This window comes from Alicyclobacillus contaminans DSM 17975, from assembly GCF_000429525.1.
GTDB lineage: Bacteria > Bacillota > Bacilli > Alicyclobacillales > Alicyclobacillaceae > Alicyclobacillus_A > Alicyclobacillus_A contaminans.
This window is the reverse complement of sequence record NZ_AUCA01000031.1, coordinates 1-42,012: the sequence shown is the minus strand read 5'-3', so window position 1 is coordinate 42,012 and position 42,012 is coordinate 1. Positions and strand designations below refer to the sequence as shown.

The window sequence follows — 42,012 nt, the reverse complement described above, 5'->3', positions numbered from 1 at the left end:
TCGTTCAAGTCCGGCGGCAGCAGGAGCAGTTGATCGTGGTTGTGACCACGGTACTTCTTTCGTGGCATGGCGAAGCCTCCTCAACGCTGTTGCCGTTAGGTTTCGCTATTGATCCGGAAATTTCCTTCTGGAAACTGACTCAAAGATTACTCGGACACGCTCCTAGGTAGTCGACAGGCAAAATACGAGCGCTGGCGATACATTGAATTGTCTTGTTAATACGAAACGGGGTTGGAAATGTCAACATTTGAATCAAGCGACGCTCGCCTATCGGCGGCATGGGGCAATCTTAGTTTTAACATATGTAAACGTATCGTGTCCTTGATTTCTGTCGTGGAGTACTTTGTTCAGAATTTCGATGAATCCGTGTACTTGCCTGACTACCAGTGGGAGGGACTGAGCAACGCTGACAAGACTGCCCAGAAGTTCTATGCCGTTGGTGCGACCTACCTGCAAATGAGTCAAGACTACGCCGGAACGTCTCGGGTCGCGGGAATGAATGGGGCAGAACGATACCGATGCTTAAAGCCGCTGTATGATTTTTCTAAACGATATTTTGATGACAGTTTAGCCATATCTCGTACGTTTGCATCACAAATTGAGAAGGCGTACGAACGTATGGCATATCCCCAATGATAGCTATCGAGACCACGTTGACTGGGGAAATCTGAAAAATATGCCCCGTGCATGTCCTGCGTAACGTCCTCAGCCAAGTACCCAAGTCATCCCGGACAATGGTCTTGTCGATTGTTCTCACCATCTTCGGCCGCCTTTTGTCTCCGGTCCGTATGTGTCGAGCCGATTTCATGATGTGCTAAAATGAAATAGACATATAACTCATAGGATATCTCATCGATAAAGCTGCTTTTGGTTCATAAAGGGGGCACTCGATGGAAACTTTTTTGCTCTTGTTGTCTGTTATCCTGCTAGCCGGTGTTTGGTCCGCACGAGTAGGCAACCGGGTTGGATTTCCTGTTCTCATTGGATTCGTGGCCATTGGTGTGCTGCTGGGGCCCGGTGGACTTCGAATTAGTCCTGATGTACCGCTTTCGACGGCGAATTTCATCGGTTATATTGCACTGATCTTGATTCTATTTGAAGGTGGGTTACACACCTCAGTCACAAGAATTCGAAATGTGTGGATGCCCGCTTTGTCCTTAGCAACAGTCGGTGTATTGGTCAGTTCTGCGTTGATGGCTTTTCTCACGTACTATCTTCTACACCTTCCGTTTTTTCCCTCAGCTTTGTTGGGTGTTGCCTTCAGTTCCACAGACGCTGCCTCCGTCTTTTCTATCCTTGGTGGTCAGTCGCTACGTAGACGACTAGTCGATGTACTGGAAGTCGAATCCGGGACAAACGACCCAATGGCGTTTTTCCTGACCATTGTTCTCATTCAATGGTCAACGCATGGCTTCGGTTCGTTTTGGCACGCGACGTGGTATGTCATCGCGACGTTTGCTTTGCAAATGTTCGTCGGATTGGCTGTCGGGGTTGGCATAGGGTACCTTGGTTCCTTTACCAATCAACGGATTAAGCTGGACACGGGTGGCTTGTACCCCACACTCACGCTGGCTTTCGCAGTTCTCTCCTATGCGATTGCGGATTTGCTTCATGGCAGTGGATTTCTTTCGGTTTATGTAGCGTCAGTGGTCATGGGCAACCGAAAGCTGGAACATCGATATAGTATCATGCGTTTTCACGAAGGGCTCTCGTGGACCATGCACATCATCATGTTTGTGGTGCTTGGTCTGCAATTGGCGCCTCATCGGTTGCTAACCATCGCTCTTCCCGGCTTGGGTTTAGCAATAGGGGCCCTCTTCCTTGCAAGACCTGCAGCAGTCTGGGTATCCACACTTGGTATGGGGTTCAGCTGGAAAGAGAAAGTCTTTTTATCCTGGGCGGGCTTTCGTGGGGCGGTACCCATTGTGCTGGTTCTTACCGCAATTCTTGCACCAGGATACACGCCAAGTACCATGATGGATGCAGTATTTTTTGTTGTCATTGCGTCCACGCTCGTGCAAGGGTGGACGGTCAAGCCGCTGGCTCAGAGACTCGATTTGATTGATCCCTCCCCTTCGGAAGGATTGTTGGAACTGGTCGCCATTGCACGAGAAAACGCAATTATGCAACCCGTCGAGATTCGGAATGATTCTCGGTTTGTGAATCGTAAGATGGTGGATATTGAGTTTCCGCCCAACACATTGTGTTACGCCATTATCCGAGATAACCAGGTCATCGTGCCCAGGGGTGCAACGCGTTTACAGGCATATGACCATCTGTTGGTTCTATCTGACCGTCGGCATATCGGTGAGCTTCAGAAACTGTTTGAGGGAGAATTGATGGGGCAACCTGAATTCCTTCCGTAACCGACAATGGGCAACACAGGGAAAGATAGTTAGGCTTGCGACAAGTGTATTACATGTTATAATACACTTAATCCACGTGATGCTCATGATGTATGTGATCAAGGGGAAACACCTTGGGCGAATGGGACAATGCCCGCTGCGTTTTTTGAATTACGTCAAAGATTCACCGGAACTCATGTGTAATGAAGGAGGTCTCACATGCAACACTACACATCGTTCATCATTATTGTTGTCCTGGTCCTCTTTGGGATGTATCGACGCATCCGTAGGACAGTTGGATTTCAGTACTTGGTTCGTGGGCGATTAACCACCCGAGTGGTGATATTCTCCATTCTGGCGCTTGTGATCTTAGCCGCTGGTGCCGCTGATCCAATGTCTTATGTGTCAGATGCAATTGGCCTGGTGATTGGAGGCATCATCGCCTACATTTCAGCCCGTACCACCAAGTTTGAAATGAGAGATGGTCGTTGGGGGTACCTTCAACACCTGTGGATTGGCATTGGCCTCATCGTCCTGTTCATTGGCCGGTTGGCTTTTCGTTTTATTGAGATATCTCAGGAGGTTGGAAATATCCACCAACAACAAGCGGGTCAGAACCAAATGGCCGCCCAAAGCTTTTCCGATCCGTGGACGTCCGGTATCTTCATGCTGCTGGTGGCTTACTATATTGGATATTTCGTCTTCTTGCTCCGCAAGGCGCGGCAACTGGAAAGTCAGTCCCTGTCGGTAGGCATGAATGGGGATGCGCATTAGTCTGCTGGGATTTTTAGCCGGAGCGGTTGAGTGTAATCTGGCACTCACCGCTTAGGCCCAGCATTGAAGTGAGGGACATGTCTGTTGGCGGGCATGTCACTGAACTGAGGGAGGAAAACGAAACATCTTTAGAAAGCGTCGTGTCTAACCACTGATTTCATTCCTCAAGCTTGTCATCGTGTTTTCTTATTTACTATTTAGCTATTTAGCTATATAATCAGTTATAAAATTGAGGATGCTCTTACAGTGAGGTAAGGAAGGTCTGTGAGGACGATGAATTGCGATGAATGAGAGTGTGTTTAAGGCGATGTCCGACTCCACACGCAGGAAGATCATCGAATTATTGAAGGATGGACCAAAAACGGCCGGGGAGATTGCAAGCCACTTTTCACATGCTCAACCAACCGTTAGTCGTCATTTAAGTGTACTCAAAAACGCAAATTTGGTTGTCGATCAGCGGGAAGGTACCTTTATTGTTTACCGACTGAACACGACCATCTTGCAAGAGTGGCTTGCTTGGCTTCTTGAACACTTTGGAGGTGGCGACCTTGATGAAAAAGAATAATGCAATGCCTTGGTGGGGCTGGTTTACGTGGTTATTCGTCGTTGCACTTGGACTGATAGCTTACACGCATCTTCCTGCACAGGTTGTTGGTAAAGGGGATCGAATGACACCTCGTCTACTCGTGGTCTTATACGAACCAGCTATCATGCTCGGCATCATTCTCTTATGGCATGTGCTTTGGAGGATTGACCCGAAGAAAAGAAACTACGAGTCCTTCTGGTCCACTTATCGATATATCGGTGGCGTCATCGTTGTGTTGACCGGGGGGGTATACCTTGTGACACTGGGGCATGTTTTAAACATTGCGTCGATGCGATTCGTCCCGACAGCAATAGGTATCGTGTTCATGCTGATAGCAAATGTGTCACCTCGTATTCAACAAAATTGGTGGATCGGATTCCGTACCCCATGGACTTTATCGAGCCCCGAGAGTTGGAATCGTACTCATCGGCTAGCGGGACAATTAGGCATTCCAATGGGAATTTTTATCATAATTCTTGCCTGGGTTTTACCAACAAACTCAATGATGAAGCTTGCGATTCTCGTACCGATACTGTTATGGGTGTTCGTTGCGGTAGTGGCTTCGTATTTCTATGCTAAACAAAACGACGACTGATCTTGAATGGGGCTGGCTCACCCTTGCCTTGCTCAGATCTGTGTAACGCACGTGTCGCTGAAGGGGGCGTTCGTTCAATAACGACACAAGTTCACTCTTGCTCCATTATGCAAACCGCGGCATATTGGAACGCTGCGTTTACCATCTCCCACCAAACGTCACGAGAAATCCGCGTCAAAAGTGCGTGGCTGCGTAACAACAGGTGGCTTTGCATCGTCTAACAACTGTGAGGTTCACAGCGCGTCGTTGGTCGTCATTGCGCGGACAGGGACATCACAGGGACCCTGCCGGTATGGTCAACACAAGAATATTGCGGGGCGGATGAAGATGCGGAGAAACAGAGCGCTGATGACTGGGATTGTCGTGATACTGAGTGCAATGTCTGTGGGGTGTGGATGGTTTGCTGGTGCGAAGTCATATTCGGCTGACTTGTCCGACGTTCCGCTGGGGAACAACGCGACCGACACGCCGGACGCCGCGACGACGCAGACCGGACAGGACGCAGGCCCACAAGCCAAAGAGATTTCGGATGCGACACAGTACCCTTCCTTTGGTCTGGGTACCACCGGTCCTGCGGTGCTGGCGCTGAATGAACGCCTGGCAGAACTGGGGTTTTTGCCCTTGGAAATATCGGGTGGCGATCCCGACGTTACGGAGAGCAACCTGAGTCATCCGCCGGACGCACAGTTTACCTGGCGGTATGGCAACATTCCGTCTGAGTTGAAAAGCTTGTGGCAGCCCCAGACGTATACGGAAATGACGCGCGGTGCCGTCATGGCTTTGCAGCATCAATACGGGCTGCCGGTGGACGGCGCGGTGGGTCCCCAGGTTTGGCAGGCAATTCTGGAGAAGGATGCGAAGGCAAATACGGAACCGTACACATACGTCCTCGTCACCGAGAGTCCGGGACCGGAGCAGCTCAAGGTCTGGCAGGCCGGGCGGTGGGTGTTCTCGTCCCTGTGCAACACAGGGGTGGCGCTGGCGCCTACAACGAACGGTACATTCGCCATCTACCTTCGCTACCTGTCGCAGACCATGACGGGGACCAATCCAGATGGCAGCAAATACTCGGATCCGGGCGTCCCCTATGTGAACTATTTCTATGGTGGAGAGGCAATTCATGGATTCCCACGGTCTGAATACGGCTATCCGCAGAGCGTGGGATGTGTGGAATTGCCCAACACGGCAGCGAAAACCGTTTGGTTGTTGGTTGATTATGGAACGCTGGTCACCGTCAGTGGGAAATACGAATCGGCTTCGAATTCGGGAACGGGTTCGTCGAGCCATTCTACGCCGCCGCAGAGTGCTGGCGGCCGCCCCAAGACCGGCAGCACCGGGAGCAATATTGGTACCGGCAAAAGCACGGGCACCGGGAACAGCACGGGCACCGGGAACAGCACGGGCACCGGGAACAGCACGGGCACCGGGAACAGCACGGGCACCGGGAACAGCACGGGTACCGGGAACAGCACGGGTACCGGGAACAGCACGGGTACCGGGAACAGCACGGGTACTGGGAACAGTACAGGTAACGGCAACTGAAAGATCTAAAGTCATCAACGGGGGGGTGAGAACTCCCCGTTTTTCGTTCACGGCCAAGGATCCGGCAAACCGTGTACGGGGTGCCGTTGCGGCGCACATTCCACCACGATATGACCGATGTTGTGATGGCATAGGTATAGTTGTGGTGATGTCAATGGACTGGATCACGCCTGTGATTTCCGGGGCATCCGGCGTGATTGGCGCGTCGGTCGGCGTGTTTGGAAACATCCTGCATACACGCATCCAACAGCATCTTCGCGAAATGGAGCAGAAGGAGCGGCGGATGGAGCAGCGGTACTTGGCCTACAACGAAGTGCTCGACCTGAACGGCAGAGAGCGTATCCTGTATCCAGGAAAGGGACGTGGATGGGATGCTGAGCTGTACGTTCAGCGGATTCGACCGGTCCTCTTCAGAAATTTTCACCTTCTTGGAGACAAGGTGAGGGGGCAGGTGCGGACGCTGGATCACCGTCTGCAGCGTCGACAATGGAAGGAGTTGACGGAGGAAGACGTACCGGACGAACTGGAATACATGTACTATGTGGAATTGATTGCACTCATTGAAGCGGAGTATAAGCGCACGTGAGCGGGGAGAGCGCGGCATGGCAGGCGGTCACGGATTCGCCTGCCACACCGTTTCACCGTCCGCATATCGCTCCTGCTTCCAAATGGGGACTTCCTTCTTCAAGCGCTCAATCAACAGGCGGGCTGCGGCGAACGCATCGTCTCGGTGCGGAGCTGCCGCTGCACAGATCACCGCGATGTCCTTAGGCTCCAGCAGACCCACGCGATGCCACTGCAGCGTGCGAACACCGGGATGCTGGGTGCGCACTTGTGCCGCTATGGTCCGCATTTGTTGCAGGGCCATGTCCACATAGGCTTCGTACGTGAGCGATACCGTCCGGCGTCCTTTGGTCCACTCCCGCACGGTTCCCACAAACAGTACGGTGCCTCCGCAGTGCACGTCTTCCAAATGCGTGAAGGCCGACTGAACGTCGAGGGGATGATCGACAATACGGCAGCTGTCCAGCTCCGCATCCCCATCATCACTGCCGCCGCCAACGGGCGGGATGAGAGCAAATTCTTCAGGGGCTTTGTTCAAAACGACGTCGTCTGCTGCATATTCGCGGTTGACAGCCGCCAGACAGCGCGCAATCTCCGTCGCGGCGCGCGGATACATCTCGCACACCCTCCGCTTGACCTCGGCGACGGTGCACCCGGTCAGGACGTCCACGGAAATTTCCCGCACGCCGATGAGATCGACCAATCCAGCGAACAACTTTACGTTGATGCGCAACGGGCTTCGCTCCTCGTCCATGCTTTGCATTCATGATAGACATCCCAACCGCGGGCTGCAACCAATGGTCGAGTGCTTGAGTTGATGTGTCTCAGAGGCTACGCTAGGGAGGACGGAGTGCCAGAGTGCCTCGTGAATTCTGAGACAAGCGGGTGGTGTGGTGCAACAGTATCTGGATTTGATACGGCACGTACTGGAGCAAGGAACGCGCAAGACCGACAGAACCGGCACCGGAACACTTTCGGTGTTCGGGTATCAGATGCGGTTCAACCTCGCGGAAGGCTTTCCGCTCGTGACGACGAAGCGCGTCCCGTTCCGGTTGGTTGTCAGCGAACTGCTGTGGTTTATCGCCGGGGAGACGAACATCCGGCCGTTGGTCGAGCAAAACAACCACATCTGGGACGACTGGCCGTACGCGCGGTACAAGCAAAGCGGCGCCTACCAGGGCGAGACGATGGAAGAATTCGCGGAGAAAATCCGAGCCGACGAGGATTTTGCCGCAGCCTGGGGAGATCTCGGACCGATCTACGGAAAGCAGTGGCGAAGCTGGCGGACGGCCGACGGGAGGACGGTCGACCAGTTGGCTCGTGTCGTCGAGCAAATCCGCACCAACCCCGATTCACGCCGCCTGTTGGTGGTTGCCTACAACCCGGGAGAGGTGGAGGAAATGGCCCTTCCGCCCTGTCATTCGCTGTTTCAATTCAACGTCGCGGACGGCAAACTGTCCTGTCAACTGTACCAGCGATCCGGCGATATTTTTCTCGGTGTTCCCTTCAACATCGCCAGCTATGCGCTGTTGACGCACATGATAGCCCAGGTGACGGGACTTACACCCGGAGAATTCATACATACACTCGGAGATGCCCACATCTACCTGAACCATCTGGAACAGTGTCGCCTGCAGTTGACCCGCCAGCCGTATCCGCTGCCGACGCTGCGTCTGAATCCGGCAGTGCGCAGTTTGTTCGCATTCTCGCCGCAAGATATTGAGCTGGTAGGGTACCAGTCCCATCCGGCCATCAAGGGCGAGGTATCCGTATGATTTCCTTCATCGTCGCGATGGCGGAAAACCGGGTGATTGGGGCCAATGGCGGGATTCCCTGGCGCATTCCGGGGGAGTTGGCGTATTTCAAGCGGGTGACCATGGGGCACGCGGTCGTGATGGGGAGGGCCACCTACGACTCGATTGGCAAACCGTTGCCTGGCCGTCAGAATTACATTCTGACCCGCGACGAATCGTTGGTGGTGCCGGGGGCGCATGTGATTCACTCGGTGGAGCCGGCGTTGCATCTCGCACGGACCGAAGAGGTGTTTGTGATTGGCGGTGAGCGCGTCTTTCGCGCGTTTCTTCCGTACGTATCGCGCGTGTACCAGACCGTTGTTCACCGCGAATTCGCGGGCGACACCTACTTCCCGGAACTGCCGGGGGCGTGGCGAAAGGTCTCCTCAACGCCCGGGCCAGACACGGTCATTCCGCATACGTTCGAAGTGCTGGAACGCATGGCCGACCATTGAAATATGACAGTTTTCGAAACAGCACCGAGGTGTTTAACTCGGCGCTGTTTTGTTATAAAACAGACGCGCTCAATCTCGTTGCCATCACGGAAATTGTGCTCATATTCTCTGTAATAATGCATATTTTGCAGAGCTCATCTGTTATACAACTTGGCGTTGGTGTGGGTGGATGACCTTCAGAAACGCTTCGGAAACAAGGTTTACGAATTGTGTCGAAAAATATTTTCGAAGATCTGTTGCATAACACATTTACAATCATATATATGTTGTATTACAGTTGAACCAGAACCACAAAGGAGGAATCTCCCGTGAGTCAGATTCCCTCAATCCCTGTGAACGGAGAACCCATCTCGGCGAAACGATGCTGCTGTTGCGGGCGTGAGTTTGAGGAACGGGTTCCGTCGTACGCTGTGGTGTGTGAGCAATGCATTCGGTCACACGACGAAGGTTACAAATGTTCTTGATTTTCTATTGGTGAGGGAGAGGTGACGGACCAATGTCCACAGCGATTCAACGGCTTCCAGCAGGCGTGGAGCTCACAGCGCCGGTGCGACCGGAATTTGCGGAGATTCTGACCGTAGAGGCGCTGCAATTTGCCGCTGATCTCGAGCGGCGGTTCGGCGCGAGGCGGAAGCAGCTTTTGGCGTTGCGGGAGGAAAGGCAGGCGCAGATTGATTCGGGGAGACTTCCTGATTTCCTGCCGGAGACGGAATCAATTCGAAACAGTAACTGGACGATTGCGCCGGTGCCTGCGGATCTCCGCGACCGGCGCGTGGAAATCACCGGTCCGGCGGGAGATCGGAAAATGGTCATCAACGCGCTGAACTCTGGTGCCAAGGTGTTCATGGCCGACTTTGAGGATGCGAACTCACCCACATGGGCCAACACCTTGCAGGGTCAGGTGAATCTGCGCGACGCGATTCGCGGCACGATTGAGTACGTCAATCCAGAAGGCAAGCGCTATCAACTGAATGATGAAACGGCCACGCTCGTGGTGCGGCCCAGAGGTTGGCACATGGAAGAGAAGCACGTGCGGATTGATGGACACCCGATGTCCGCCGGACTGTTCGATTTCGCGCTGTACTTGTACCACAATGCGGCGGCGTTGTTGGAACGCGGTACCGGACCGTATTTCTATCTACCGAAAATGGAGAGCCACTTGGAGGCGCGGTTGTGGAACGAGGTCTTTACGTACAGTGAGGAGCGGCTCGCCCTCGCGTACGGAACCATCAAGGCGACCGTGCTCATTGAAACCATCCTCGCCGCGTTTGAAATGGATGAGATTCTCTACGAACTGCGCGACCACGCGGCGGGCTTGAACTGCGGACGTTGGGATTACATTTTCAGTTTCATCAAGCGCCTGCGCAACTACAGGCAGTTCCTGCTGCCCGACAGAGCCCTGGTGACGATGACGTCGCCGTGCATGCGCGCCTACTCGCTCCTGGCCATCCAGACGTGCCACCGGCGCAATGCACATGCCATTGGTGGAATGGCTGCACAGATTCCCGTGAAAAACAATCCCATCGCTAACGAGGAAGCGCTCAACAAAGTCCGCCTGGACAAAATTCGTGAGGTGTCGGACGGCCACGATGGCACTTGGGTCGCGCATCCGGCGTTGGTGCCGGTGGCCATGGCGGCATTCGACGAGCATATGCCGACTCCCAACCAGATTCACCGTCGGCGGGAAGATGTGCAGGTCACCGCCGAGGACCTGCTGCGGGTGCCCGATGGCGGCATTAGTGAACATGGTCTGCGCAATAACATCAGCGTCGCGGTGCAGTACATCGAAGCGTGGCTTCGCGGCATGGGCGCAGTGCCGATTTACAACCTGATGGAGGACGCGGCCACGGCCGAGATCTCACGGACACAGGTGTGGCAGTGGATTCGGCACCCGCAGGGCATTCTCAACGACGGTCGCAAGGTGACGTTTGATTTGGTGAAGGAACTGCTCGCGGAAGAATTGGCGAAGATCCGTGAAGAGGTGGGGGGCGAACGTTTCACAGGCGGCAAGTACCGGCAGGCCAGCGAACTGTTTCTAAGCCTGTCCGCCAACGACACATTCGTCGAGTTTCTAACATTGCCGGGTTATGACTACCTCGACTGAGGAATCGGGCACAGGGGTCATCGCACATCATTCAATCTGGGGAGGAATCAGAGATGGGTCATTTTCAAACAGCGGAGGAACTGCGGAAGCATTGGGAGACGGACAGCCGATGGAAAGGAATTCAGCGGCCATACAGCGCGGAAGATGTGATTCGATTGAGAGGATCGGTCCAAATTGAATACACGCTGGCGCGTCTCGGCGCGGAGCGGCTATGGCAGCTGCTGCACACGGAAGATTTTGTACGCGCGCTCGGGGCGCTCACCGGCAATCAAGCGGTGCAACAGGTCAAGGCGGGCTTGAAAGCCATTTATCTGAGCGGATGGCAGGTGGCGGCGGATGCGAATCTGTCCGGCCAGATGTACCCGGATCAGAGTTTGTATCCGTCCAACAGCGTGCCGAGTGTGGTGAAGCGCATTAACCAAGCGCTGCTGCGCGCTGATCAGATTCAGACGGTGGAAGGAAGCGGGGACATCCACTGGTTGGCGCCGATTGTGGCGGATGCCGAAGCGGGATTCGGCGGGCCGCTGAACGTCTTTGAACTGATGAAGCAGATGATTGAAGCTGGTGCGGCAGGCGTGCACTTCGAAGATCAGCTGTCTTCGGAGAAAAAGTGCGGCCACATGGGGGGCAAGGTGCTCATCCCAACCTCCCACGCCGTGCGCAATCTGACGGCGGCCAGACTGGCGGCCGACGTGATGGGCGTGCCCACTGTGATCATTGCGCGCACAGACGCCAACGGCGCGTATCTGATCACCAGCGATGTGGACGAACGGGATGGACGGTTCTTGACCGGGGAGCGCACGGTGGAGGGCTTTTACCGGATGCGGGGCGGCATTGAGGCCGCGATTGCCCGCGGGCTGGCCTACGCACCGTATGCGGATTTGATTTGGTGTGAAACATCGGAACCGAATCTGGAGGAGGCGCGCCGGTTCGCCGAAGGTATTCACGCCGAATTTCCGGGCAAGCTGCTGGCTTACAACTGTTCGCCGTCGTTCAATTGGCGGAAAAAGCTTGATCCGAAGACGATTGCAGAGTTCCAGGAAACCATCGCGAAGATGGGATACAAGTTCCAATTCGTCACCTTGGCGGGCTTCCACGCGTTGAACCACAGTATGTTCGATCTCGCGTACGAGTACAATCGCCGCGGTATGGCCGCCTATTCCGAACTGCAGCAGGCGGAGTTCGCGAGCGAGGCGCGTGGCTACACCGCGACCCGCCACCAGCGCGAGGTGGGCACGGGGTATTTCGATGAGGTCGCGCAGGTCGTGGCAGGGGGGATGTCCTCGACCACCGCACTCACCGGTTCTACGGAAGAAGAACAATTTGTGGAAGCTTGAATCCATATCCGTTCGCCTTCGCGGCGCGCCGTCGGCGTGCCGCCTTTTTTCGGGGTGTGCGCTCCGTTGCTGAATTGACACGGAACCTTTACAATAGTTGAAAGTACTGCAGGCTGCGGAAGGAGGGAGTTCATGGCGAATCTGACGAAACAGCGCCGTGCCGTGCTGGAAGTCGTGAAGGAATCGCATGACCATCCAACCGCCGCGGACATCATGGACAGACTGCGTGAGAAGGACTACAAGTTTGCCTATGCGACCGTCTACAACTCGTTGAAATACCTGGTCGAACAGGGCCTGATACAGGAATTGCACATCACGAATGGCGTATCTCGATACGATGGGCGAATGGAGGAACACCATCACGCGGTGTGCGATAAATGCGGGAAGATGGTGGAGGTGCTGACCGAATTGCCGGAGGATTTTCTGCAGCGCGTGGTTGCGGAGACCGGCTTTGAAATCCATCACCACCACCTGATCTTCCACGGGTTGTGCGCGGACTGCAAATCCTCCGCGGGACGCACGCCGTCGTAATCGGCACAGGTGTCGTGGCACGAGGCTGGTTGGAAGTGGCATTCGTTTGACATCCCGGATTGTGGCATCTCGGATCAAGAAGAGTCTGGCGCATGCAATGTGCGTCAGACTCTTCTTGTGTATTGGGCTTGAGTGGCAGGTGGAATTGATGACGGCGTGCGGTGGCGCGAAAAAAAGTGGTTGAATCCTGTGATGGTATCGTTTATATTTAGAACAAGTTTAAATATAAAGGCGGCGTTTCGCTGCACGCATCAGGAGGGATACCATGGAACACCCAATCTTGACGACCAACCAGGGCGCACCCGTGGCCGACAATCAGAACTCTCGCACGGCGGGACAACACGGTCCCACGCTGCTGGAGGATTACCATTTGTTGGAGAAGCTGGCCCATTTCAATCGGGAGCGGATTCCGGAACGCGTGGTGCATGCGCGCGGCGCCGGGGCGCATGGCGTGTTTCGCGTGGAGCACAGTATGGCGCAGTACACAAAAGCGGCGTTCCTGCAGAAGGAGGGTCAGGAGACGCCCGTGTTCGTGCGCTTCTCGACGGTGATTCACTCGGCCGGATCGCCTGAAACCGCCCGCGATCCTCGAGGATTCGCCGTGAAGTTTTACACCACCGAAGGAAACTACGACCTCGTCGGCAATCATCTGCCGGTATTCTTCATTCGCGATGCCATCAAATTTCCGGACATGGTTCACAGTCTGAAGCCGGCACCGGACACCAATGTGCAGGATCCGGACAGATACTGGGACTTCATGACGCTGTCGCCGGAATCCACGCACATGCTGACCTGGCTGTTCTCCGATTACGGGACGCCGGCGAATTACCGGCAGATGGAAGGGTACGGCGTGCACGCGTTCAAATGGGTGAACTCGCGGGGAGAGGTCACGTATGTCAAGTACCACTGGAAACCCCAGCAGGGTGTGCGGAACTTGACTGCGGAGGAAGCCCGCGAAATTCAGGGGCGCGATTTCAACCACGCCACGCGCGACCTGTTCGAGGCGATTCAGAATGGAAATTACCCCAGTTGGGACTTGTATGTCCAACTGATGCCGCCGGAGGATCTGGATCGCTTTGACTGGCATCCGTTGGACGCCACCAAGGTGTGGCCGGAATCCTTGTATCCCCTGCATCGGGTGGGGACCATGACGCTGAACCGGAATCCTGCAAACTTCTTCGCCGAAGTGGAACAGTCGGCGTTTTCCCCAAGCGCGCTCGTACCGGGGATTGAGCCGTCGGAAGACAAATTGCTGCAGGGAAGGCTGTTCTCGTACCCGGATACACAGCGGTATCGGCTCGGCGCCAATTATCTGCAGATTCCCATCAATTGTCCTTACGCACCTGTACGGAACCATCAGCGGGACGGGGCGATGCAGGTGAAACAGGACACGTCGCCGGTCAACTACGAGCCCAATCGCTATTTGGAAAGTCCGAAAGAAGCGCCACGCTTTGCGGAGTCGGAGACGGCGCTGCATGGGTACACCACGCGCAGGAAACTGGCGAAGCCCTGTGATTTCGAACAGGCCGGCGAACGCTACCGCAGTTTCAGCGAAGCGGAACGCGCCAATCTGATCCGCAACCTGGCGGCGGATCTGAGCCGGGTCCACGAACATACGCGCCTGCTCGCCATCTGCAATTTCAGTCGCGCGGATGCAGAATACGGTCGACGGCTCGCGGAAGCGCTGGGCGTGGATCTCTCCCAGTTATCCACCGTGGTACACGGCTGAACCGTGTTCGAGCGGGGCCCGAATGGCTCCGCTCCGAGTCGGTGAGCGGGGAAAGGCATCATGGTCTGCTTGACACGGTATTGATTGTTTGTCGAAAGCGGTTATTATAGATATGTGGTTTGGTCTGGGACCAGCCATGCTAAATCTGTATACAGGGATTCTTCGTTAGGTGAGGCTTCTGCATAGATCATACGCCACTGCCCGGAAACGTCGAGAGACGCCAACTGGGTCAACAGGCATTGCCGGCTTAAGGTTTTGCCTAATGTGGCTGAGCGTTCCGCGCTCTAGCTATGTATGTGCTAAAACTTTGACGAGTGGGGAAGGCCAAGGGCTGGGTTATGTGTGCCTTCACTTTGGTGAAGGCTTTTTTGTATGACCCCGCTCGCGCGTCGCTGCATAACAGTTCGACGGAAAGGGGATGTACGGTATGATCAAGACGTATTTTTACGATGACGACCAAAAGCAAATGTTTCACGACGTGGACTTGACCCAACGGGAACAGCTTCTGGCGAATCCGCGAAGTTTGCTGTGGATAGACCTGTTTAACTGGTCCGCCCAGGAGGTCAAGTACGTTGGGGAAACGTTCGGCTTTCATCCCCTTGCCATTGAGGACTGCATGCACGACTCGCCGCGGGCCAAGGTGGATACGTACGATGGGTATTACTTCTTTGAACTGCACGCATTGAAGTATGATGAAGAGAGCGAACGGGAAATCACGAGCGAAGAGCTGAACGTGTTTCTCGGGCCCAACTATATCGTGACTGTGCACCGCCATCCGATTCAGTCCGTCGGGCGGATCGCCAGCCGGTCAATTCGGGAGCCCCAGTACATGAACAAAGGGGCCGACTTCCTGTTGTATTCCATCGTGGACGGTATTGTGGACACGTACTTTCCCATCATGGATCGTCTGGCGGTTCGCATTGACGAACTGGAGGACGAGATGTACGAGCATCCGGCGATGGAGATCACGGAGGAATTCATGGCGCTCAATCGCACCATTGTCACCATTCGGCGGGTGGTGCAGCCCAAGCGGCGGATCTTTGCATCGGTTGGATCACCGTACTCCTTCGCGGTGCAGGAAGAGAACATCCCGTACTACATGGATTTGAACGATCACCTGGAGCGCATCAACGACTCGCTGGAGGTGTTCCGCGACCTCATCTCTGGTGCGCTGGACACGTACTCGTCGTTGGGAACTGCGAAGACCAACGAGACGATGCGGGTATTGACGGTGATCACCACGCTGACCGCAACCCTGACGCTCATCACGGGGATTTTTGGGATGAATGTTCCCATTCCGCTGCAGCGGCAGTGGACATCCACGGTGTTGGTGATGCTGGTGATGGTGGTCCTGAGTTGGTTCATGATTCGGTTCTTTCGCAAGAAAAAGTGGTTGTAACGAGCGCGTCGACGCCTGTGCGAATCCCTCGTGACAGAGCGCGGTGCAGGGAGGAGGACCACGTATGCTGCAACAGTTTTACCCGCAGGTCCAACACAACTTTCGCTATGAGTTGAATAAAGATATGCAGTTGGCAGCGGCCCATTACATTCCCCATCCGGATGCGGGGATCTGCCAACGGGTGCACGGACACACGTATTTCATCAATCTCACCATCGCAGGCGACCAATTGGATGAAATGGGGTTTCTTATCAATTTTCAGCGACTGAAAGAATTGGTGCATGGGCGCTGGGATCACCGGCTGCTCAACGAAGATACGGCCATGTTCAATGCGGGTGGGACACCGCCCTCCACGGAGGTGGTCGCGGAGACCATCTGGCGCATCGTGGAAGAAGAGCTGCGGAAGAAGCCGAATCGCCCTCATTGCGTGCAGGTGGTGGTGCGTGAGACGCCGACCAGCTATGTGGTGTTCCGGCCGAAGAAAGGTATCGATTACGCATGAGCATCATTCCGGTGATGGAGATATTCGGACCCACCATCCAAGGGGAAGGGATGGCCATCGGCCGTAAGACGATGTTCGTTCGAACCGCGGGCTGCGACTACCAATGCAGTTGGTGCGACTCCAAGTTCACCTGGGACGGTTCGGCCAAAGCGGTCGCCATGACGTCGGAGGAGATTTGGGCCGAACTGCAGCGGCAGGCGGCGGGGAACTTCGACTATGTCACAATTTCGGGCGGCAACCCCGCGCTGATTCGGGATGCCATGGCCGAATTTCTCCAGCTGCTGCGGGCGCACGCCATTCGCACGGGGTTGGAGACACAGGGCAGTGTGTGGCGGGATTGGTTCCGCTGGATTGATGACCTCACGCTCAGTCCGAAGCCGCCCAGCTCGGGCATGCGCACCGACTGGCGCGTACTGGATGACATCGTGGAGCGGGTGCGGGCCGACGCCCTGAACGCCTCCTTCAAAGTGGTGGTGTTTGACGACGCGGATTACGACTACGCGGTGGATGTGCACCGGCGCTGGCCGGACATTCCCTTCTTTCTCTCGGTTGGCAATGAGGACACCGCGGCCGAGGGGGACGTGTCGGCCAGACTGTTGGAACAGTTGCGTTGGTTGACCGAGCGCGTCACGTCGCATCCCGAGATGAACGACGTCCGCGTCCTGCCGCAATTGCACGTATTGCTGTGGGGAAATCGGCGCGGCGTGTGATCCGCACGGCCCACGCCGCCACCGGTTCGCAACGATGCCTCAATCGATGGTATTGCGTTCGTTGAGGTACGCCTGCAGGCCCCGGTTTCGCAAGACGCACGCCGGACACGTGCCGCATCCATCCCCAATGATGCCCTCGTAGCACGTGAGAGTTCGCTCGCGCACCAGGTCGAAGCAGCCCAGTTCATCCGCGAGCGCCCACGTTTGCTTCTTGTCCAGCCACATCAACGGTGTATGAATCACAAATTCCTCGTCCATGGCGAGGTTCAGCGTGACGTTGAGCGACTTGATGAACACGTCCCGGCAATCGGGATACCCGCTGAAGTCCGTCTGGCACACGCCGGTCACAAGGTGCTTTGCCCCGACCTGACGGGCGAGAATGCCAGCAAACGCGAGAAACACCAGGTTTCGCCCGGGGACGAACGTGGACGGCAATTCGCCGTCGCGCCCGGCTTCCACGGCGATGTCCTGCCGCGTCAGGGCGCTCGGGGCCAGTTGGTTCAACAGAGCCATGTCGAGAATGTGGTGGCGCACGCCGAACTCGGCCGCAATCGACTTGGCGCACGAAATTTCCGCTTCGTGGCGCTGATTGTAGTTAAATGTGACCGCCTCCACGCTCTGGAATTCGCGCAGTGCCCACGCGAGGCAGGTGGTGCTGTCCTGGCCGCCGCTGAATACCACGACAGCCTTTTCGTTCTTCGCCATCTCTTTGTCCCTCCGTCCTGCAGCTTCGGTAATCATGGTAGCGCAAAAGGCGGGCGAAAAGAAATTCGCCCGAACAAAACGCGGCTGCCGCCGTCGTCAGTCCTGGGCCCAAAGGGTCATTGCTGCAACGATTCGGCCGATCCGACCAGCACCAGAATGCTTTTCCTCCCGCGCGATACACATGCGGTCTCCCGTAGAGATTTTCGCTCCATCATGCTTCTGAACCGCGGCCCTATTGAACCGAGGGGACCCCTGGTCTATACTTTGTTCGTCCTTGGTGGTTTCTTGCACGGCATATATGTTTGTCATAATTTCATCTCGTTGGACGGCGGTCTCGCCTGTGGGCAAGTGAAATGGGAATCCGGTGCGAATCCGGAGCAGCCCCCGCAACTGTGAGTGATGACGAAATCCCGATTGGCCACTGCCTGTCGGTGTGGGGCCACGTCGGCTGGCGAGCACAGCTCGCCAAAGGTGCCCTATGGCACCGTTTCCGATGTGCCCGGCGCGAGGTGGGAAGGCGGGCGAGTAGGAGAAGTCACGAGTCAGGAGACCAGCCCATCGTCCGTACTGTTTCAACCGCTTCGGTGGGAAGTGTGAGGCAGCGTTTTCTGGATTCTCCAGCGTATGCTTGCACAGCCCCGTTCGCGGGGCTGTTTGTTTTGATTGGGATGAGACAGGAGGGGGGCATATGCGGCGAACCATCTGGCGGATGGCCACGTTGGCGGTGGCAGCCGCGGCGGTGGGGACAGGCGTTTTGTACGCACACGAGCGGCATCCGGCGGGTTCATCTGGGTCGGCGTGGCTGGGCACGCTGCCGCGGACGGCGAATGAATCCTCGTCGACGCTGCCGGAAGGGCCTGTCGTCCTGAACAACGCGACCACCAACGCAGTGGGGCATGTCGCTGGCAAGAAGGCGAGCGGCGGTGCCGCTCCGTCGACTGCATCGACCGAGCGCGGAGGAAGCAAGGATGTGTCGTCCGCATCGGCCCATTCCACGGCGAGCCCCAGCGGCGCAGCCACAACCGCGCCCAAACCGGCGGCCAGCGGCAGCGGCGCTTCCGGAGGAACCACCACCCATGCTGCCAAAGGTGCGGCGTCCGGTGCGAGTGCCGGGCAGACCGGGGGAGGCGGTGGCAAGACCGGATTGACTGCGCCCGCGCCGAATCTGGGATCGTTCACCATCATTGTGAGTGAGAATCACGGTCAACACTTGATTTCGGAGATACATCCGCGCATTGTGGCGGGAGAGTCGCTGATGCAGTACATGCACCAAAATTACCAGATTGAGACCGCGTACAACGACGATTTCATGGTGTCCATCAACGGTATCCATTCGCAGTGGACGGGAGTTCCGGCCAACGAGCGGAAGCCGGTGGACTGGTTTCTGTACGTGAATCATCAGCAGGCGCCTGTGGGCGCTGCGGATATTTATCCACACGCGGGAGATGTGGACGTTTGGGACTATCACAGTTGGGATCCCAGCACGGGCAGCGGATGATGCGCGGCAAGGCGCGGAAGACGCTCCATCCGTTTGCCCTTTTGGTGGGATTTGTGGCACTGTTTGGCGCGGTCTGCGCCCTGCGGACGCTGGGCGGCATCGCCGTGGACGGTCTGTGCGCGGTCGGCCTCGTCTGGCGAATGGTGCGCAGCCGCCGCTCACTGGGCTTTCTGTTGCGGCTGGCCGTTCCGTTAGTTCTGATATACACCTTGGTCGGCTGTTGGTTCGTTCGGCCCGGTGAGCACATCTGGTGGCAGGGACCGGCGCTTCCGCTGTTGGGATCCCCCGCGGTCAGTGTGGAGAGCATCGCGCGAGCGCTCATCCAGTCCATCCGGTTGTGGAGCCTGCTGCTCCTCTTCAGCGCTTTCTCGGAAGCGGCGACCGAAGACGTGATCAGCGCCTGGTTTGGACGCCGCTACGCCCGGGTGGGTCTGACGGTCGCCATGGTCATCCGTCTCATTCCCACCCTGTTGGAGGAACGCCAACGACTGGCGGAATGGGTGTGGCTGCAGCGCGGTGGGGATGAGGGGACGGCTATGTCGCGCGTGCGGCGGATGCGGGCACAGGCGACCGTCTACCAGGCCCTGTTGATGACCGCCCTCGAGCGAGGGTGGCAGATGGCTGAATCCATGTACGTGCGGGGCTACGGGCACGGTCGGCGAACTGTGTTTCGCATCGTGCGATGGCGCCGTTGGGACACCGCCATCGTGTTCGGGGCCGGTGTCCTTCTCGCGTGTGCCGTCGGTCGGCTGCTGATGGTCAGCGCGGAGCGCACCGCTTGGGCGGAGGCCGGGTTGGCGATCACACTGGCGGTGTACTGCGTCTGGCTCGGGAGGTGTTTGTAATGGGGAGCATTGCGGTGCACAACCTCACATACCGATATCCCGATGCGGAAGAACCGGCGCTGGTGGACGTGGATGTGTCGCTGCCGGCCGGCCGCTGGCTGTTGGTGCAGGGGCCGACGGGCAGTGGAAAATCGACGCTGCTGCGGTGTTTGACCGGGGCCTGCCCGCAGTTTTACGGGGGAACGATGCGCGGCCGCATTTCCATCGCCGGCAAGGACGTGGCGAAACTGGAACCCCTGGAGCGGGTGCGGCGCATTGGCTTCGTCGGGCAAAATCCGGATGCGGAGGCGGTGTACCACCGCGTGGATCGGGAAGTGGCGTTTGCGTTGGAAAATGTCGGAGTTCCTCCCGAGGACATGAGCTGGCGCGTCGCCGAGGTGTTGGAGATGGTGGGCATGTCCGACTACGTGCACGCGGAGATTCGCCAGCTGTCCGGCGGCCAGCGCCAACGAGTCGCGCTGGCCGCCGCGCTGGTCCACCAGCCGGAGGTGCTGGTGTTGGACGAACCGACCGCGCAGTTGGATCCGGTGGCTGCCGCGGAGTGGTTCCAACTGCTTCGGCGGCTGAACCAGGAGTTCGGATTGACCATTGTGATGAGTGAACATCGAATCGATCCGGCCTACGCGGAGGTCGACCACGTTTGGTATTTGGAACGCGGCCGTCTGCGGTTCGCGGGGGATGCCACGGCTGCGGCGGCGTGGCTGCGCGAGCACAGGCCCGCGTCCGCGCCGACGCTCGCGCGCCTGTTGCTGGATGATGCGCGGCCGCTGTTGACGGTGCGGGCGGTGCGGGACGCGCTGCGGCATCGCCTTCAGGAGGGGGCGGAACCGTCGACCGGCACTTCCCGAGAGGTCTGTCCAGTGGCACCGTCTGTGCAGACCATGGTGTCGCTGCGTCAGGCGACCGTGACCTACCCGGGGGCGTCCCTGCCGGCGCTGGACGAGTGTTCGTTCTCCGTGCCGCGCGGGCAACTGACCGTCCTGATGGGGCCGAACGGTTCGGGCAAGTCCACGGCGTTGCGGGTGCTGGCGGGGCTGCAGCCGTTGGTGAGAGGACACATCCGAGGCGGTGCAAAGATCCGTCGGCGGCGGGACACACCTGGGGAGCCGGGGGAACTCCGCGTCGGCTATGTGCCGCAAAATCCGGTCCTGTACTTCAGCCAGCGGACGGTGCGGGACGAAGTGGCCCTGGCCGCCACGCTTCGCGGTCTTTCCGCCGATGCGACGTCGGCTGCGGTGGATGAAGTGTTGCGGCGTCTGTCTCTGACCGAGTTGGTGGACAGGCATCCCCGGGAGTTGTCCGGCGGAGAACAACTGCGGGTCGCAGTGGCGGCGGTGATGGTACGTCATCCGGATCTGCTCTTGCTGGACGAACCCACGCGCGGTCTGGATGTGACGGCGAAGGCGGAACTGGGGAACTGGTTGAAGCAGGACGGGCGAACGGTCGTCATGGCGACGCATGATTTGGATTTCGCTGCCGAATTCGCCGACCACGCGGTCTTTTTCCATGCTGGACATGCAGTGCTCGAGGGACCACCCGTGCAGATATTCCGCCGGGCGTTGACGTTCGCGCCGACGATTTCCCGGGCGTTTCGACCGTTCCATCTCGATGTGCACTGTCTGGCGGACGCCATGAAAGTGGGGATGGCCCGATGAAACATCGATGGAGTGGATGGATGGCAGCCGGGCTCATGGTGGCGTGTGTCGTGGCGGGCACTGTCCAGGGGTGGCCCTGGTGGGCCACCGGAGTGGCCGTGTTGGCCCTGCTGCTGTTCGCATTGCTGGAAACGTATGAACGACAGGCGATGAACCCGAAACAAATTGCCCTGGTCGCGTCCATTGCGGCCGTGGCTTCCGTGGGGCGGGTGGTGGTGCAGGGCATCCCCAGCGTGCAGCCGGCCACGTTCATCATCCTCATGGCAGGATACATGTTCGGGCCGGGAACCGGTGCGGCGGTGGGGGCATTCACCGCGCTCGGATCGAACCTGTTTCTCGGCGAAGGGGTGTGGACACCCTGGCAGATGCTCGCCTGGGGGCTGGTGGGCGCGACGGCAGGATGGCTGCATCAGTGGTTTCCACGCTGGCGCGTATGGTGGCTGGTGCCTTTTGCGTTCCTGTGGGGGTACGTGTTCGGGTGGATCATGAACCTGCAGGTGCTGCTGGGCGGCGGCCCCATCTCCTGGGCTGCGTATGGGCTGCTCTGTGTGCGGAGCGTGTGGTTTGACACGAATCATGCGTTGACCACCGCGGCTCTGACGGCTGTCGCAGGGCCCGTTGTGATGAGGGAATTCGAGCGTTACCGCCGGCGGATGCAGGTGCACCGCAGCGCGGAGGGTGCTCTATCCAATAGATTGCATTCCAAGGGGGAGGAAGAATCATGAAATTGTCCGTGCTGCGTATGGGAGCCGCAGCGGCTGCGCTGATCGGCATGAGCTGCACGGTGGCGTTGGCCGTGGCGCCGGCCTCCGCCAGTCCGGCCACTATCCAGCAGGAACGCACCGCCGGTGCCGCATGGATGGGCGCGCACGCAACAAATCACGAGTGGAAATTGGTCACACAGTTTGCGGTATCCGGGCAGCATTCGGCGAGTACGTGGACTTCATCGGAAATTTCCAATCTTCAGACAACCACCGACTATGCCCGATTCATTCTCGGACTGTTGGCCGCGGGGCTCGATCCGCACAATTATCAGGGCAAGAACTACGTCCAAGCGCTGGCCAAGGAACAGCAAACGAGCGGCGACAACGAAGGCAAGTTTGCGGACAACATGGATGGCACCGGCTTTGACCAGGTGAACGCGCAGGTGTGGTCCATCATTGCCCTGGAAGCCGCGGGCAATGCGTCGTACAATCGGGCGTCCGCCGCAGCCTGGTTGATTTCGCACCAGAACAAGGACGGCGGGTTTGGTTGGTCCGCTTCCAGCACGGATTCCGATCCGGACGACACCGCTTACGCGTTGGACGCGTTGTCCCTGCTCGGGTATACCAAGGACAGCCAGGTGGTCAGCCGGGCGCTGCAGTATTTGCAGACGCAGCAGGCGCCGGATGGCGGATTCGGCAGTGCGGACAACTCGAATTCCGATTCCACAGCGGTGGTGGTGGAGGCCCTGGAGGCGCTCGGTATCAACCCGGACAGCTGGGTGCAGAAGAACGGGGTGCCAAGCACAGCGCTCACGTCCTATTTTGACAAGTCGAGCGGCGGGTTTGTCTACGACCACTCCGGGCAGTCCTGGTCCGGCGTGAACGAAACATCCACGCGCGACGCTCTGTTCGGTCTGTCCGCGTTGGCGACCCACCAGTCGGTGTATCAACGCTTGCACTGGAAGCGCCTGGACTGGTTGAACACCTATTGGTCGAAGGTCTATCAGCAAGGAGGCGCCTGGCTGAACGGACATTTCCTCACGTTTGCCGAGCTGCGCCCCATGGCGGTGGCCGGAAGCTACGTGTCCGACCTCACTCCGGCGTGGCAAAAGGTCGTGAAAGCGCGCGGCATGTATGTGCAGAAGAACGGCAAGAAGGTTTGGGAAGCGTGGGATGTACACTTGGCCACCCAGGCGTTGGTGGACAGCTTCGGCCAGGATACCGCGCACCTCAATGGCTTGGCGTAAAGCATTTCATCACCGATGGCAGGGGCCCGCAGCGGGCCCTTAGCTATGAACGACGTTGGCAGGGCTCTGTGCTGGCGCATAGAAGCGCTGTGAGATGCGACCTGTACAACATCCACTCAGGATAAATTGTGTGATTTTCTCACGCGGATTTTACGTAGATTTAACAAAAAGCGTACAGTAGATTAACAAAGTCTACGTATTTTTAATGAGGTTTGATCCGTGTGGGCTCAGGCTCGGAGGAATGAATGGGAGGGCGACATTGGTGTCGAAACGAAATCGGCAATTGTTTCACTTGCTTGTTCAGATTGCGGACAACCTGGAAGCCGCAAGCACATTCTTCATGCAGGGACTGAAGGACCTATCCCAGCCGGCTGACTTCTCCAGCGCCGTGAAGGAATACGAGCGGCGGGGAGACGAGTTGATTGGCGAACTGGTCACGCTGTTGAACGCGACCTACATCACGCCGCTGGAGCGTGAGGATTTTCTGGAACTGGCCATCAAGATGGACGACATCGTCGATGGACTGGAAGCTTGCTCCGTACGCTTTGACCTGTACGGGATTCACGAAGCCACGCCGGTCATGCTGGAATTTGCCCGGACCATCATGGACAGCGTGAAAGAAATCGAAGTGGCGATGCAAAAATTGGAAGCCCGGAGATTGTTGGACCTCCGCGAACACACCATACGGCTCAATGAGCTGGAGAAGAACGCGGATGGGCTGTTGCGGACTGCGCTGCGCGCACTGTTCTCCCAGGAAGCGGACGTATTACACGTCATCAAATTCAAGGAAATTTATGAGATCTTAGAAAACATAACGGACAAGTGCGAGGACGTGGCAGATGTGCTCGACTCTGTCATTGTGAAGAACGCATAAAGAAGGTGCCGTATGACCGTCCTGATTGTACTTGTAGTCACCTTCGCACTCGTATTTGATTTTACCAACGGGTTTCACGATACAGCGAATGCCATCGCGACCACCGTATCGACGCGTGCGCTGTCTCCGCGCAAGGCGGTGGTGATGGCTGGAATTCTCAACTTTGTCGGTGCGTTAACCTTCGTGGGTGTGGCGAAAACCATCGGTGGGAAGATTGCGGATCCGTCCAAAATTCCACACGGAACCGTGATTGTGCTGGCGACACTGGTGGCAGCAATCATCTGGAATGTGTTGACGTGGTACTTCGGCATTCCGTCCTCGTCCTCACACGCGCTGATTGGTTCCTTGACCGGCGCGGTGATTGGCGTGGCGGGGTTTTCCGGGATCAACTATGGAGGCTTTATCAGCATCATTGAGGCGTTGGTGCTGTCGCCCATCGCGGCGTTCGTTGTCGGCTACATCCTGATGACCATCCTCAAGCTGCTGTTTGCCGGGACGTCCCCGCATAAAGCGAACCGCGTCTTTCGATCGCTGCAGATTCTCACCGCGGCGTACCAGGCGTTCATGCACGGTACCAACGACTCGCAAAAAACGATGGGGGTCATCACCTTCGCGTTGATTGCCGGAGGCTACCAGAGCACCATGGACATCCCGCTGTGGGTGAAGATCGTTTGCGCCGCCGCCATGGGCCTCGGGACTGCGTCCGGGGGTTGGCGAATCATCAAAACGGTCGGATCGAAAATCATCAAACTGGAACCCATCAACGGGTTTGCTTCGGATTTGACGTCGGCCACCGTGATTCTCACGGCCACGTTGTTGAAGCTGCCGGTCAGCACCACGCACGTGATTTCCTCGGCCATCATGGGCACTGGGGCATCCAAGCGATTCCACCAGGTGAATTGGGGGGTTGCTGGACGCATCGTGATGGCTTGGGTGATCACCATTCCCATCAGCGGTTTGCTCGCCGTCCTGATTGTGAACGTATTGATCCGGCTGTGAGTGGACTGTATGTCCACGATGGGAGCCATTGAATCCTAAAACAGGCCGCCATGCGGGGCATCACCCGATGGCGGCCTGTTGCATGGGGCAGTCGTTCTCTGGTGTTCCCCGCCGCGTCGTCACGAACTTGAGAAAGCAGCGCAGGCCATTTACGACAGGTGGACGAGGGTTCCCAGGTGCATGTAGGGCCAGAGTGCTTGCGCTTTCGCCACCGGGAGTTCCACACAGCCGAGACTCTGCGGGTAGCCGTAAGCAGAGCGGACAAAACCGTGGATGGCCTCGCCTTGGTAAAAGTAGCTGACGTAGGGGACGCCGGGGTCACTGTAATAGTGCCCCCAGGGATCGGTGCCGGACATCCGCTGGCTCACGTATTGCAGATACACCGGATACGTGCCGCTGACCGTCGGTGACTGGGCAATGCCGGTGTTGACGGGAGTCTGCACAACCAAGCGCCCGTTCCACCAGGCCGAGAGGGACTGCGGCTGGCTCTTGCGCACCGATACGTACGTCAATCCGTACGGATTGCGCAGGCTGGCTTTGGACAGCAAGCGGTTCCACACCTGAGGACCGGCGATGCCGTCCACCGCCAGGTGATTGACCTGTTGGTACGCCATCACGGCGCCCTGCACGAGGGTGGTATAGTGCCCGGCCGACCAGAGCGAAGTCACCCAACTGGGTGTGTTCGTGTAGGACCATTTGAACGATCCCGACGGGGGAGACGCAATCAGCGCCGTCGGGGTTGCTCCTGTGGCCGAGGCGGCGTTCGGGGTCCAGGTCACCGGCAGATAGCCCGCCTGGGCCAACAGTTGTTGGAGGCGCAGCACCGCAGGTCCGGTGCTGCCGGACCGCAGTGTGGGGTAGCTCGGCGGCGCCGGTTTGGCGGTGATGGTTGCAGAGGATATGGGTGCCTTCGCCGCACCGACGGCGTGCTCGTCGACCGCGGCAGAAGTCGTATCCTGGTTTGCTGCCTGCGATGAAATCGGGGGTGTCAGGGGGGCCAGCGAAGGCTGTGGTGCACAGCCGAAGGTGAAAACCAAGGTGGTCAACGCGGCCAAACCAAGCCGCCACAGCAGCCGCATCATTGCATCGTCTCCGTCTCACACAGAATCTGAACGATTCTACAGTATTATGTGGGACGGTTGGATATGACTGGGCGGTTGCCAGACGTCTTTCCCTTCCTTCTGGGACATGCTGCCGCGAGGCCATCGGAGACGGGGCGAGGGGGGAGGCAAAAGCGAGGTGCCATCGTGGGTGTCACGCAGCACCTCGACGTAATCTCATAGGCGCACTTCATCGCTGGGCACGCTGATCCATTGATCCGCCCACGCTTGCAGGGCATCCATCACGGGGCCGAGCGCCCGGCCTTTGTCGGTCAGTGCGTACTCAATCCGCACCGGCGTTTCCGGGTAGACGTTCCGGACGACAATTCCCTCCGCCTCCAGTTCGCGAAAACGTTCCGCCAGCATGCGGTCACTCATGTTGGGGATCAATCCGGAGATGTCCTTGAAGCGCATCGGGCCGTTCATCAGGCAACGAATAATCAATCCGGTCCACCGCTTACCGAGCAACTGGAACGCGGATTCAAACTTTGGACAAAGATGCAGTTCATCCATCGTCATCATCTCCACGCTATGATAGTAGCATATGCGCTTGTGATTCGTTCGTGAAATTGTTTCCGGCGGATCCGGTGGGGTGCGCGGCATTGGGCATTTGCCGCTTCGGCAGGTTGACGCGAAAGATGGAGCCTTTACCCACCTGGCTCTCCACCTGAATGTTTCCGTGGTGCACCTCCACAATGTGCTTGACAATGGCCAATCCCAATCCGGTGCCGCCTGTTCTCCGGCTCCGGTCTTTGTCCACTCTGTAGAAGCGTTCGAAAATCCGCGGAATATCCGCCTGTGGAATGCCAATGCCGGTGTCCTGCACCACCAACTGCACCGTAGCCTCTCCATCCAGGACCGTCAAGTCCACCCTTCCCGGTGCGGGGGTGTATGCAATCGCATTGCCAATCAGATTGACGAGCACCTGCAAGATCCGCTCTGCCGCAACCTCCGCCACCACGGGGGCTTCGGGCAGGTGGACCTCCAGCGCCAGACCGTGCTGTTCGGCCTGGTGGCGCAGCGTATCCGCCGCGTTTTCGGCCAAGACCCCCAGATCTGCGGGCTCAAAGTGAAAAATGGAGTGTCCGGATTCAATCTTGGAGAGCTCCAGTAAATCCACCACCAGGTGATTCAGTCGATCCGCCTCGTCGTAAATAATCTGTACAAATTGACGGCGCAGCTCCGGATTCTCGATGGCGCCGTCGAGCAGTGTCTCCGCGAAGCCGCGTACCGCGGTGATGGGCGTGCGCAGTTCGTGGGATACGTTGGCCACAAATTCCGACCGCATCCGTTCCACCTGCCGAAACTGGGATACGTCGTGGAGCACCGCGACCGCTCCCACCACTTCACTGTGCGTGCCGAAGATGGGGGTCACGTTCAACTCCACACTGAGATCCGCTGGGAGGGTCAGCTCTTTGCGCTGCGCCTCTCCTTTCATCAGCACGGCGTCAATCGCCGCCGAGACCCGCGGCACCGCGGCTTCCCAGTGGGTGCGGCCAATCAGTTGTTGGTGGTGATTGCCCAGTTGGGCGTGCGCCACTTCGTTCGCCACCAGAATCACGCCGGTCTTGTCCACCACCAGCACGCCCGATGCCATCTGTGCAATGATGCCCTGAATTTTGTTTTTTTCCTGGGCGACATCGTTCATGCGTTCTGACAGACTACTGGTCAGCGAATTGATGGCGGAGCTGATGCGGCCGTATTCGTCCTGGCCCCAATAGGGGATGCGCCGATGCACATCGCCGTTGGCGATGGCTTCGGTGGTGGCCGCAATCTGTTCGAGCGGCGCGGTGGCGCGGCGAGACCAGAGCGCCACCGCCAGCGCGCTCACAAGCGCGATGACAGTGAATTCCGCCGTTAACCACCGCCAGTCGGCGAGCAGGCCGATGTATTGGGGCTGAACCGGATCGACCAGGGCGACTCTATCCTTCGTCCCGGGGACGGCTGCGGCAGCAACCAGCATGGTTTGGCTGTCCACTTTCGCCGAAACCACGGCTCCGGCCTGAACCGTCGCGGCAATGGGGGTGTATCGCCAATCGGACGCCGGGGTGATTCTGCCATCCGCCTGCACCACGGCGGCCACGCCCGACGCCGTCAGCAGTGCCGCGTCCTGGTGCAAACTCTGCGCGGCCACCGCGGCGGCGTCGGTAAAGTGTTCCGGATGCTGTGCGAGGGTGGCGCCGAGCCACTGGGCGTCCGCGAGCAGGCTCGCTTGCAGCGCTCGGATGCGGCTGCTTTCTAGAAATTGGAGCGCGCAGAGCGCGGCGACAAACAGGGCGGTGATGAGCAAGCTGATCAAAAACAGGGTGATTCGGTTACGAATCCGCGCCACGGGTCGCCTCCCCCTTCACCAGCTTGTATCCGATTCCGCGCACCGTCTTGATGTATTCCGGAGATTTCGGATTCTGCTCGATTTTCTCCCGCAGGTGCGAGATGTGCACGTCCACAATGCGCGTGTCGCCGGCGAAATCATACCCCCACACGTGTTCCAACAGCTGATCTCGGCTAAGCACGCGATTCACATGTCGGCACAGGTAGGCCAACAGTTCAAATTCGCGGGTGGTCAGGTCCACCGGTTTGCCATCCACGGTGACCTCGTACTGTCGAACGTCCACGCGGATGGTGCCAACCTGATAGATGTCTCCGTCCTCAGACCGTCCGCCGTCCGAACTGGCGCGCCGCAGCACCGCGCGGATGCGAGCCACGAGTTCGCGGGGGGAGAACGGTTTTGTCACGTAGTCGTCGGCCCCCATTTCGAGGCCCAGAATCCGGTCAATTTCGTCGTCTTTGGCAGTCAGCATGATGACCGGGGTGTCAATTCCTTCCCGGCGCAGCTGTTGGCAGACCTCTGTCCCGGACAGGCCCGGAAGCATCAGATCCAGCACAATCAGGTCGGGGTGTTGTTCACGCACCAGCGGCAGCACCTGGGCCCCGGACTCGGCCGTCATCACATCGAACCCTGCTTGACTCAGATTGTATTGAACCAATTGCCGAATCGACGGCTCGTCGTCGACGATGAGTACACGGTGCATGGTTTGCCCTCCTGCGGCAGTGTAAAATAGATATTGATAGATTGCGCGTATTTTTTTCAGTGTACCATGCAGGTTTGTGGCGTGCATGGTTGCTGCGGGCGCGGCTGGGAACGGTACGCCGGACAACAGGGGGGCAGCACATGGGCAAGCCGATGTATCGCGTGGAACGTGCCCTGAACAACAACGTGTTAATTGTTCGCGGTGGCAGCGGTGAGGAAGAAATCCTCGTGGGTAGAGGCATCGGATTTGGCGTCAAAGCGGGGGGAGAAATTGCACCGGATGACGCGCGCATTGAGAAGCGGTTCACATTGGCCGCTCCGGAAAACCAGGAACGGTTCCGGCAACTGCACATGGTCGTGCGACCGGAGGTCATCGGGGTAACCGAGGAGATCATCGCGGATGCCGCTCGTCAGCTTGGGCACGCGCTCCATGAACATATCCACGTCGCACTCGCAGATCATATTGAAGCGGCCCTCACTCGGTTGCAGGGAGGGCTGGAAATCGAGAACCCGTTTCTCGAGGAAATCCGGACGCTGTACCCGCAGATGTGGAATGTGGCGAAGGTTGCGGCGGCCAGAATCGAGGCGCAGTTCCACCTCGAACTGCCGGATTCGGAACTGGGGTTCCTGGCGCTCCACCTGCAGGCGGCGGCGCAGCGGGAACCGGTGACGGAATCGGTGAAGATCACGGATGGCATCCGCCGAGCGCTGCAGGCGCTGGAGTCGAAGATTGGCCCCATTCCGCGGGATTCGTTGGAGTACGCCCGCCTGGTGTCACACCTCCGCTTCGCCGCGCAGCGCGTCATGAAAGGGGAGGCCAACGAGAATCCGCTGACGGACATGATCCGCGAACGGCTGCCGAAGAGTTTCGCAAGCGCGTTGGAGATGACGAACGCGCTCGCGGACAGTCTCGGTAAGCCCGTTCCGCGCGATGAAGCTGCTTATCTGGCGATGCACATCGCCCGCTTCCTCGGAGAACGGGGCAAACATTGAGTGTCCGCGCCTGGCGTGGTATCATAAAGATGACAAGCGTGTTACTGCCGTTCAAAACGGGCAGGCATGAGCTTCCAATTGGGCTCGCCTGCCCTTTTTTGTTGTTCCGCTTTCTGCATGGGTGCTGGCGGCGCCGAACGTCAATCAAGTCCGACGGTGCGACAAATCTCCTCAAGAAACGCGGTCATTCGGGGAACGGTAGGATGCAGCATGGAATACTGAACAGCAATGGAGGAATTTCAGTTGGTGGAGAAAACGCTCACAATTACCAACAAGAGTGGCTTGCACGCGCGTCCGGCCGCGTTGCTTGTAAAGGAGGCGGGTCGCCACACCTGTCAGGTGACCCTTCGCAAGGGAGACAAGGAAGTCGATGCGAAGAGCATTCTCGGCGTGATGTCGCTGGCCGTCGCTGCGGGGGATGCGGTGACCATTCGAACGGACGGTCCGGACGAAGCCGAGGCGTTGGCTGCGGTGGTGCAGCTGTTGGAGAGCGGGCTCGGGGAGTGAGTGGGCTGTCCGGATTCGGGCGACTGCGACGAAAGCCAGGCTCGTCGCTGGAGAATGTGACGTTTCACCAGTCGGGGGAGGATGGAACATGACAATACAACACACGGGGCAACATACGCTGACAGGCATTGGAGTGTCGCCGGGGCTGGCCGTCGGCAGACCGGTATGGCTGCGTCAATCTGCGGCGCCCGCTGTTGAGCGGCGCACACTGCAAGCGAACGAAGTGGCTTCGGAAGTGGAGCGGTTTCGGGCTGCGGTGGCTGAAGCCAAGGCGCAGATTTCCCGAATTCGGGCGCGTGTTGCAAAGGAAATTGGAGAGCATGAGGCACAGGTGTTCGACGCTCATCTCACGTTTTTGGAAGATCCAGCCTACGTCGGCGAGATTGAGCGCAAAATCGAGGCGGATGCCATCAATGCGGAAGCTGCTTGCGCTGATGTGACGACCGCCACCCGCGAGATGCTGCAAGCGCTGCCGGACGAATATTTGCAGGCGCGCGCGGATGACATTCGCGATGTGGGGCAACGCCTGTTGCGCTGCCTGCTCGGCGAAACGGCCGCTGCCGTCGCAGAAGACGAGACGACCTCGGTCATCTGGGTGGCGGACGAATTGATGCCGTCGGACCTGTCGGCGCTGCCCAAAAACGTGACGGGGCTTGCCTCGGTGGGCGGCAGCAAGACCGCGCACACGGCCATTATGGCGCGGACGCTCGGGATTCCTGCCGTTTACGGAATTGGCGACGCCCTGCGAGATGAGCTGGCGGATTCCGATGTGGTCATCCTCAACGGTGACGAGGGGACGCTGCAGGTTCATCCGTCACCGGAAGAGATTGCCGCGGCGGAGAAGACGGTTCACGAACGATCGGTTGCTCTCGAACGGGCCCGGGAGATTGCCCAACGACCGGCGGTCACCAAGGACGGAGTGCGGATTGACGTGTTCGCCAATGTGGGTGGACCGCAGGACTTCGCCGCCGCGTTGGCCAACGGGGCCGACGGAATTGGACTGTTCCGCACCGAATTTCTCTATTTGGAAAATGATCATTGGCCCACGGAGCAGGAACAGTACGAGGTATACCGGCAGGCGCTGGAGGCGTTTGGGGAGCGGCCGGTGATCATCCGGACCCTGGACATCGGGGGCGACAAATCGCTACCGTATGCGACCCTGCCGACCGAGGAAAACCCGTTCCTGGGACTGCGCGCCATCCGGTATTGTTTGGCGGAAACCGAGGTGTTCCGCACTCAGCTGCGCGCGTTGCTTCGAGCCAGCGCACACGGGACGCTGTGGATCATGTTCCCGATGGTGGAGACGCTGGATGAGCTGCAGGCGGCGAAAGCGTGGCTGGAACGGTGCCGCGCCGAGTTGATTCAGGAAGGCGTGGCGGTGGCGGAGCGGATTCCGGTGGGAATCATGGTGGAGACACCGGCGGCGGCGATGACGGCGGATATCCTGGCGCAGGAATCGGATTTCTTCAGCATCGGCACCAACGATCTCACGCAATACACGTTGGCCGCAGACCGTGGCAATCCGTCGGTGTCCGGCCTCTACAACCCGGCGCATCCGGCGGTGCTGCGCTTGATTGCCAATACCTGCAGTGCGGCGGCCAAAGCGGGCATTCCCGTGGGGATGTGCGGCGAATTTGCTGGAGACCCGGTCTTCACCGAGTTGCTGGTCGGCCTTGGGCTGCAGGAGTTGTCCATGTCGGCGTCGTTCATTCCGGCCGTCAAGGAAAAGGTCAATGCAACCGAGGGCGAACGGGCCCGGAAATTGGCCGAACAGGCACTGCAACTGGGCCGTCCGGAAGCCGTGGAGGCGTTGGTCAAATCACCGCGCTGACGCGAGTGTTTTGACGGATTGAACCCCATTTCGCCAGATGGATTGAAGAAGGTGACAGAGACATGGTGTTTTGGAAGCGGAAGACAGACACTGTGGAGACCACGGATGGTGGGTGGCTGACCCTTCTCGCGCCGTTGAGCGGTCGCGTGGTGCGGTTGGAAGATGTTCCTGATCCCGTCTTCGCCCAACGCATGGTGGGGGATGGCGCCGCCATCGATCCCACGTCGGACACGGTCGTTTCGCCCATGGACGGGACGCTGACGAACTTGTTTCCAACCGCTCATGCGGCGGGGGTGACCGCCGCATCCGGGCTGGAGGTTCTGGTGCATGTGGGCGTGGATACGGTTGAACTGAAAGGACAGGGGTTTACGCCGGAAGCGAGCCAGGGACAGACCGTCACGGTTGGCACACCGCTGATTCGACTGGACCTGGAAACGTTGCGGAACACGGCAAAGTCGGTCATCACGCCGGTGGTCGTCACGAATCCAGCGCTCGTGGAGACGCTGGAAGTGACGCAACAGGACGTGGTGGAAGCCGGGCGGGACTGGCTCCTTCGCGTGAAGCTGCGCCGAGCCTGAGGGCGGCGGTCAGCGGTCCGCAAAGGCCTGCTCCAGCAGCATTCGGTACCCCTCCCGGTCGATGGAGCGGACGTTGCTTGGCGTGGATCCGTTCGCGTACGCCAACTCGACCAGTTTGGGAAAGTCGTCCGGATTGACGCCGGGCAGTTCACGCAGCTTCGGGATGCCGAGGTCGGCGGTCCATCGCGCAATGCCGGACACCAGTTTGTCCACGGCGACGGATGTGCTGTCGGTGGCGCTGGCAAACTGCATGCGGCGCGCCAAGTCTGCGTGGACCTCGGGACATCCTTCGGCGTTATACCGCAGGACGTACGGCAGAAACACGGCATTGGCCACGCCATGCGGTGTGTCATAGAGTCCGCCGAGCGCTTCCGCGAGGCAGTGCACGGCGGCGACGTCCGTATTGCCAAAACACAATCCGGCCATCAGGCTCGCGAGCAGCATGTCTTCGCGGGCCTGTGCGTCGTTACCGTTGGCGACGGCCCTCGGCAGCGCTCGAACGATGATGGGCATCGCCGCGTAGCCAAACGCCTGGGCAATGGGCGTGGTGACGGTGCAGGTGCTGCCCTCGATGGCGTGTACGAGTGCGTCCACGCCAGTGGCGGCGGTCACGGCGGGAGGCAGCGTGTGGGTGAGCGTCGGATCGAGCACGGCCAAGGTGGGGCGCAGACACGCGTGCTTCAGCGTCATCTTGCGATGGGTGTCAGCTTCGGTGATAACGGCCGAGCGCGTGACTTCAGACCCGGTGCCGGCCGTAGTGGGAACGCATACGATGGGGTAGGCGCCTTCGTATGCGCGCCGTCCATCCACGTAGTCGGCCGGGCTGCCTCCGTGCTTCGCGAGCAGAGCAATCGCCTTGGCGGTATCGATGGCGCTCCCGCCGCCGATGGCCAGCACCGTTTTGGCACCAACAGCGGAGAACTGGGCTGCGCCCTGCACACAGTCGTTGTCGCGCGGATTCGGCCGCACGTCGGTGAATAGCGTGGTTTGCCACCCGGCGTTGGACAATTGGCGGAGCAATGGTTCCACAAGGCCGGCCGCGACGAGCCCTCGGTCGGTCACGACAAACAGCGGGCCCTGAAAATGCAGCGCGGTGAGCAGACGTGGCAGTTCGGCCGCTTTCCCGGGGCCAAACTCGATGTGGGTATCCATATGGTAGGTGAACATGCGCGCCCTCCTTCCAGCTTTACGTACGGATGCTGTACATACATTTTCCATTCCGTACGGGTCTTAAGATTCCTGCCGTGGCGTCGCAGGGTTACACTGATCCGAGAGGAGGGGACAGAGTGGATAGAGCGGCGTATGTGTCGGACTTTCTTCAGGAAGATGCCATGCTGCGGACGGTGCGGCAGAGGATTGCCGATGCTGGCCTTCCCGCCATCTCCGTGGCACCGGAGTTGGGGCGACTGTTGACGCTCCTGGTGAAGACCGCCCGTGCCGAGACGGTGTTGGAAATCGGGGCGCTGGGCGGCTACAGCGGCATTTGTCTGGCCCGTGGCCTGGGGCCGGAGGGAAAGTTGATCTCTCTGGAGCTGAAACCGGAATTCGCCGAGCTGGCCCGCGACAACCTGGCGGATGCGGGACTGGCCGACAAAGTGGAGTACCGCGTGGGGCCAGCCTTGGACAGCCTGGCGCAACTGGCTCGCGAGGGGTGGCGGTTCGACGTGGTGTTCATCGACGCGGACAAACCGAACTATCCGCAGTATCTGGACTACGCGCTGGCGCTGTCTCGCCCTGGCACATTGATCCTGGCGGACAACGTGCTTTTGGGAGACAGGGTGCTGGATGAAACGTTGCCGCATCCGAGTCCCGTGGCGATGCGGACATTCAACCAGCGGATGAAAGCGAATCCGCGGTTGGAGGCGACGCTTCTGCCCGTGCACGACGGGTTCAGCATCGCTCGCGTGTTGCCGTGAGCCTGCAGGGGTTGGTCCGCCCGGCGTCTCTGCCGCTCCATCGAGAAAACCAGGGCGCGGGCTGAGGCCGCCGCCACTTTGCTGCGGAGGTGCCATGCGGCGGCGACTTTAGCTCGAGGGTGAGCAGGAACCCGAAGCTGATGATGGCCGCGGTCAGGCCGACGGCGGTGAGCACATTGATCACCGGTACCGCTGCGGCGATGGCGCCAAAGACCAGTTGTCCAATCGGGTTGACGCCTTCGAACGCGGAACCAAGCATGCCAAACACGGCCCCCAGTTGATGGGGCGGCACGGTTACTGGGAATACCAAACATCGTACGGCACGGTGGGCGACGGAGGATGATGAGATGACGCTGCAATACGACGACTTGCAATATCCGTTCGCGTCACGGCGCACCACGGTGTACGCGCAACGCGGCATGGTGGCCACCTCTCAGCCATTGGCCGCTCAGGCGGGACTGGCGGTGCTCCGGCAGGGCGGCAACGCCGTGGACGCGGCCATCGCCACGGCGGCGGCATTAACCGTGGTGGAACCCACCTCCAACGGCATCGGCGGCGACGCTTTCGCGCTCGTGTGGTTTGGTGGAGAACTGCACGGCCTGAATGCCAGCGGTCCAGCGCCGCAGGCACTGACGCTGGACGAGATGCGGCGCCGCGGCCACAGAGCCATGCCTCGCTTCGGACTGGAACCTATCACGGTGCCCGGCGCACCGGCGGCGTGGGCGGCATTGGCCCGGCGGTTTGGCCGTCTGCCGCTGACCACAGTATTGGCTCCGGCCATCGCATACGCAGAGGAAGGTTTTCCTCTGACACCGGTGCTGGCCAAAAACTGGGCAAACGCCATTCGCGTGTACACGCGTGCGCTGGCAGGGGACCTGTTCCGTCCATGGTTCCGCACCTTCGCGCCGGAAGGATTCCAACCGAAACCCGGTGCAGTGTGGAAATCGCCCAATCACGCGCGGACACTGCGAGCCATTGCGGAAAGCGCGGCCGAGTCGTTCTATCGCGGTGAGTTGGCGGATGCCATCGATGCGTTCGTACGCGCCCACGGTGGGTATCTGCGCAAGTCAGACCTCTCCGCGTTCGAACCGGAGTGGGTCCGTCCGCTGTCCGTGAAATATCGGGGCTATGATGTCTGGGAATTGCCGCCGAACGGACAGGGCCTCGTGGCGTTGGAAGCCCTGAATATCCTGAGTGGCTTCGATTTTCCGGCGTATGAGCATCCGGATCGATATCACAGACAGATTGAGGCCATGAAGTTGGCGTTTGAAGATGGGCGGAAAACCATCACCGATCCGCGGTTTCTCCAGACCGACATCCACACGCTGCTCTCGCCGGAGTACGGCGCAAAGCGCAGGGCGGACATTGGCGCAACCGCACGCTGCCCGCACCCGGATGGGTCCCATCAAGGGGGGACGGTCTATTTGGCGACGGCGGACGGCGAGGGCAATATGGTTTCGTTCATCCAGAGCAACTATATGGGATTTGGATCTGGCGTCGTGATTCCCGGAACCGGTATCGCAATGCAGAATCGCGGCCATACGTTTTCCCTCCATCCGGATCATATCAATGCGCTCGCTCCCGGAAAGCGGACGTATCACACCATCATACCTGGCTTTCTGTCAAAGGATGGGCAACCGCTGGGGCCGTTCGGAGTGATGGGTGGATTCATGCAACCGCAGGGGCACGTGCAGGTGATCATGAATGCGGTGGACTTTCACTTAAATCCTCAGGCTTGTCTGGACGCGCCGCGCTGGCAGTGGATGGAGCAAAACGTGGTGGAGGTGGAGCGGACCGTTCCGGAACACATCGTATCCGCCCTGGCACGAAGGGGACATGACGTTCGCGTGGCCGCCGACAGTGGTGGATTTGGTCGCGGCCAAATCATTTGGCGACGCGGCGACGGCGTCCTCGCTGGCGCCACCGAACCAAGAACGGACGGGACGGTGGCCGCTTGGTGAGCGGCAGTCCGCGCCCGCGCTCAGTTGGTGTCCTGCACTCGGCGGACCGCCGCGCCTCAATGTCCTATCCACGCTCGGAAGACGTTGGTGGTTGGGCCCGGTGTGAAAATGATGTACAGCATCAGGAAGACGGCCAACCCGGTGGCTGCCGTGATGAACCAGATCACGACCGTCCACGGGCCAATCCTGCGGTGTTGACCAAAACGGGATTTGAACGCGAATACAATGGTGATGATGCCGAGCACCGCAGCGACCGTGGCCAGAACGGAATGCATCTGCAGGAACACCTGATACGGTGCGCGGTATTTGGTGGGGCCGCCGAATGCGGTGTCCCCGTAAATCACCGTCTTCAGCAGGTAGCCGATGAAAAACAGTGCGGCCAAAACCGATCCGGTCAACATCATGCGCTTATGCGCTTCCACGCGCCTGGTTCGAATGAGATACCAGCCAATGCCCATGCAGACCGCGCTGAGCAAGATGAACGCTTCGTTTATGTAGGGAAAGGCTTGTTCCACGCGGGGCACTCCTTTCTGATTCCGCTCCCATATGCGGTTGAGGCCAGTCTACCAGTGGTTCGACATTCCCCGCAAATTCATCCTGCGCGTCAGAGGGTGTGTAAGCGGTACAAGACGGCAGGATTCAAAAACCGTTCACAGGATGGGGAGCCAGCCTGCGAACGGTTTTCATTCTGCAGCAGCGGAGATTTCTGCATCAGGGCAACAGCCGAAGCACGCCAAATTTTTCGTTGGCGGTGTGGAGCCGTTGAACGGATGTGGTGGTCATGTTGTTCAACGCCTGAACACCCCCGGTTTCGGCATTGGCCTGCGCCACCGACTGCTGGCTGGCGGCGAGCAACTGTTGATTCAACGACAACATGGTGGACAGCTGGTCATTGATGTTTGCCGTGCTGCCGTTCAGGGCGTCCAAACGCTGGATGATGACCTCTTCAATGCCACCTATTTGCTGCAGATGCTGGTTCATCGCGGCCAGGTGATTGACGGTGGTGGACTCCTGTTGGCCGACCGCGAGCAGCGCATGGGTCGTGGCCCGCAGCGGTTGAAGGGCGGCGGACGTTTGCCCGACGAGGCCGGTTGTGGTTCCAACGGACGTTTGAATGGCCGTCATTGTCCGGTTCATCTGGGCCTGAATGGCGGTCATCTGAAGTAGGCTGTACAGAAAGAAAACGAGACCCACCGCTGCCAACAGAGTCGTCAAGATGGATTCCACGCTTCGCTTGGATCCGCTTTCTGTTTGCATCCATGTCACCTCTTTCGTTCTCATCAGTGCGGTGTTCCGGTTAGCCCACCGAGCCATCCGCTCAGGCTGCCCGCAGTCGGCAGCGAACCGAGGAGACCCGATGACGTACCGGATGATCCGGAAGCACGGGAGGCGCCGCCCACCAATGACGAGAGCAACTGCTGCAATTTGGAGACGGGTTGGTTCAGCAGTGCGTCCAACTGTCCGAAAAACTTGAACTCATCCTGGGAGACCGCCAGTTCATTCTGCAGACCGCTCATCTGCTGGTTGAGCATCTGCGACTGGTGGAGACTGCCGGCAATGGCTGTCTGGAGCGCCTGCAGCGAGGACACACTCTGTCCCACCACCTGTTGAATTTGGAGTGATTTCGCCGCCATGGTCGACGTCAATTGCTCGGTTTTCACCTGTCGTTGCAAAATCTGCTGCATTAAGTCGACACCGTGGGCGGTCAGTTGGGTCTGGGTTTGCAGTTGCCCGGACAGATTGGCGCCGGTCTGCATCTGCTGTTGCAGAATGGCCGACTGCCGGTTCAACTCCTGCAACTGTCCGGCCACGTTATTGACTTTTTGGTGCAGTGTTCCCGTGTTCGTCAGCACCTTTCCCGTGGTTGTGTTCAACTGTCCAATCAAGGTGAACAGATTGCCCTTGGGCAGTGCCAGGGCGGCGCTGCCGCGTATGGCTGTATACACTCCCCCCAGCACGAACATCACCAGCAGAAGGAGAAGCACGACCGTGCTCCGTTTTTTCAGCAGCGCAATCACGCCACATCCCCCCTATGGCAGCCACGCCGTTTTGGCGTTGATGGACTGCAAATCCTGATTGATAGCGGTCTGATCCGCCTCCATCTGCTGCAGGTACTGAAGCACCGTCCGATTGGAGTTCGCAGCGGTTTCGAGCGACGCCGACAGGCCGTTTGCGGCATTCAGAGCCAATCCCAGGGAGTGGCCGGAGGCCGTGGTGCTCCCCGCCAGAGCCTGCACCGCGTCGGCGATGCCCTGCACGGTCTGCTGCAACTGTGCCAGGCCCTGGTTCATCTCAGCGGTCTGAATGGCGAGCGCGTTCAGCGTTTGTGCCATATCCTCGCTGTTTTGCTGTACGGTGGGCAGTCCCGCCAAGCTGCTGGTCATCCGACCGCTCAGGCCCTGCGCCTGCTTCACCTGGGCGGCCAATTGGTCGGTCTTGTCGCGCATGTCTTTTTGCAACCCCACCTGGACCATGCCGTTGGCGCCGAGGCCCACCAGGGCGGGCACGAGAATCCACCTGCGCCAGCGAATTCGGTTCAACCCAGAGAAACGGTGCCACCACTTCATGGGGTCACCCCCGGGACTTTCGAATTCATGACGGCCGTCTGTGCCCGCATGTCGTGCAGTGTGGCCGCATCCGCCTGAATCACGCTGCTGAGTAGATTCAGTTGGCCGTTCATCTGTTGCAGCGTGGCGGTCAATTGGCTCAATTGACCGGCGATGGTCGAGAGGTGCGCCTGACTTTGATGACCGAGCCCAACCAGCAATTGATTGACGTTCAGCGTTGCCGCGTTCAGGTTGTCGATGGTATGAATGTTTTGATTGATGGATTGCGTGACCTGAAGGGTTTCGGCAAGCTGTTCGCGCATGGTGCGGGTGGTGTCGGCCAATCCCGCCAACGCATGATTTTTCTGAATGATGGACGACTCGACGGTGGACAGCTGCTTGGTCGACTGCAGGCTCGATCTCAAGCCCACATCAATCTTGCCAAGATAGCTGGTGGTCAGGATCTGCTGCGCGAGCAGCCCCACCAACCCCGCGTTCACCACGTACAGCACCATGCGTTTCCACATGGTCCGTCACCTCCCGCTAGGGCATCTCATCCGCGATGATCCGCGTCTTTCCGTCGGCTGTCTGCAGATCTGCGGACGTCTGGCGATTCACATCCACCACTTGGCCGAGCGTGCTGGAGATGCCGCTGGCCGCAGCGTTCATACTGCCAATGCCGATGCTCTGGTCCGCGGACGATTGGGCCAGCGATGACATATCGCGGTTGAGTTGGTGGGCGAGCGTCAAAAACTGCTGGCTGAGGTTCACTTCCTGCTGACTGAGGTGTTTCAGGTTTCCGAGCATGGATTTGTCATTGACCACCTCGTTAGACAGCGACTGCAGTTGCGCGGCCATCGTTGTCGTGCTGTTCGCCAGTTGGTCAATGTGTTCGAGACTGGAGACAATCTGACCGTTCTCATGGCTGATTTTTTGGTTGTTGTCGCGAATGCCCTTGACCATGCCGAGGATATCGAGTTGCTTCGGCAGCTTCGGGCTGCCGAGCGCAGCCAGCCCGCCGCCCGCGAGGATTGCAAGCAAACAAACGGCCAGATAGCGACCGATGTGCGGATTTCGCACCGACGCTCGCGACGCCGAGTTCTGATTCACCTCGGCCACAGGTCCGGTTGGGCCGGATGAATTCATTGGACTTGCCGAATCGGAACTGGCTGGTGCGTCCGCGTGGCTCACGTCGCTCTGGAGCGGAATGAAATCCACGCCCTCGTACATCGCATCAATCTGCCGGCGGTATTTGTTCAGGATCACCTTGTTGCGCACCTTCAGGCTGGGAGTCAATTCCCCCGCTTCCACGGACCATTCATCGGCCAGGAGCAGTGCTCGCTTGGGCTGTTCGAAGGGAGCGAAGCCGCGAATGCGCTGCTCCACTTCTTTCGCGACCAGGCTGCGGATGGCTGGGTGGGCAACCCACGCCTCCGGCTGATCCGGTGGCAGGTTCAGTTTCTCCGCGACCGACCGCAGTTCCGCCAATGCGGGGGACAGCAGGCATGTCACATACTTGCGGCCGTCACCAATCAACACCGCAGCGGAGACGTAGGGGCTCATCATAATGGCGGTCTCCACCGGCGCAGGGGCCACATTCTTCCCTGTCGCCAGCACCAGAATGTGTTTTTTCCGATCCACAATGCGGACGTAGCCATCATCGATTTCCGCAATGTCTCCCGTGTGCAGCCATCCTTCGGCCAGCGCCTCCCCGGTCGCGTTGTCGTCCTTGTAATAACCCGCGTATTGAACCCCACATTGTCAAGACAGATGGGATGGCTTTTAAGAAAGAGATGATAGATTTACAATTCAGATAAAAACCGTCTCACGCTGCGTTCTGTTGCATTTTCCAGTTTCTGAATTCCGACGGTGACCGATAACCTAGTGCGGAATGAGGTCGGTCCGTGTTGTAAAAGTGAATGTATGACTCGATCGCCGCTTTCGCCTCGGTAAAGCTGCTGTATTCTTGCAGCCAGACCTCCTCCTCCTTCAGCGACCGGAAGAATCGCTCGATGTATCCGTCAGCATCGGGGTTGTTGTAACCCGTCCGCTCGTG

At 58.7% G+C, this 42,012-nt stretch carries 43 protein-coding genes and 2 riboswitches; of the genes, 28 read left to right on the top strand and 15 right to left on the bottom strand.

Features of this window, described 5'->3' with window-relative positions; genetic code table 11:
* Positions 1–890 precede the first annotated feature (890 nt).
* From G463_RS0112050 to G463_RS22870, 6 genes are all read left to right on the top strand, one after another.
* Positions 891–2,366, top strand: a complete 1,476-nt coding sequence (locus G463_RS0112050; protein ID WP_026975373.1) for a potassium/proton antiporter — start codon at positions 891–893, stop codon at positions 2,364–2,366.
* Positions 2,367–2,564: 198 nt separating this feature from the next.
* On the top strand, positions 2,565–3,119 hold the full coding sequence (locus G463_RS0112045; protein ID WP_026975372.1) for a CcdC protein domain-containing protein: 555 nt from the start codon (positions 2,565–2,567) through the stop codon (positions 3,117–3,119).
* Positions 3,120–3,402: 283 nt separating this feature from the next.
* A complete protein-coding gene (locus G463_RS0112040; RefSeq protein WP_026975371.1) occupies positions 3,403–3,684 on the top strand; it encodes an autorepressor SdpR family transcription factor in 282 nt (93 codons plus the stop codon).
* On the top strand, positions 3,671–4,300 hold the full coding sequence (locus tag G463_RS0112035; protein WP_026975370.1) for an SdpI family protein: 630 nt from the start codon (positions 3,671–3,673) through the stop codon (positions 4,298–4,300). Before G463_RS0112040 ends, G463_RS0112035 begins: the two co-directional genes overlap by 14 nt.
* Before the next feature lie 327 nt (positions 4,301–4,627).
* On the top strand, positions 4,628–5,842 hold the full coding sequence (locus tag G463_RS21825) for a L,D-transpeptidase family protein (protein ID WP_169725474.1): 1,215 nt from the start codon (positions 4,628–4,630) through the stop codon (positions 5,840–5,842).
* A gap of 154 nt (positions 5,843–5,996) precedes the next feature.
* Positions 5,997–6,428 (top strand): hypothetical protein, encoded by a 432-nt coding sequence (locus G463_RS22870; RefSeq protein ID WP_026975369.1) that lies wholly within the window; start codon positions 5,997–5,999, stop codon positions 6,426–6,428.
* 27 nt (positions 6,429–6,455) lie between these two features.
* Here G463_RS22870 and G463_RS0112020 read toward each other — a convergent pair whose 3' ends face one another.
* A complete protein-coding gene (locus tag G463_RS0112020; RefSeq protein ID WP_084171612.1) occupies positions 6,456–7,169 on the bottom strand; it encodes a molybdenum cofactor biosynthesis protein in 714 nt (237 codons plus the stop codon).
* 130 nt (positions 7,170–7,299) lie between these two features.
* Here G463_RS0112020 and thyA point away from each other — a divergent pair, with 130 nt between their 5' ends.
* The 9 genes from thyA to queE all read left to right on the top strand — a co-directional run bounded on the left by thyA (position 7,300) and on the right by queE (position 16,966).
* The gene (gene thyA / locus G463_RS0112015) at positions 7,300–8,181 is read left to right on the top strand and encodes a thymidylate synthase (RefSeq protein ID WP_026975367.1); all 882 of its coding nucleotides are present in this window, start codon (positions 7,300–7,302) and stop codon (positions 8,179–8,181) included.
* Positions 8,178–8,654, top strand: a complete 477-nt coding sequence (locus tag G463_RS0112010) for a dihydrofolate reductase (protein ID WP_026975366.1) — start codon at positions 8,178–8,180, stop codon at positions 8,652–8,654. Before thyA ends, G463_RS0112010 begins: the two co-directional genes overlap by 4 nt.
* 496 nt (positions 8,655–9,150) lie before the next feature.
* Complete coding sequence (gene aceB / locus G463_RS0112005; protein WP_026975365.1) at positions 9,151–10,758, top strand: malate synthase A; 1,608 nt, start codon at positions 9,151–9,153, stop codon at positions 10,756–10,758.
* Between the two features lie 53 nt (positions 10,759–10,811).
* Positions 10,812–12,095, top strand: coding sequence for an isocitrate lyase (gene aceA / locus G463_RS0112000; protein WP_026975364.1), 1,284 nt, complete (start codon positions 10,812–10,814; stop codon positions 12,093–12,095).
* Positions 12,096–12,227: 132 nt separating this feature from the next.
* Positions 12,228–12,626: a Fur family transcriptional regulator gene (locus G463_RS0111995; RefSeq protein WP_026975363.1), complete on the top strand. Its 399-nt coding sequence runs from the start codon at positions 12,228–12,230 to the stop codon at positions 12,624–12,626.
* Positions 12,627–12,891: 265 nt separating this feature from the next.
* Entirely contained in the window at positions 12,892–14,355 is a 1,464-nt protein-coding gene (locus G463_RS0111990) for a catalase (RefSeq protein WP_026975362.1), read from the top strand.
* A gap of 154 nt (positions 14,356–14,509) precedes the next feature.
* A riboswitch (M-box (ykoK) riboswitch) is annotated at positions 14,510–14,681 on the top strand.
* Positions 14,682–14,782: 101 nt separating this feature from the next.
* Positions 14,783–15,754: a magnesium/cobalt transporter CorA gene (gene corA / locus G463_RS0111985; protein WP_026975361.1), complete on the top strand. Its 972-nt coding sequence runs from the start codon at positions 14,783–14,785 to the stop codon at positions 15,752–15,754.
* Between the two features lie 64 nt (positions 15,755–15,818).
* On the top strand, positions 15,819–16,256 hold the full coding sequence (locus G463_RS0111980) for a 6-pyruvoyl trahydropterin synthase family protein (RefSeq protein WP_026975360.1): 438 nt from the start codon (positions 15,819–15,821) through the stop codon (positions 16,254–16,256).
* Positions 16,253–16,966, top strand: coding sequence for a 7-carboxy-7-deazaguanine synthase QueE (gene queE / locus G463_RS0111975; protein ID WP_026975359.1), 714 nt, complete (start codon positions 16,253–16,255; stop codon positions 16,964–16,966). Before G463_RS0111980 ends, queE begins: the two co-directional genes overlap by 4 nt.
* A gap of 39 nt (positions 16,967–17,005) precedes the next feature.
* On the opposite strand, the gene queC is transcribed toward queE, so the two are convergent.
* Positions 17,006–17,671 (bottom strand): 7-cyano-7-deazaguanine synthase QueC, encoded by a 666-nt coding sequence (queC, locus tag G463_RS0111970; RefSeq protein ID WP_026975358.1) that lies wholly within the window; start codon positions 17,669–17,671, stop codon positions 17,006–17,008.
* A 312-nt stretch (positions 17,672–17,983) separates the two neighbouring features.
* A riboswitch (cobalamin riboswitch) is annotated at positions 17,984–18,245 on the top strand.
* A 114-nt stretch (positions 18,246–18,359) separates the two neighbouring features.
* Here queC and G463_RS0111960 point away from each other — a divergent pair.
* The 7 genes from G463_RS0111960 (at position 18,360) to G463_RS0111930 (ending at position 25,493) form a co-directional block, all read left to right on the top strand.
* Complete coding sequence (locus G463_RS0111960; protein WP_026975356.1) at positions 18,360–19,169, top strand: DUF4430 domain-containing protein; 810 nt, start codon at positions 18,360–18,362, stop codon at positions 19,167–19,169.
* Entirely contained in the window at positions 19,127–20,014 is an 888-nt protein-coding gene (locus tag G463_RS23190; protein WP_169725473.1) for an energy-coupling factor transporter transmembrane component T, read from the top strand. Before G463_RS0111960 ends, G463_RS23190 begins: the two co-directional genes overlap by 43 nt.
* Positions 20,014–21,669: an ABC transporter ATP-binding protein gene (locus tag G463_RS0111950; RefSeq protein WP_026975354.1), complete on the top strand. Its 1,656-nt coding sequence runs from the start codon at positions 20,014–20,016 to the stop codon at positions 21,667–21,669. The genes G463_RS23190 and G463_RS0111950 overlap by 1 nt, the downstream gene beginning before the upstream one ends.
* Positions 21,666–22,394 (top strand): ECF transporter S component, encoded by a 729-nt coding sequence (locus tag G463_RS20200; RefSeq protein WP_156900188.1) that lies wholly within the window; start codon positions 21,666–21,668, stop codon positions 22,392–22,394. The genes G463_RS0111950 and G463_RS20200 overlap by 4 nt, the downstream gene beginning before the upstream one ends.
* Complete coding sequence (locus G463_RS21820) at positions 22,391–23,620, top strand: prenyltransferase/squalene oxidase repeat-containing protein (protein WP_026975353.1); 1,230 nt, start codon at positions 22,391–22,393, stop codon at positions 23,618–23,620. Before G463_RS20200 ends, G463_RS21820 begins: the two co-directional genes overlap by 4 nt.
* 262 nt (positions 23,621–23,882) lie before the next feature.
* Entirely contained in the window at positions 23,883–24,494 is a 612-nt protein-coding gene (locus tag G463_RS0111935; RefSeq protein WP_026975352.1) for a DUF47 domain-containing protein, read from the top strand.
* 12 nt (positions 24,495–24,506) lie between these two features.
* The gene (locus G463_RS0111930) at positions 24,507–25,493 is read left to right on the top strand and encodes an inorganic phosphate transporter (RefSeq protein ID WP_026975351.1); all 987 of its coding nucleotides are present in this window, start codon (positions 24,507–24,509) and stop codon (positions 25,491–25,493) included.
* 149 nt (positions 25,494–25,642) lie between these two features.
* Here the strand turns inward: G463_RS0111930 and G463_RS0111925 are convergent, their stop codons facing one another.
* The 4 genes from G463_RS0111925 to G463_RS0111910 all read right to left on the bottom strand — a co-directional run bounded on the left by G463_RS0111925 (position 25,643) and on the right by G463_RS0111910 (position 29,625).
* The gene (locus tag G463_RS0111925) at positions 25,643–26,575 is read right to left on the bottom strand and encodes a L,D-transpeptidase family protein (RefSeq protein WP_051322251.1); all 933 of its coding nucleotides are present in this window, start codon (positions 26,573–26,575) and stop codon (positions 25,643–25,645) included.
* Positions 26,576–26,770: 195 nt separating this feature from the next.
* The gene (locus G463_RS0111920; RefSeq protein WP_026975349.1) at positions 26,771–27,106 is read right to left on the bottom strand and encodes a winged helix-turn-helix transcriptional regulator; all 336 of its coding nucleotides are present in this window, start codon (positions 27,104–27,106) and stop codon (positions 26,771–26,773) included.
* 16 nt (positions 27,107–27,122) lie between these two features.
* On the bottom strand, positions 27,123–28,925 hold the full coding sequence (gene pnpS / locus G463_RS21815) for a two-component system histidine kinase PnpS (RefSeq protein ID WP_051322250.1): 1,803 nt from the start codon (positions 28,923–28,925) through the stop codon (positions 27,123–27,125).
* Positions 28,909–29,625 carry a response regulator transcription factor gene (locus G463_RS0111910; protein ID WP_026975348.1) on the bottom strand — a complete coding sequence of 239 codons (717 nt, stop codon included), beginning with the start codon at positions 29,623–29,625 and terminating at the stop codon, positions 28,909–28,911. The genes pnpS and G463_RS0111910 overlap by 17 nt, the downstream gene beginning before the upstream one ends.
* Before the next feature lie 140 nt (positions 29,626–29,765).
* Between G463_RS0111910 and G463_RS0111905 the strand changes: the two genes are divergently transcribed.
* The 4 genes from G463_RS0111905 (at position 29,766) to G463_RS0111890 (ending at position 33,533) form a co-directional block, all read left to right on the top strand.
* The gene (locus G463_RS0111905; protein WP_051322249.1) at positions 29,766–30,617 is read left to right on the top strand and encodes a BglG family transcription antiterminator; all 852 of its coding nucleotides are present in this window, start codon (positions 29,766–29,768) and stop codon (positions 30,615–30,617) included.
* 246 nt (positions 30,618–30,863) lie between these two features.
* Positions 30,864–31,124, top strand: coding sequence for an HPr family phosphocarrier protein (locus G463_RS0111900; protein WP_211227417.1), 261 nt, complete (start codon positions 30,864–30,866; stop codon positions 31,122–31,124).
* Between the two features lie 88 nt (positions 31,125–31,212).
* Positions 31,213–32,955 (top strand): phosphoenolpyruvate--protein phosphotransferase, encoded by a 1,743-nt coding sequence (ptsP, locus tag G463_RS0111895; protein WP_035487114.1) that lies wholly within the window; start codon positions 31,213–31,215, stop codon positions 32,953–32,955.
* A gap of 62 nt (positions 32,956–33,017) precedes the next feature.
* Positions 33,018–33,533 (top strand): PTS sugar transporter subunit IIA, encoded by a 516-nt coding sequence (locus G463_RS0111890; protein WP_051322248.1) that lies wholly within the window; start codon positions 33,018–33,020, stop codon positions 33,531–33,533.
* A gap of 9 nt (positions 33,534–33,542) precedes the next feature.
* Here the strand turns inward: G463_RS0111890 and G463_RS0111885 are convergent, their stop codons facing one another.
* The gene (locus tag G463_RS0111885) at positions 33,543–34,700 is read right to left on the bottom strand and encodes an iron-containing alcohol dehydrogenase (protein WP_026975343.1); all 1,158 of its coding nucleotides are present in this window, start codon (positions 34,698–34,700) and stop codon (positions 33,543–33,545) included.
* Between the two features lie 119 nt (positions 34,701–34,819).
* Between G463_RS0111885 and G463_RS0111880 the strand changes: the two genes are divergently transcribed.
* The gene (locus tag G463_RS0111880; RefSeq protein ID WP_026975342.1) at positions 34,820–35,449 is read left to right on the top strand and encodes an O-methyltransferase; all 630 of its coding nucleotides are present in this window, start codon (positions 34,820–34,822) and stop codon (positions 35,447–35,449) included.
* On the opposite strand, the gene G463_RS0111875 is transcribed toward G463_RS0111880, so the two are convergent.
* The gene (locus G463_RS0111875; protein WP_026975341.1) at positions 35,424–35,708 is read right to left on the bottom strand and encodes a hypothetical protein; all 285 of its coding nucleotides are present in this window, start codon (positions 35,706–35,708) and stop codon (positions 35,424–35,426) included. The two genes, G463_RS0111880 and G463_RS0111875, sit on opposite strands and share 26 nt — an antisense overlap.
* A gap of 88 nt (positions 35,709–35,796) precedes the next feature.
* On the opposite strand from G463_RS0111875, the gene G463_RS0111870 reads away from it, so the two are divergent.
* Positions 35,797–37,410, top strand: a complete 1,614-nt coding sequence (locus G463_RS0111870; RefSeq protein ID WP_035487112.1) for a gamma-glutamyltransferase family protein — start codon at positions 35,797–35,799, stop codon at positions 37,408–37,410.
* A gap of 56 nt (positions 37,411–37,466) precedes the next feature.
* Here G463_RS0111870 and G463_RS0111865 read toward each other — a convergent pair whose 3' ends face one another.
* The 7 genes from G463_RS0111865 to G463_RS20185 form a co-directional block, all read right to left on the bottom strand.
* Complete coding sequence (locus G463_RS0111865) at positions 37,467–37,925, bottom strand: DUF420 domain-containing protein (RefSeq protein WP_035487110.1); 459 nt, start codon at positions 37,923–37,925, stop codon at positions 37,467–37,469.
* A 196-nt stretch (positions 37,926–38,121) separates the two neighbouring features.
* Positions 38,122–38,667, bottom strand: a complete 546-nt coding sequence (locus G463_RS0111860) for a hypothetical protein (protein WP_026975338.1) — start codon at positions 38,665–38,667, stop codon at positions 38,122–38,124.
* Positions 38,668–38,690: 23 nt separating this feature from the next.
* Positions 38,691–39,428 carry a hypothetical protein gene (locus tag G463_RS0111855; RefSeq protein ID WP_026975337.1) on the bottom strand — a complete coding sequence of 246 codons (738 nt, stop codon included), beginning with the start codon at positions 39,426–39,428 and terminating at the stop codon, positions 38,691–38,693.
* A gap of 12 nt (positions 39,429–39,440) precedes the next feature.
* Positions 39,441–39,977, bottom strand: a complete 537-nt coding sequence (locus tag G463_RS0111850; RefSeq protein WP_026975336.1) for a hypothetical protein — start codon at positions 39,975–39,977, stop codon at positions 39,441–39,443.
* Complete coding sequence (locus G463_RS0111845) at positions 39,974–40,483, bottom strand: hypothetical protein (protein ID WP_026975335.1); 510 nt, start codon at positions 40,481–40,483, stop codon at positions 39,974–39,976. Before G463_RS0111845 ends, G463_RS0111850 begins: the two co-directional genes overlap by 4 nt.
* A gap of 16 nt (positions 40,484–40,499) precedes the next feature.
* The gene (locus G463_RS0111840) at positions 40,500–41,597 is read right to left on the bottom strand and encodes a hypothetical protein (RefSeq protein WP_026975334.1); all 1,098 of its coding nucleotides are present in this window, start codon (positions 41,595–41,597) and stop codon (positions 40,500–40,502) included.
* Positions 41,598–41,781: 184 nt separating this feature from the next.
* Positions 41,782–42,012 (bottom strand): integrase core domain-containing protein (locus tag G463_RS20185; RefSeq protein ID WP_026974974.1); only part of this gene is annotated, 231 nt, incomplete at its 5' end.

Excerpts from the sequence above, each read along its gene's own strand:
- G463_RS0111890 (WP_051322248.1), top strand. The coding sequence starts at position 33,018 with ATGGTGTTTTGGAAGCGGAAGACAGACACTGTGGAGACCACGGATGGT.
- G463_RS0111860 (WP_026975338.1), bottom strand. The coding sequence starts at position 38,667 with ATGCAAACAGAAAGCGGATCCAAGCGAAGCGTGGAATCCATCTTGACG.
- G463_RS0111930 (WP_026975351.1), top strand. The coding sequence starts at position 24,507 with ATGACCGTCCTGATTGTACTTGTAGTCACCTTCGCACTCGTATTTGAT.
- queE (WP_026975359.1), top strand. The coding sequence starts at position 16,253 with ATGAGCATCATTCCGGTGATGGAGATATTCGGACCCACCATCCAAGGG.
- G463_RS0111845 (WP_026975335.1), bottom strand. The coding sequence starts at position 40,483 with ATGTGGAAACGCATGGTGCTGTACGTGGTGAACGCGGGGTTGGTGGGG.
- G463_RS0112020 (WP_084171612.1), bottom strand. The coding sequence starts at position 7,169 with ATGCAAAGCATGGACGAGGAGCGAAGCCCGTTGCGCATCAACGTAAAG.
- aceB (WP_026975365.1), top strand. The coding sequence starts at position 9,151 with ATGTCCACAGCGATTCAACGGCTTCCAGCAGGCGTGGAGCTCACAGCG.
- G463_RS0111870 (WP_035487112.1), top strand. The coding sequence starts at position 35,797 with ATGACGCTGCAATACGACGACTTGCAATATCCGTTCGCGTCACGGCGC.
- G463_RS0111990 (WP_026975362.1), top strand. The coding sequence starts at position 12,892 with ATGGAACACCCAATCTTGACGACCAACCAGGGCGCACCCGTGGCCGAC.
- G463_RS0111910 (WP_026975348.1), bottom strand. The coding sequence starts at position 29,625 with ATGCACCGTGTACTCATCGTCGACGACGAGCCGTCGATTCGGCAATTG.
- G463_RS0112035 (WP_026975370.1), top strand. The coding sequence starts at position 3,671 with ATGAAAAAGAATAATGCAATGCCTTGGTGGGGCTGGTTTACGTGGTTA.
- G463_RS21825 (WP_169725474.1), top strand. The coding sequence starts at position 4,628 with ATGCGGAGAAACAGAGCGCTGATGACTGGGATTGTCGTGATACTGAGT.
- G463_RS0112045 (WP_026975372.1), top strand. The coding sequence starts at position 2,565 with ATGCAACACTACACATCGTTCATCATTATTGTTGTCCTGGTCCTCTTT.
- queC (WP_026975358.1), bottom strand. The coding sequence starts at position 17,671 with ATGGCGAAGAACGAAAAGGCTGTCGTGGTATTCAGCGGCGGCCAGGAC.
- G463_RS0111905 (WP_051322249.1), top strand. The coding sequence starts at position 29,766 with ATGGGCAAGCCGATGTATCGCGTGGAACGTGCCCTGAACAACAACGTG.
- aceA (WP_026975364.1), top strand. The coding sequence starts at position 10,812 with ATGGGTCATTTTCAAACAGCGGAGGAACTGCGGAAGCATTGGGAGACG.
- corA (WP_026975361.1), top strand. The coding sequence starts at position 14,783 with ATGATCAAGACGTATTTTTACGATGACGACCAAAAGCAAATGTTTCAC.
- G463_RS0111920 (WP_026975349.1), bottom strand. The coding sequence starts at position 27,106 with ATGGATGAACTGCATCTTTGTCCAAAGTTTGAATCCGCGTTCCAGTTG.
- G463_RS0111850 (WP_026975336.1), bottom strand. The coding sequence starts at position 39,977 with ATGAAGTGGTGGCACCGTTTCTCTGGGTTGAACCGAATTCGCTGGCGC.
- G463_RS21820 (WP_026975353.1), top strand. The coding sequence starts at position 22,391 with ATGAAATTGTCCGTGCTGCGTATGGGAGCCGCAGCGGCTGCGCTGATC.
- G463_RS0112050 (WP_026975373.1), top strand. The coding sequence starts at position 891 with ATGGAAACTTTTTTGCTCTTGTTGTCTGTTATCCTGCTAGCCGGTGTT.
- G463_RS22870 (WP_026975369.1), top strand. The coding sequence starts at position 5,997 with ATGGACTGGATCACGCCTGTGATTTCCGGGGCATCCGGCGTGATTGGC.
- G463_RS0111980 (WP_026975360.1), top strand. The coding sequence starts at position 15,819 with ATGCTGCAACAGTTTTACCCGCAGGTCCAACACAACTTTCGCTATGAG.
- G463_RS0111950 (WP_026975354.1), top strand. The coding sequence starts at position 20,014 with ATGGGGAGCATTGCGGTGCACAACCTCACATACCGATATCCCGATGCG.
- ptsP (WP_035487114.1), top strand. The coding sequence starts at position 31,213 with ATGACAATACAACACACGGGGCAACATACGCTGACAGGCATTGGAGTG.
- G463_RS0111995 (WP_026975363.1), top strand. The coding sequence starts at position 12,228 with ATGGCGAATCTGACGAAACAGCGCCGTGCCGTGCTGGAAGTCGTGAAG.
- G463_RS0112010 (WP_026975366.1), top strand. The coding sequence starts at position 8,178 with ATGATTTCCTTCATCGTCGCGATGGCGGAAAACCGGGTGATTGGGGCC.
- G463_RS0112040 (WP_026975371.1), top strand. The coding sequence starts at position 3,403 with ATGAATGAGAGTGTGTTTAAGGCGATGTCCGACTCCACACGCAGGAAG.
- G463_RS0111875 (WP_026975341.1), bottom strand. The coding sequence starts at position 35,708 with ATGCTTGGTTCCGCGTTCGAAGGCGTCAACCCGATTGGACAACTGGTC.
- G463_RS0111960 (WP_026975356.1), top strand. The coding sequence starts at position 18,360 with ATGCGGCGAACCATCTGGCGGATGGCCACGTTGGCGGTGGCAGCCGCG.
- G463_RS0111885 (WP_026975343.1), bottom strand. The coding sequence starts at position 34,700 with ATGTTCACCTACCATATGGATACCCACATCGAGTTTGGCCCCGGGAAA.
- G463_RS0111925 (WP_051322251.1), bottom strand. The coding sequence starts at position 26,575 with ATGATGCGGCTGCTGTGGCGGCTTGGTTTGGCCGCGTTGACCACCTTG.
- G463_RS20200 (WP_156900188.1), top strand. The coding sequence starts at position 21,666 with ATGAAACATCGATGGAGTGGATGGATGGCAGCCGGGCTCATGGTGGCG.